The organism is Companilactobacillus muriivasis, assembly GCF_036246245.1.
Classification (GTDB): domain Bacteria; phylum Bacillota; class Bacilli; order Lactobacillales; family Lactobacillaceae; genus Companilactobacillus; species Companilactobacillus muriivasis.
The window spans coordinates 1-45,636 of sequence record NZ_BTTQ01000013.1; the positions used below are offsets into that span (position 1 = coordinate 1).

34 protein-coding genes are annotated in these 45,636 nt (G+C 37.4%); 18 read left to right on the forward strand and 16 right to left on the reverse strand.

The features are described 5' to 3' along the window. Positions 1 to 770: 770 nt before the first annotated feature. The 3 genes from AAA923_RS11535 to AAA923_RS11545 all read right to left on the reverse strand — a co-directional run bounded on the left by AAA923_RS11535 (position 771) and on the right by AAA923_RS11545 (position 4,170). Positions 771 to 1,571: an SLAP domain-containing protein gene (locus tag AAA923_RS11535; protein WP_338217284.1), complete on the reverse strand. Its 801-nt coding sequence runs from the start codon at positions 1,569 to 1,571 to the stop codon at positions 771 to 773. 175 nt (positions 1,572 to 1,746) lie between these two features. Further along, positions 1,747 to 2,226 (reverse strand): nucleoside 2-deoxyribosyltransferase, encoded by a 480-nt coding sequence (locus AAA923_RS11540; RefSeq protein WP_338217286.1) that lies wholly within the window; start codon positions 2,224 to 2,226, stop codon positions 1,747 to 1,749. Positions 2,227 to 3,138: 912 nt separating this feature from the next. Further along, positions 3,139 to 4,170 carry a branched-chain amino acid aminotransferase gene (locus tag AAA923_RS11545; RefSeq protein WP_338217288.1) on the reverse strand — a complete coding sequence of 344 codons (1,032 nt, stop codon included), beginning with the start codon at positions 4,168 to 4,170 and terminating at the stop codon, positions 3,139 to 3,141. Positions 4,171 to 4,685: 515 nt separating this feature from the next. Between AAA923_RS11545 and AAA923_RS11550 the strand changes: the two genes are divergently transcribed. Beyond that, positions 4,686 to 5,537 carry an alpha/beta hydrolase gene (locus AAA923_RS11550; RefSeq protein WP_338217290.1) on the forward strand — a complete coding sequence of 284 codons (852 nt, stop codon included), beginning with the start codon at positions 4,686 to 4,688 and terminating at the stop codon, positions 5,535 to 5,537. A gap of 288 nt (positions 5,538 to 5,825) precedes the next feature. On the opposite strand, the gene AAA923_RS11555 is transcribed toward AAA923_RS11550, so the two are convergent. From AAA923_RS11555 to AAA923_RS11575, 5 genes are all read right to left on the reverse strand, one after another. After that, positions 5,826 to 6,182, reverse strand: a complete 357-nt coding sequence (locus AAA923_RS11555) for a DUF1516 family protein (RefSeq protein ID WP_338217291.1) — start codon at positions 6,180 to 6,182, stop codon at positions 5,826 to 5,828. 280 nt (positions 6,183 to 6,462) lie between these two features. Continuing rightward, the gene (locus AAA923_RS11560) at positions 6,463 to 6,699 is read right to left on the reverse strand and encodes an SHOCT domain-containing protein (protein ID WP_041500412.1); all 237 of its coding nucleotides are present in this window, start codon (positions 6,697 to 6,699) and stop codon (positions 6,463 to 6,465) included. Between the two features lie 60 nt (positions 6,700 to 6,759). Next, on the reverse strand, positions 6,760 to 7,752 hold the full coding sequence (locus tag AAA923_RS11565; RefSeq protein WP_338217337.1) for a LacI family DNA-binding transcriptional regulator: 993 nt from the start codon (positions 7,750 to 7,752) through the stop codon (positions 6,760 to 6,762). Continuing rightward, complete coding sequence (locus AAA923_RS11570; RefSeq protein WP_338217295.1) at positions 7,749 to 9,194, reverse strand: UDP-glucose--hexose-1-phosphate uridylyltransferase; 1,446 nt, start codon at positions 9,192 to 9,194, stop codon at positions 7,749 to 7,751. Before AAA923_RS11570 ends, AAA923_RS11565 begins: the two co-directional genes overlap by 4 nt. Continuing rightward, the gene (locus tag AAA923_RS11575) at positions 9,194 to 10,378 is read right to left on the reverse strand and encodes a galactokinase (RefSeq protein WP_338217297.1); all 1,185 of its coding nucleotides are present in this window, start codon (positions 10,376 to 10,378) and stop codon (positions 9,194 to 9,196) included. The genes AAA923_RS11570 and AAA923_RS11575 overlap by 1 nt, the downstream gene beginning before the upstream one ends. A gap of 147 nt (positions 10,379 to 10,525) precedes the next feature. Between AAA923_RS11575 and AAA923_RS11580 the strand changes: the two genes are divergently transcribed. From AAA923_RS11580 to AAA923_RS11590, 3 genes are all read left to right on the forward strand, one after another. Next, positions 10,526 to 11,392, forward strand: coding sequence for a DegV family protein (locus AAA923_RS11580; protein WP_338217299.1), 867 nt, complete (start codon positions 10,526 to 10,528; stop codon positions 11,390 to 11,392). Next, entirely contained in the window at positions 11,382 to 11,735 is a 354-nt protein-coding gene (locus AAA923_RS11585) for a VOC family protein (protein WP_338217300.1), read from the forward strand. The genes AAA923_RS11580 and AAA923_RS11585 overlap by 11 nt, the downstream gene beginning before the upstream one ends. 709 nt (positions 11,736 to 12,444) lie before the next feature. Further along, positions 12,445 to 13,155, forward strand: coding sequence for a GntR family transcriptional regulator (locus AAA923_RS11590; RefSeq protein WP_338217303.1), 711 nt, complete (start codon positions 12,445 to 12,447; stop codon positions 13,153 to 13,155). A 145-nt stretch (positions 13,156 to 13,300) separates the two neighbouring features. Here AAA923_RS11590 and AAA923_RS11595 read toward each other — a convergent pair whose 3' ends face one another. Next, on the reverse strand, positions 13,301 to 15,256 hold the full coding sequence (locus AAA923_RS11595) for a sucrose-specific PTS transporter subunit IIBC (protein WP_338217305.1): 1,956 nt from the start codon (positions 15,254 to 15,256) through the stop codon (positions 13,301 to 13,303). 214 nt (positions 15,257 to 15,470) lie between these two features. Between AAA923_RS11595 and AAA923_RS11600 the strand changes: the two genes are divergently transcribed. The 3 genes from AAA923_RS11600 to AAA923_RS11610 all read left to right on the forward strand — a co-directional run bounded on the left by AAA923_RS11600 (position 15,471) and on the right by AAA923_RS11610 (position 18,740). Beyond that, positions 15,471 to 16,904 carry a sucrose-6-phosphate hydrolase gene (locus AAA923_RS11600; protein ID WP_338217307.1) on the forward strand — a complete coding sequence of 478 codons (1,434 nt, stop codon included), beginning with the start codon at positions 15,471 to 15,473 and terminating at the stop codon, positions 16,902 to 16,904. A gap of 11 nt (positions 16,905 to 16,915) precedes the next feature. Then, a complete protein-coding gene (locus AAA923_RS11605; protein ID WP_338217309.1) occupies positions 16,916 to 17,896 on the forward strand; it encodes a LacI family DNA-binding transcriptional regulator in 981 nt (326 codons plus the stop codon). Between the two features lie 127 nt (positions 17,897 to 18,023). Continuing rightward, positions 18,024 to 18,740, forward strand: a complete 717-nt coding sequence (locus tag AAA923_RS11610) for an SDR family NAD(P)-dependent oxidoreductase (RefSeq protein WP_338217310.1) — start codon at positions 18,024 to 18,026, stop codon at positions 18,738 to 18,740. Positions 18,741 to 18,826: 86 nt separating this feature from the next. On the opposite strand, the gene rlmD is transcribed toward AAA923_RS11610, so the two are convergent. Then, entirely contained in the window at positions 18,827 to 20,209 is a 1,383-nt protein-coding gene (gene rlmD, locus AAA923_RS11615; RefSeq protein WP_338217311.1) for a 23S rRNA (uracil(1939)-C(5))-methyltransferase RlmD, read from the reverse strand. Between the two features lie 68 nt (positions 20,210 to 20,277). On the opposite strand from rlmD, the gene recX reads away from it, so the two are divergent. The 7 genes from recX to AAA923_RS11650 all read left to right on the forward strand — a co-directional run bounded on the left by recX (position 20,278) and on the right by AAA923_RS11650 (position 32,252). Further along, the gene (gene recX / locus AAA923_RS11620) at positions 20,278 to 21,048 is read left to right on the forward strand and encodes a recombination regulator RecX (protein ID WP_338217312.1); all 771 of its coding nucleotides are present in this window, start codon (positions 20,278 to 20,280) and stop codon (positions 21,046 to 21,048) included. A 491-nt stretch (positions 21,049 to 21,539) separates the two neighbouring features. Next, positions 21,540 to 22,073 (forward strand): nucleoside tri-diphosphate phosphatase, encoded by a 534-nt coding sequence (gene ntdP, locus AAA923_RS11625; RefSeq protein ID WP_041500436.1) that lies wholly within the window; start codon positions 21,540 to 21,542, stop codon positions 22,071 to 22,073. A gap of 202 nt (positions 22,074 to 22,275) precedes the next feature. Next, the gene (locus AAA923_RS11630) at positions 22,276 to 25,227 is read left to right on the forward strand and encodes an L-type lectin family protein (RefSeq protein ID WP_338217314.1); all 2,952 of its coding nucleotides are present in this window, start codon (positions 22,276 to 22,278) and stop codon (positions 25,225 to 25,227) included. 148 nt (positions 25,228 to 25,375) lie between these two features. Then, positions 25,376 to 27,802, forward strand: a complete 2,427-nt coding sequence (locus AAA923_RS11635) for a hypothetical protein (protein WP_338217316.1) — start codon at positions 25,376 to 25,378, stop codon at positions 27,800 to 27,802. A 271-nt stretch (positions 27,803 to 28,073) separates the two neighbouring features. Continuing rightward, positions 28,074 to 28,658, forward strand: coding sequence for a histidine phosphatase family protein (locus tag AAA923_RS11640; RefSeq protein WP_338217318.1), 585 nt, complete (start codon positions 28,074 to 28,076; stop codon positions 28,656 to 28,658). A 77-nt stretch (positions 28,659 to 28,735) separates the two neighbouring features. Continuing rightward, positions 28,736 to 29,131, forward strand: a complete 396-nt coding sequence (locus AAA923_RS11645) for a hypothetical protein (protein ID WP_041500442.1) — start codon at positions 28,736 to 28,738, stop codon at positions 29,129 to 29,131. Positions 29,132 to 29,468: 337 nt separating this feature from the next. Next, positions 29,469 to 32,252 carry an SLAP domain-containing protein gene (locus AAA923_RS11650; RefSeq protein WP_338217320.1) on the forward strand — a complete coding sequence of 928 codons (2,784 nt, stop codon included), beginning with the start codon at positions 29,469 to 29,471 and terminating at the stop codon, positions 32,250 to 32,252. Positions 32,253 to 32,308: 56 nt separating this feature from the next. On the opposite strand, the gene AAA923_RS11655 is transcribed toward AAA923_RS11650, so the two are convergent. The 6 genes from AAA923_RS11655 to AAA923_RS11680 form a co-directional block, all read right to left on the reverse strand. After that, positions 32,309 to 33,064: an amino acid ABC transporter ATP-binding protein gene (locus AAA923_RS11655; protein WP_338217322.1), complete on the reverse strand. Its 756-nt coding sequence runs from the start codon at positions 33,062 to 33,064 to the stop codon at positions 32,309 to 32,311. Next, a complete protein-coding gene (locus AAA923_RS11660) occupies positions 33,064 to 33,759 on the reverse strand; it encodes an amino acid ABC transporter permease (protein ID WP_338217323.1) in 696 nt (231 codons plus the stop codon). Before AAA923_RS11660 ends, AAA923_RS11655 begins: the two co-directional genes overlap by 1 nt. Before the next feature lie 31 nt (positions 33,760 to 33,790). After that, positions 33,791 to 34,573 (reverse strand): transporter substrate-binding domain-containing protein, encoded by a 783-nt coding sequence (locus AAA923_RS11665; protein ID WP_338217325.1) that lies wholly within the window; start codon positions 34,571 to 34,573, stop codon positions 33,791 to 33,793. Positions 34,574 to 34,652: 79 nt separating this feature from the next. Further along, positions 34,653 to 35,576, reverse strand: a complete 924-nt coding sequence (gene cysK / locus AAA923_RS11670; protein WP_338217327.1) for a cysteine synthase A — start codon at positions 35,574 to 35,576, stop codon at positions 34,653 to 34,655. 13 nt (positions 35,577 to 35,589) lie between these two features. Beyond that, on the reverse strand, positions 35,590 to 36,384 hold the full coding sequence (locus tag AAA923_RS11675) for a homoserine O-acetyltransferase/O-succinyltransferase family protein (RefSeq protein ID WP_338217329.1): 795 nt from the start codon (positions 36,382 to 36,384) through the stop codon (positions 35,590 to 35,592). Positions 36,385 to 37,045: 661 nt separating this feature from the next. Beyond that, entirely contained in the window at positions 37,046 to 37,507 is a 462-nt protein-coding gene (locus AAA923_RS11680; RefSeq protein WP_338217330.1) for a hypothetical protein, read from the reverse strand. A gap of 934 nt (positions 37,508 to 38,441) precedes the next feature. Between AAA923_RS11680 and AAA923_RS11685 the strand changes: the two genes are divergently transcribed. From AAA923_RS11685 to brnQ, 4 genes are all read left to right on the forward strand, one after another. After that, positions 38,442 to 39,794, forward strand: a complete 1,353-nt coding sequence (locus AAA923_RS11685) for a hemolysin family protein (RefSeq protein WP_338217332.1) — start codon at positions 38,442 to 38,444, stop codon at positions 39,792 to 39,794. 677 nt (positions 39,795 to 40,471) lie between these two features. Then, complete coding sequence (locus AAA923_RS11690) at positions 40,472 to 42,049, forward strand: peptide chain release factor 3 (protein WP_041500457.1); 1,578 nt, start codon at positions 40,472 to 40,474, stop codon at positions 42,047 to 42,049. Between the two features lie 406 nt (positions 42,050 to 42,455). Next, the gene (locus AAA923_RS11695) at positions 42,456 to 43,451 is read left to right on the forward strand and encodes a glycoside hydrolase family 73 protein (protein ID WP_338217335.1); all 996 of its coding nucleotides are present in this window, start codon (positions 42,456 to 42,458) and stop codon (positions 43,449 to 43,451) included. Positions 43,452 to 44,158: 707 nt separating this feature from the next. Continuing rightward, positions 44,159 to 45,487, forward strand: coding sequence for a branched-chain amino acid transport system II carrier protein (gene brnQ, locus AAA923_RS11700; RefSeq protein ID WP_338217336.1), 1,329 nt, complete (start codon positions 44,159 to 44,161; stop codon positions 45,485 to 45,487). The last annotated feature ends 149 nt before the right edge of the window (positions 45,488 to 45,636 follow it).

Consider the following 45,636-nt stretch of genomic DNA (forward strand, 5'->3'; position numbering starts at 1 on the left):
CTCTCCTTGGATTGGGTTTGGTCGCTTAAATCCTAACATGAGAACAGTAATGTTCTTTTGTTTTGCTTAGAAAAAGACATAAAAAAACTGGTATTGATTATTCATCAATACCAGAAAGTATAGAACCTTTTTTAGTGCATTACTTTTGATGCCGCCTTCGGGTTCCAGTGATGGAGACCGCTATGCGACCGGTGCGAGCCAAGGTCTCGCGCCTCGATTTTGAACTTCGAGAAGTTCACTCGAATTTCAAAATACGTCGGTGTTGTAATGGCTAAAGCCATAACGACACTTGCACAGCAGGTCTCCATCACTGGAACCCGAAGGCTAAAGTATTTCAATAATAAAGAGATTTGTTTTTTTTGTAATAGGACAGTGGATTAAATATAGTCTGTGGTTTCAAATTTCAAATATTTTATAGTAAGAATCAAATTTACAGTTTATTTTGGAATCGTGTAGTAATGATTAATTTTATATATATTTAGAGTGATAATGGAATCAATTGCACTTATATAATCAAATTAGTCGGAAGAACTGAGAGTATTCATATGCAGCGAAAGTGGCGTTATGGCTTTAGCCATTACACCACCGGACGTGTTGGAGACTTTCCGGTTTATGGAAAGGCTTCAACCGAGGTTCGAGACCGCTCTTTGGCTCGAACCGTGCCGCGCAGCAGATGAATACCCTCAGTTCTGGAGACGGCATAAAAGGACAGTAAAAAAGGATTGAATCCCTCACAGATTCAATCCTTTTTGATATTCGATTATATTTTATTAGCCAATTACTTGAACGGTAACATTTTGACGGCCAAATTGTAATGCTTGTGAATTAGGCATAGCGATGTCTAATTGGTTAGGGTTGCTGTATGCAAAGTAACCTGTGTCATTAACAACACGGTCGAATGTTTGACCATTGCTGGCTGTAATTCTTAGATGTGTACCCTTAGGGAATTTTGATAGGTTAGCGGCAACACCACTGTAACCCATGCTTGAACCTAAAACGGCTGGGTCATAGGCTGTAGCATTCATTGTTAGTGTTTGTTTAACGTTGTCATTTGAGAGATAGTCTCCCTTGATCCAACGACTCATACCGACATCATACCAAGTAGTACCATTGGCATCAGTTTCACTTTGGTAAACGTGAACCATGTTTCCACCCTTAACTGAATAGCCGTTAAAGCTACCGTTAGGAGCATCATAAAGGTTTACGCCACCGTTAGCTTTAACATACATATCTTTGTCTAAGGCAACGGCAGGAGCAGTGCTTGAAGAGTCTGTAGCTGCTACCCATGCGTTGTTGGCAACTTGATAGTATGTAACGCCATTAACGTTAGCAATCTTGTTTGTACGCCATGCAGTCTTGTTTTGAAGTCTGGCACCGGCGAAACTCATATTTCCTTGGCTATCTGGAGTTGTGTAAAGTGTAGCTCCGTTAGCATTTGCGATATAAATAACACTACTAGTATCTGACATTGAAACTGTTGCGGCATCTACAGTTTGTGATTGTACGCTCACACCGACAAGTGCAAGTGATGTAACTGTTAATAGTGATGCTACGAAATTTTTGATCTTCATTAAAGAGATTCCCCCGAATATGAAACGCGATTTTAAATCTAATTTTCTCAACGGAAGTAATCATATAACGTCTAGACCATGAAATGTTGATTATAACTCAACTGTAAATTAGTTATAACTTAACTGTAAAGGCTACGTAATTGAACTGAAATACAAATGAGTCAAAAAATGCAAATTATTTTTCAGTATATTTCTTAATGGCATCTAACATGTCATCAATATTGTTGACCATAATACCATTCATTTTGATCAAACCAATTGTGTAATTGTTGATATAGGCGAAAGGATTTTCTCCGATTCCCTTTACAGCCTCAAGCTTTTGAGGGTTCTCGAAACCATGTTGACGTAGGTCAGTGTAAACACCAATTACAGGGATTTCTTTACCGAAAGCCACACCAATTTCTGAGGCCACACCATCGTCCATTGTGTCACCATCAAGAATTGCTACGACTAAATCTGAAGAAAGGAGTTCTTTATTGTCTTCTTGGGCAATTTTAATTGAGTCAGCGTAGTTCATTTTATCGTTAATATCACCATTTTCTTGGGGAAGATAGACTTCAATGTTACCGTCCATCTTTCTGATTTTATCAACAACTACTTCATTAAACATTCTGTCGGCTAGGGCAAATAAACCGTTGGCAAAATAAATTTTCATGTAAAAATCCCTCTTTCTATTATTCGTTCTGTAATATTTTATCATGGTTGGAATCATAATAATATGAAGGATTTTTTGTGTTGTTTGGCTGCCGCCGGAGAGTGCGAGATGATGGAGTCCGCTATGGGACCGGTCCGAGCCAAGGTCTCGTACCTCGATTTTGAGCCGAAAACCGCGTCTCAAAATTCGTCCATGGAGTAAGAACGAGAGGTGCACTCGTCCTAACTCCATTTTCACAGCGGACTCCATCACTCGCACTCTCCGGCTAGGGTGTTTTTGGATGTTGAGTTTTTAATGATTGTTTAGTTTCTTCTATATAATAGAAATTTAATTAATTATCTTAATTTAAAATAGGTGCAACTAGGATTTGAAGTATAAGTAATGATACCTGAGTCCAAATAACCTTGAGTGTCTATTAATATTGATTTATAGAAATAGATTAGTCCGCATAGCAGGTGAATACTCTCTACTCTGGAGAAAACTCAATTCACTTGGACAAAATTATATAAAACCAGAAAAAAAGCGAATAAAAAATATACCATTAATTATTTTAAAAAATATTCCATTTTTTGATAAATATTTTTGCGAATTCGGATTCCAAAAGGGTATCTAATCAATATACAATGTCTTTGTAAGATACAACTGGTGATGAGCTTTGGTTCTTCATAGCCAAGGTATTGAGGACATTGTCAGCGGGATCTTGCTACCTCATTAATTAAGTCGTGGAAACAATATTTCCCCAACTAATTTTCCCAACAATATAACGAAACAAAAAATAGGTCTGACTTCCCCGGTCAGGCTTATTTTTTTGCTCTGGTTTTAATAAAATTACGAAAAAAAGATGAAATCGAAGTCAATTAAGACTAGGATTCCATCTTTTTGTTTTAAAATTTGAAATATCCAATTAATAAATTATTCTACAACCTGAATCCAGCCTTCAGGAGCTTCAACTGTACCGAATTGGATACCTGTCAATGTATCGTAAAGTTTCTTTGTAACGGGTCCAACTTCAGTTTCACTGTAGAAGACGTGTAAATTGCCGTTATGTTCCAAGCCACCGATAGGTGAGATAACAGCGGCAGTACCACAGGCGCCAGCTTCTTTGAAACGGTCTAGTTGGTCGATGTAGACGTCGCCTTCTTCAGCGTCAAGTCCCAAACGATTCTTAGCTAACCAAAGTAGTGAGTACTTGGTAATACTTGGTAGAATTGAAGGTGATTTTGGTGTTACGAAAGTATTGTCTTTTGTGATACCAAAGAAGTTAGCTGAACCGACTTCTTCAATCTTCTTGTGTTCGATTGGGTCTAGGTAAACACAGTCCGCAAAGCCATTATCGTGTGCTTGGGCACCGGGGTAAAGACTGGCAGCGTAGTTACCACCGACTTTACTTTGACCAGTACCTTTGTGAGCAGCACGGTCGTATTGTGAAGTAGTGAAGTTAACTGGTGTTAGGCCACCCTTGAAGTAATTACCAACTGGCATAGCGAAAACGGTGAAAATGTATTCTGGAGCGGCATGAACACCAATTTGTTCACCTGTACCAATGATCAATGGACGAAGATAAAGTGTAGCTCCGTTACCATATGGAGGTACAAAATCGGCGTTAGCTTTAACAACTGATTTTACAGCTTCAACGAATTTGTCTTCTGGGAAAACGGGCATCAATAGTCTTTCGCATGAGTCCTTCATACGTTTAGCGTTACGATCTGGACGGAACAATTGAATTTTGTTATCCGGTGTACGATAAGCTTTCATACCTTCAAAAGCTGCTTGTCCATAATGCAATACTGTTGAAGCCTCACTGATATGAAGTGTGCTATCCTCTGTTAATCCAGCATCTTGCCATTCGCCGTCTTTCCAATGGGCGATGAAACGGTAAGGTAAGTCCATATAATTGAAACCTAAATTGTCCCAATCAAGTTTTGTTGCATCTGCTTTTGCCATATTTTATATCTCCTTTGTTAAATTCAATCTAATATATTAGAGAAAAATTAAATTTATTAGATTTATCATAATTAATGTACTGGTAAGTGTCAATAATAAATTGGAATTAATCTAATTTTTTCTAATGTAAGGGTTTTTCTTAGGATTGATTGTTTTCTATCTATACAATGGGGGTGTATTGAAATGGGCCGCCTGTGGATTCTAGTGATAGAGAACGCTATGCGACCGGTGCGAGCCAAGGTCTCGCGCCTCGATTTTGAACTTCGAGAAAACCGTTCGAATTTCAAAATACGTCGGTGTTGTAATGGCTAAAGCCATAACGACACTTGCACAGCAGTCTCCATCACTGTAGTCCTGAGACTAAGTTAATTGTTTGTTTGGATATAATTATTATTCTAATAAATCGTCTTAATATTTTAGGGTTTAAGAATAAATGACTGTTATATGCATTTATTTATAGAATGATTAATGAAAAACTCTATGTAGGATATATAAAAACTTTAGAGGTTAATATCATGGAAAAAAAGCGATTAATTCTTTCGACTGTTCTTGCTATTTTAATTTTGATTGGTGGATTCTTTGGTTTCAGTCGGCATACTCAAGCTGTTCATGCTGGAAAGTATGTTGAAAGCTCGACTCCGACTTTGTTTTTTCACGGTTATGGCAGTAGTTTTAACGCTGAAACGCAGATGACCGAGGCGATTAAGGATACTGGTGTGACTAAGAAAGTTGTGCGTGTCAATGTTAGTCCGAATGGCTATGCGAAGTTGATCGGATCGATTCCTAAGAATGCTAAAAATCCGCTTGTCGAAGTTAATTTTGATAATAATAAAATGACTAATTATTATACTGCCGCCAAATGGGCGAAGAATGTGATTGAAATTTTGCAGGAAGAATATAAGTTCAAGAGTGTTAATTTGGTCGGTCATTCGATGGGGAACATGGCTATTAATTATTACATTATGGACAATGCTGGCAAAAAAGGGATGCCTAAAGTTAATAAAGTTGTGGATATCGCCGGTCATTTTAACGGTATTTTAGGGATAGACGACAAGGCCAACCAGATGAAATTGGCTAAAAATGGCAAGCCTAACAAGATGAATAAGTCTTATAAGCAACTGATGAAATTACGGAAAGTTTATCCAACTAATGCACAGGTTTTGAACATTTATGGGGATATTGAAGATGGCACCAATTCTGATGGACGAGTTAGCAATGCTTCGTCTAAATCCTTGAAGTATCTAGTTTCTGGACGTGCTAAGTCGTATAGAGAGAAGAAAATTAAAGGTAAGATGGGACAACATAGTAAATTACACGAAAATAAACAAGTTGATAAACTTCTAATTAATTTCTTGTGGAAAAAATAAGTTGAGTATTGCCGCCATCGGATTACAGTGATGAAGCCCGCTATGCGACCGGTGCGAGCCAAGGTCTCGCACCTCGATTTTGAACTTCGATAAGACCGCTCGAATTTCAAAATACGTCGGTGGAGTAAGGACTAAAGTCCTAACTCCACTTGCACAGCAGGTCTTCATCACTGTAATCCGGTGGCTAGGGGTTTTAAATTTATAATGTCATTTAATAATCAAATATAATTTAGAAATAAAAAAGGTATCTTCAAAGTAATTCTCAAAATTACTTCAGAAGATACTTTTTTAATGTTTAACGAATGGATACCAGCCAGCTAAGGCAAAACCAATCAAGGCAGTAACGATGCAGAAAATAATCACAGCCCAAACTAAAGTTTTGTTGAGCGTTTTTTGTTCCTTACGAGCAAAAGCAATTTCAACTAAACCAATGAAGATCAAAGCAATGATAACTTTGACAATCAACAACGTAGGTTCAACTGACCAAGCGTGTAACCCCAACTTAATACCAGTAGCGATGATAACGATATAGCCTACACGAGTAATCATTTCATAAATCTTCGTATTAGAATTTGTAAATAATACCAATAAAATCATAACGGCTATAACAAGCCAAGTAATTAAATGTGTCCATAACCAAACCATAAATAAATTCCTCCAATGGAAACTATCATAACATTATTTTTCTTTAGGACTGAAAGTTTTTAATCTTACATTGGTATACAAATATTTCCCAGCTCTTCCGACTAATCAATTGTTATTAACTGAATCCAAAAAGAATCAAGTGTATTTGTATTTCAACAATTTTAGATATATGAAATATTTGTAATATGTTATCTTTACAAAAAATGAGCTATATCACAATTGAACCAATCAAAAGTGATATAACTCATTTAATATTTATATTCTAATTATTATTATCAAGTTAACTATTTAGGTTTTCTTTACGTTTCTTATAATCATCATCAGAAACATTGCCTTTAGCGTATTCCTGATTCAAAACTTCTAAGGCACTAACTTTATTACGATTATTGTGATTATTATTGATTAAATAAACGACTAGGATAATGGCAAGCAAAATAATAATGCCATATAACCAGAATCCGCCGCCCATAAATCCCATGCCACCAAATCCAGCATGACAATTTCCAAATCCCATCATAATCTTCATCTCCTTAAATGCTTTTAAGCACATTATATAGGGGGTGTCAGGCAGTCGCAATTAAAGTGTACTTTGGCGAAAGACTAGCTTGGTTGCCAGTTCCATTCTTTTGGCGACGTGTCTAGGATTAGTCAAAATATCTTGCATCAGATCGACTGCAGCGCCACCCATTTGAACTGTTGCTACATCAACTGAAGTTAGTTCTGGATTGACGTAGCTGGCGAGCGTTGTGTTGTTGAAACTGAAGATACTGACACGGTCAGGAATGGCAATGTTAGCTTCTTGCAAAGCTTTTAATGCACCAGCTGCCATTGGGTCATTTGTGACGAAGAACGCATGTGGCAAGTCCTCTAAGGTTTGAATGGCCTTTTTCATTTGTTTATAGCCAGCACCTTTAGTGAAGTCGCCTTTAAAACATAATTCGGGTCGAAAAATATTGTGACTAGTCATAGCATCTTTGAAATTGTTATAACGCAAGTCGGGGATTGTCCGCAGATTGTCAGTTGATTTTTCTTCACCGTAGATTAGACCTATATCTTGAATGTCTTGGTCGACAAAGTAATCCACAACTTGTTTGGTGCTGTACTTGAAGTCAGTGATAACCGTGTCGAATCCTTGTGGAAATTGGTCGTCATCAATAAATACTAAATTATGGCTAATTTCAGTCATCTGGTCCACTTGTTCTTGGCTATATTTTCCAATGGCAATGATACCGTCAATATCGGCAGGAATCTCGGATAAATCGTTGTGGAAAATACGACTGACTTCAAAGCCATAAGTGGGAGCCTGTTGCTCGATACCTTCACGGACAGCCATGTAGTAGAGATCATCTTGTTCTTTGGATTCTGAATACCATTGAACTAAGGCAATATGTTTTTGAAAACGAGTGTTACGGCGATTGGCTTTGCGATAGTTCATTTCGGTCGCAATTTTTAAGATGTTAGTTCTCGTTTGATCTGTGACAGAGAGAGTTAAATCGTTGTTTAAAACTCGGGAAACGGTTGCTGGTGAAACGTTAGCTCTTTTGGCAATATCACGTAAGGTTGCCATTATTCGAGAATTTCAATGAATTTATCAAATGCGGCTTGACCTTGGCTGTTCCACTTGAAGACACCAGCATCTTCGAGAACTCTGCCAAAGACTAAACCAGTCTCTTTGTCGACAATTTCGGAAACATTATCGTCAGTAAATTCATATTTAGTTTGTAACTTATCTGCCCAAGTTTTGTGATATGCGGCCATCTTATTTGGTTGTTTCAAAAGATATCTTTCGACTTCTTTTAATTCGTCCTTCAAACGAGCTGGCAAAATTGCCCGACCCATAACTTCGATTAGACCGATATTTTCTTTTTTAATGTGTTGGACATCTTGATGGGGATGGAAAATTCCGTCGGGATATTTGGCTGAAGTTTGATTGTCACGCAAAACGATATCAAGCACATAGTCAGCGCCTTTGCGATAGGCGATAGGTGTAACTGTGTGGTGACGAGTTTCGTTTGTATAAGCTCTGACGTCAACGGTTTCGTCGGTATAATTCATCCAATTTTCGTGAATCAAGGTTGCGGCTTTGACCAACTCTTCAGGATTACTACTTGTTAAACGAATGGTTGATAGAGGCCACTTTACGATACCAGCTTTGACATTATCCACTGGAATCTCGATTGCTCGTTCGATTGGAGCTTTCATCATTGGAAAGTCGTGACGGCCGCCTTGATAGTGATCGTGACTGAGCATTGAACCGCCAACAATTGGCAAATCAGCGTTACTGCCGACAAAATATTGAGGGAAGATACGGATGATTTCGAGTAAATTGTTGAAAGTATGTTGATTGATAATCATTGGTTGGTGAATACGATTTAGAAAAATAGCGTGTTCACTGAAATAGGCGTAAGGGGAGTATTGGAAGCCCCAGGTTTGACCACCAAGGGTAAAACGAATGACACGATGGTTGCTTCTAGCAGGATAGCCTAAACGACCAAGATAGCCTTCATTTTCCATACATAGCTGACATTTAGGATAGCCATTTTGGACTTGTTTACCGGCTGCAGCGATTGCTTTAGGGTCTTTTTCAGGTTTAGAAAGGTTGATTGTAATTTCCAAATCTCCGTAATTTGTTTTGACGGAATAAGAAATATTTTTAGCAATAGCCTTAGTTTTGATGTAGTCATTGGTCTGACTTAATTGATAGAAGTAATTCGTAGCTTTTTCAGGACTCTTTTGATAGAGATTCCAGAATTTATCGTTGACCTTTGAAGGCAATGGCGTAACAAAATCCATCAATTGATCATTGAGAATTTCTTTAGATGTTTGGCTACCGTCAATTTTTTGATTTTTAATAGCAGTTTCAATTAGAGCAGTTTTGACATCATCGTCTGATTGATGATTGTCATCGCCAACTAGAGCACAGATTCGATTAAACAAATAGATGCGGTCGAGTTCTTGGTAATCGTTATCGGACGCAATAATTTGATCGACAAATTTATCGACACAAGACATTATTTTTCCACCTCGGAGATTTTAATTTCACTAGGTCCATCAGAAATTTCAGCAATGTAAAAGTCAGCTGCGTAGCCGATTTTATCCTGATAAATCTGACCGACATTTTGTTTGAAGTTGTCAATTTGGTTCTTTTCAACAAAAGCAATCGCACAACCACCAAAGCCAGCACCGACCATACGAGCGCCAAGTACACCAGGTTGTTGCCAAGCAGCTTCGACTAGTGTATCAAGTTCGATACCAGTAACTTCGTAATCATAGTGAAGTGAAACGTGAGAGGCGTTAACGAGTTTTCCAAATTCAACTAGATTGTTTTCCTTGAGGTACTTGATAGCCTTGAGCGTCCTTTGATTTTCAAAGACAGCGTGACGGGCACGACGGATTAAAATATCGTCGTTGATTAGGTAAGAATTACGGTCGAAATCGTCGATTGACAGTTCACCTAATGATTTAATGTTTAGTTTCTTTTGTAAGAGAGCTAGAGCTTGTTCACATTGGCTCCGACGTTCGTTATATTTAGAATCGGCTAAAGCACGGTGTTTGTTAGTGTTCATGATAACAATAGCGTGGTCGCCTAATTCAACTGGGGCATAATGATATTCCATAGTGTTGGTATCGAGTAGGATAGCTTGGTCCTTTTTACCCATACCAACGGCAAATTCATCCATAATTCCTGAGTTAACACCGATATATTCATTTTCATTTTTTTGGCCCATTTTAACGAGATCCAATTGGTCGATACCTAGATTGAAGACGTCATTCAAAATATTTCCCATCAATAATTCAATGGAAGCGGATGATGAAAGACCAGCTCCATCAGGTAAATTCCCCTTAAAGTAGATGTTAAAACCATGGTCAATCTTGTATCCGGCCTTCATTAATAAATAAATCATACCTTTAGGATAGTTAGCCCAATCGTGTTCCTTGTCATATTCAAGTCGATCGAGGAAGAAAGTTATAACGCCAGTTTCAGGGATGTTATCGGAATAAAATTTAACCGTTTGGTCATATCGTTCTTCATAAGCTGCGTATGTTCCCAAACTGATAGCACAAGGGAAGACATTGCCGCCGTTGTAGTCAGTATGTTCACCGATTAAATTAATTCTTCCAGGTGAGAAAAATAATCTTTCTGCTGGTTCGCCATAAATTTTCTTGAAGCCTTGCAAAATCTCATTAGTGTCCATAATCATTCTCCATATTTAGTAAATGTTTAGTTAACAAAATGGTAGCGCTTTCTGACAATAAAAACAAGGTCTATAGATTTAATAATTTCAATAAAATGTTATCATTATAAGCATGAATGCCCGCAACGGGAAATAGAGGAGAATGCCATGAAAACCGCAGTGGTTACTGATACAGCATCTTACTTAACACCTGAACAAATTAAGAAATATAACATTACGGTTTTACCAATTACCGTAATTTTAGGAGATAAGCAGTATAAAGAAACTGAAGAATTAACAGATGATAAATTTTACGACTATTTAGCCAATGAACCAGAGTTGCCAACGACAGCTCAAGTATCAATGGGACAAATCCAAGAAGCCTATGACCGCCTTGTTTCCGAGGGATATGATACGATTATTTCCATCCATTTATCATTGGGAATCACTTCATTTATGGATAACTTGCGTATGTTTGTTAAAGAATATGATAAAGCCAAAGTTTATCCTTTCGACTCAATGGCTGCCAGTGCCGCTGAAGCTGACCTCGTAATGTTGGCCGGTGACTTAGCTCAAAAGAATGTTGACCCAGAAGAAATTGTTAAACAGTTGTCTGATTTACGTGATTCAACTGATATTTATTTTGCCGTCAATGACTTAAAACACCTCAGCCGCACAGGTCGCCTAAGTAATCATTCTGCTATTATCGGAAGTTTGCTAGATGTGAAGCCACTCTTAACTTTTAAAGATGGTAAAATTTATGCGATTGGCAAAGAAAGAACTATGCGTCGTGCTTATCGTATGATTCAAACAGAAATTCAAAAATACGCAGACACTCATCCAGATTGGAAGTTGCATATCACCGTCGTAGATTCAAATAACCGTGAATTGTTAGACAAGTGGGTAACAGACTTCCAAGAGAATTTCCCTGAAGCTCGAGTTTCACAGAGCCATTTAGGACCAGCAATCAGTGTCCACACAGGTGAAAAGACGATGGGAGTTGTCTGGGATAAGGACTTTTTAGATGAAAACTAGAATTATGATTTACGTCGATGACGTTGATATGAGCGTTGCCTTTTGGACTGATGAGTTTGAGGCTCAAGTAGTAGCCAGACAAACTTTGAATGGTGGCTATCAAAATGTGATAGTTGGTATTTCAAGTGAAGTTGAACTATCAATTTTTCCACGCGACTACATTAGAATTTATTCACCAGAAGTTGCTGAAAATGTACCTTCATTGATGTTTTTCTCAAAAGACTTCGATAGATTGCATGATGAATTGATCAGTGCTGGCGAAATTACTGAAGTAAACGGTGTTTTGACGTTTAACTTCCAAGATCCTGAAGGCAACTATTTTGTTGTTGCTAAGGCTGAGTAGTTTGAAGAATGCCGCCAATGCCGCCGGAGAGGACGAGTGATGAAGCCCGCTATGCGACCGGTTCGAGCCAAGGTACGGTCTCGAACCTCGAATTTGAGCTTTGCATAAACCGCAAATCTCAAATTCGTCGGTGTTGTAATGGCTAAAGCCATAACGACACTTGCACAGCAGGCCTTCATCACTCGTCCCCTCCAGCTCTGTTTTTTTAAATATGCAATGTATAATTGTTGGTTCAGTTTGTAAGTTGGAATGTATTTTTTGATTTGAATAATTTAGATATTTATATAGAAGATTAGGTAATCCTGAATGTTGGGTTATCTAGTCTTTTTTGTTTGCCATTGAAGATGAATATTTGATTGGATTTAATCGTAATTTACCAGTAGTTAGGGATGTAAATATTGGGAGAGCTATAAAACTAGAGTAAAAAATACATTAGCCTTCGATTGTGAGGGATGGGCCAGCAGTGGTAGTGGTGTTAAGGCTTTAGCCTTTACAGCACAGGACGATTTTGAAACTTGCGAACTGTGCAAGGTTCAAAATCGAGGGTCGAGACCGCTCTTTGGCTCGAGCCGTTCCACACAGCAGGCCCATCCCTCACAATCGGAGGCGGCCCCAACCAACAAAAGACAATTTGTAAATTCTAAATGGTTGCAAGCTTTTTTGGTACTTAATAGAATTAATCCATAAGTACGAGAAAGGAAAATTTCTTATGAAAATTAGCCTTCAAGAACAGTTGATCAACCAATTGACTAGCTATGTGCAGGGTCTTAAACCTAATGCTAAATTGTTGTCGGAGCGCCAATTGGCTGATAAATATGAAGTGTCCCGAAATACGGTTCGGGGAGCTTTGTTTGATTTGGAAACGATTGGTTTGGTTCGCCGGATTCATGGCAAAGGAACTTTTGTCAATCGAACGAATCTTGATAGTGACCTCAGCAGTTGTTATAAATTTGGTCAGCAGATGCGACGACTGGGACGGGTGCCAACGACTCGAATAATTAGTTTTGAGAAAAAAGAAGTTAACGCTTATTTTGCCGAAAACATGAATTTAACGGACGGTGAAATTATTATTAAAGTTGAACGTCTACGACTAGCTGATAATGAACCGATGATGTTTGAACGGAGTTATTTACCACTGAAATATTTTCCAACTCTGAGTGTGGGAATGCTGCAAGATCAGTCTATGTACGATGTCTTCAAGGATGATTTTCAAGAGGAAGTAGATTACGCTGATGAATATTTTTCTTCGGGAGTAATCAGTGAGTTCGACAGTAAGATGATGGGGTTGCCGGAAGGGGCACCTTGTTTATTGTTGAAACGTAAGACATACGATTTACAGAATCATTTGATTGAATTTACTTTGAGTACAGCCAGAAGTGATGAGTTTGGATACCACGTCAGGCATGATATTGAGAGCTAAAAAGGGATTGATCTGAGTATATTTCAGGTCAATTTTTTTTTACATTATTCAATCGAATTTCTTGAATAATATTAATTCAAATAAAAAAGACTGCCCAGTTTAATTACTAGACAGTCATAAGCGTGATTATGAAGGGTGAAAACTATTAAATTCCAGCTGCGGCAGCAGAGTAGTCAGGAGTTAATTCTGTTAAAGCCACAATATCGTCACCGGATTTAACTGAAGTCTTGTTTAATTTATCAACATCGCCGTATGACATTGTGTTGGTTACAACAACCATAACAGTCGTGTCATAACCAGCTTCTTTGAGTTTGGCAATATCGAATGTTCCGAGAAGGTCACCTTTTTTAACTTCGTCGCCTTGTTTAACGTTTGAAGTGAAGTATTGACCTTTCAAGTTAACTGTATCAAGACCTAAGTGAATTAGTATTTCGGCCCCGTCAGTTGTTTTGATTCCGTAAGCATGTTTTGTTTCATAAGCAACAGTTAAAGTACCATCAGCAACTGCATAAACTTTGTTGTCATTGGGTTTGATAGCGGCACCTTTACCCATAATTTCAGCAGAGAAGACTTGGTCGTTAACGTCTGACAAGTTGATTAACTCACCAGAAACAGGAGCTGCAATCATTTCGTCAGCAACATCGATAATTTTGTCGTCATTTTTAACGGCTTTTTTTGTAGTTGTAACTTTATCAAATTTCAAACCGTAAGCATATGTCAAAATAAATCCTAGAGCAATACTTACACCAATACTAATGAAGAAAGGTAGATAGAACTTAGGTGGTAATGAGATGAAACCAATGATACCAGCAGCACCCAAAGCACTTGATAGAACGTGGAAGATACCGATAAAGATACATGCAACACCTGAAGCAATCATTGCACAGATGAATGGGTAGCGAAGTTTCAAATTAACACCGAAGATTGCAGGTTCAGTAATACCTAGTAGAGCTGATAGACCAGCTGATGATGCTAAACCTTTTTGTTTTTCGTCTTTAGAAAGGAAGAAGACTGCCAAACAAGCAGCACCTTGAGCTGCATTAGCCATAGAAGCGATTGGGAAGAAGAAATCTCCACCGGTCTTGGCAATGTTTGTTAATAGTTGAGTTTCGATAGCTGGGAAACTTTGGTGCAAACCTGTGATAACAATAGGTGAGTAGAAAGTACCAAATAATGCAGTTCCGATAAAACCAGTTGTGTTGTATAGCCAAACGATCCCGTTAGTTAAACTGTCAGAAACGATTCTCATAATAGGTCCAACACCGATGAAAGTTAATAGACCAGTAATGATAACGGCAATTAAAGGTGTAAAAATAAAATCAAGTGTAGCAGGCATGTGACCGTGAAGCCATTTTTCGATTTTAGCTAGGATCCAAGATACTACTAAAACGGGAAGAACTTGGCCTTGATAACCGGCTTGAGCAACTTTCATACCAAAGATGTTCCAGTAAGTCATCTTGCCAGCAGCCATAACATTAGCAACATCGTAGCCATTAACTAAAGCAGGCATAACCATTGCCATACCAATAGCAGCACCTAGATAAGGATTACCACCAAAACGTTTTGTGGCTGAGAAACCAATTAGAACAGGCATGAAGGTAAATGGAGCTGAGGCCAAAAGGTTAATTAATTCGGCAACACCTTTCATACCAGGGTACATTTGAACGACTGATAATGGTCCAAATAAATTTTGTGAAGTTAAGACATTGTTCAAGGCCATCAATAGACCACCGGCAACTAGGGCAGGAATTAAAGGAACAAAAATATCAGAAAGAACTTTTACAAAAGCCATAATTGGGTTGTCTTTTTTACCATTTGAAGCCAAATTCTTGAGGTCATCGGGTGTAACACCTTTGAGACCAGTTTTTTGAATTAAGAAATCGTAAACTTTATCAACATCTCCGGGTCCGATAATGATTTGATATTGACCATTGATACTAAAAGTACCTTTGACGTCGTCATCATTATCGAGACCCTTTTGATCAATTTTCTTTTCGTCTTTTACTACCAATCTTAATCGAGTCGCACAGTGAGCAGCGGCAATTAAATTGTCCTTACCCACATATTTGATAACTCGATCCGCAACTTGTTCGTGATTCATATATATCCCCTCCAAAATCAATGTAAGCGTTTCGATAACTTAATAATACATGCATTTTTAAAATTGTCAAACGTTTAACAAAATAAAATCTAGAATTTTAATGTAATCGCTTAATGAACTATGCCAACTTGATTTTTAATAATGTCATACGATTGACATTTATCTATTAAAGAAGTTACAATACAGTTATTCAAGGAAAGTATGAGTTAAGAAAATGATTACACAATGGACAACCAAATTAAGGTATTTACCATATAAAGATTGGTCTGATCAACAGATTAAAGATATTAAGCAAAAAATTGCCTCATCTCATTGGAGACTTGGTTATCATATTCAACCATCAACTGGTTTGTTGAATGACCCAAATGGTTTTTCTTACTTTAATGGTCAGTGGCATTTGTTTTATCAATCATTTCCTTTTGGACCAGTTCATGGTTTAAAGAATTGGACTCATCTAACTTCAGATGATTTGGTGCATTGGCAAGATCATGGTCCACTACTATTACCAGGCGATAAACAAGATAGCCACGGTGCTTATTCAGGTTCAGCGATTCCTGTCGATGATAAACTCTTTCTAATGTATACCGGCAATGTGCGTGACCAAAATTGGGTACGTCATCCTAAACAAGATGGCGCATGGATGGACTCTGAGAATAAATTAACCAAAATTTCTACGCCATTGATTGAGGAACCTAGAGTTGGATTTACAGATCATTTCCGTGACCCTCAGATTTTGAAGCACGATGACAAATACTATTGCTTGATAGGGGCTCGAAAGACAGACGATACCGGCCATGTGTTAGTGTATCAAGCTGATGCAGTGTCTGGTCCTTGGCGATATAAGACGGAACTGAAATTTACTGACCAAAAGATGGGTTACATGGTTGAATGTCCTAATTTAGTATTTGTTGACGGACAACCCGTATTGATTTTCTGTCCACAAGGGATTTCGAAAGATGTTTTGAAGTATCAAAATATTTATCCAAACGCTTATATTGTTGGTAAAGACTTTGATTGGAAAAATTTTGAATTTATTGAGCCGTCTGAAATCAAAAATTTGGATGAGGGTTTTGATGTTTATGCGACTGAGGGATTCAATGCTCCTGATGGTCGAGCTTTGGCAGTTAGTTGGATTGGATTGCCAGATACGACATATCCATCTGATATTGAGGGATGGGCTAATTGCTATAGTCTCGTTAAAGAATTACATCTTGAGGATAATGAGCTTTATCAATTACCAGTAGTCGAAAATGACCAATTAGTTAAGAATGAAATTACCACTTCAGAAATTACACCACAGGCAAAAGTTTCAATGAATGTTTCTGCCAATAAACGTGGACAAGTTTCTTTAAAAACTGATAATGGGGAAGAATTACAAATTCAGCTTGATGCAACAAATGGTAAGATATTAGTAAATCGAACTAATGCAGGTATGGAAGTGGCTGTTGATTATGGAACTGTCCGTGAAACAAATGTTGGTCAAGGTGCAATCACAGCTGAATTGTATTTTGATAATACTGTTTTTGAATTATATATCAATGGTGGAAAAAAAGTCGTTACTGGTCGTGTATTCCCTAAAGGAAAACATTTCTCAGTTACTTCAAACAATATTCAGCTGCAAAAGGTTCAATTAGAGAAGATTTATTAATGAGGTAAGGTATGGCGACGTTAGATGATATTGCAAAGATAGCCGGAGTTTCGTCCACAACTGTTTCGCGAGTAATCAATAATTATGGCTCTTTGTCAGAAAAAACTAAGACAAAGGTTTTTGCGGCAATGAAAGAGCTAAATTATCAGCCTAATAGTTTGGCACGCTCTTTAAAGGGGAAGAAGACTCAATTAATTGGGGTTATTCTACCTGGTGTGGGAAATCCTTTTTTCGGTCAAATGGTTCAAGAGATTGAAGATCAACTGTTCAAGAAGGGCTTTCGAATTATTCTTTGTAATGCTGGTAACGATGCCGAAAAAGAACGAGCCTATTTAAGAATGCTGATGGCTAATCGTGTTGATGGAATCATTGCTGGATCGCACAATTTGAATATTGAGGAATATCAAAAAGTCGGTTTGCCAATCATTTCATTTGACCGTTATTTGTCGGAAACAATTCCAATTGTCAGTTCAGATAATTATCATGGTGGTCAGTTAGCAGCTCAATCCTTGTTAGCTGCTGGCAGTAAGAAGCTACAAATTATTACCGGAGCAAATCGTCCCAACAGTCCAACGAATAATCGGTTGAGTGGATTTAAGGAAGTACTTGATAAACAAGATTTGGACTTCAAACTTTTAGAAATACCGTTCAGTTCTTCACCCAATATTAAAGGTTTGAAAATTAAAGAATTGTTGGCAAAAAAAGAATCCGATGGAATATTCTGTACCGACGATTTAACTGCTCTGTTAGTTATGCAACAAGCTAGAGAATTGGGAATCAGGATTCCGGAAGAATTAAAATTAATTGGTTATGATGGGACTGATTTTATTCAAAATTATCATCCTGAATTGACCACAATCATGCAGCCAATTGTTGATATTGTCACAATGATGATTGATTTGTTATTGAGACGAATTGATAATCCAGAGTGTGTGTTGGAAAGTAATTATACTTTGCCAGTTAAGCTTATCAGTGGTGCAACAACTATTTAGAAAACAAAATCAAAACAGACCACCAAAGATTTTCTAATATCTTTGGTGGTCTGTTTTATATCACTTTTTAGTTTAATTAGTATAAGATAATCTCTATAAATTAACTAACCAATCGGGAGGTCATTCGATGAAAATATTCATTACTGGTTCATCTACAGGACTAGGAGCATTAACAGCTAAGAGTTTGTTGGCAAAAGAAAATGACGTTGTACTGCATGCTCGTAATAAGAAACGTGCCGAGGATGCTTTGAAGTTTAACCCGCAAGCATCTGATGTAGTTATTGGCGACTTATCCAAGATTGAGGACGTAAAATCCATTGCTCAGCAAGTCAATAAGCTAGGTCCATTCGATGTTATTATCCATAATGCTGGTGTTTATACTAATGACAGTAGTCAAACTTTGGCAGTTAACGTTGTTGCCCCTTATATGCTAACGAATTTGATTGATCTGCCTAAACGACTGATTTATATTTCTTCAGGGATGCACGTTGGTTCTAGGTTGGATGTAAATAAATTAGATGACCTTGATTATTCGGGGTCTAAATTAGCAGTTTTGTTGATTGCTAAAGCCGTGGAACGAAAGCATCCAGAGGTTATTGTTAACTCGATTGATCCTGGATGGGTGCCTACAAGAATGGGTGGTTCTGGAGCCAATGATAGCTTGGAAGGTGGGTATCAAGGTCAAGTTTGGTTGGCAAGTGGTGATGATAAACAGGCTTTAACTTCAGGAAATTATTACTATCATAGTAAACTTTCTAAATATGATGAACGAGTTGATAATACCGAGCTTCAAAATAAGCTTGTTGATAAGTTGGCTCAAATTACTGGTATAAAAATGCGGTAAGTCTGTAATAAGAAATGGACCATCAAAGATATAAAAATCTTTGATGGTCCATTTTTTTACGTAATGTAATATTAGAAGGATAAAATTTATCTTCTAACTAATTTAACAATCGTTTCAACATGTGGAGTTTGTGGGAACATATCAACTGGTTGTAAGTAGATAACACGGTATTCTTTAGTCAATGTTACCAAGTCTTTTGCCAAAGTTGATGGGTTACATGAAACATAAACCAATTTGTTAACTGGGTTACGATTCAAGGCAGCAATCAATTTGTTATCTAGGCCAGTACGTGGAGGATCAACAACGACAGCGTTGACTGCCTTGCCATCTTCCAACAATTTAGGATAAATTTCATCGGCTGAACCGACGTAATATTCGGCATTTTCGACCTCATTTAATTTGGCATTGGCTTTAGCATCCTCGATAGCTTCAGGGATGATTTCGATACCATAAATTTGCTTAACCTTGTTAGCCATCGTGATACCAATCGTACCGACACCACAGTAAGCATCCAATAGGACGTCACGTTGGTTTGGTTCGAGCGCCTGGGAAACTAGATCGTACAACTTATCAGTTTGAAGTGAATTTAGTTGTAGGAAAGCACGTGGTGAAAAGTTGAATAGGTAGCCGTTGATATCTTCTTGGAGATATTCGTCACCCCAAAGCAATTTAGTTTCATCGCCCCAGACAGCACCTTTATCTTCTTTATTGATATTTTGAGAAATTGAACTAACTTCGGGAATTTCCTTTTGGATTCTTTCGATTAGTTGGTGTTCCTTAATGAACTTAGGTGAACGTGTGATGAAAGTAACTTGTAGTTGGTTAAATTCAACTGATTCACGGATGACAATCATACTCAAAATACCGGATTTTTTCTCAGGATTGAAGACTGGAATTTCCAAATCTTTAACCATTTGAACAATTTTGCGCATAGCGTTCATAGTTAAGTCCATTTGTGTAGGCATTTCAGTCAAATCAACTAAATCTTGAGTTCCAGTTCTGTAAAGTCCGCAACGAATTTCGCCATCAAATTCTTGAATAGGAAATTGAGCTTTGTTACGATATTTTTCTTGTTGAACTGAGCCAACTGTTGGTTTAATCATATATTTGTCGTGAGCGTATGGCTTATATTTATCCAATGATTCACGAAGAATATTTGATTTGAAATGTAATTGATCTTTGTAATTGATATGGGCAAATTCTAGTCCACCGACTTCGTCAGCTAATTCTGGTGTGTCGGGATTTCTGAAACGACTAGGTTTTCTGATCTTGTGGATGCGACCATTTAAGAATCGTTCGTGAATATCAGTTAATTCACAGACGATGATATCTTCAGGGACAGCTTTTGGAACAAAGACAATCACATGTTTGAAGAAACCAATTCCTTCACCGTTGATTCCAATTCGCTTAATAGTTAGCGGAAACCGATCGCCGATATTTAATTCTTGCGTAATATTATTTGTAGGCATAAATTTTTCCTTTGAATGTTTTTGCGATAAACTCATATTAGAGTATAACATGGTGAGGTAATAATATATTGGCAAAAGTCACGAAAATACAGGCACAGAAACGTAAAGGACGCTATAATGTTTTCCTTGATGGCAAGTATGCGTTCCCAGTAGCAGAACAAACTTTAATTGATTTTAGGTTGATGAATGGCGTCGAAGTAACTGACGACCAAATCAAAGAAATCCAAGATTCCGAAAATATTAACAAAGCATATGGGGATGCTTTGAATTATTTGAGTTATCAATTACGGACGAAAAAAGAAATTAAAGACTATTTATATAAGAAAGAATATCATCGTGATGCAGTCGATGAGGTTATCGGCCGTTTAGAAAAGCTTCATTATTTAGATGATGCGGCATATGCAAAAAGCTTTATCAGTAACCAACTGCGAACAACATCCAATGGACCCAAAATTATTGAACAGAAGATGGCCCAAAAAGGAGTTCCAAATAATATCATTCAAGATTCGGTAGTTGAAATTGATTACGATACATTACTGGAGAATGCGACTGAGTTTGCCAAGAAACAAGTGAGAAAGCAGCATCGAGCATCATTTAAACAAATGGTGACAAAACTTCGTTCAGGTTTGTACCAAAAAGGTTTTGATAATGAAGTGATCGAAGAAACTATCAAAAACTTGGAGTTAGAACCAGATGAAGATGAGGAACTGGACAAGTTACGTAAGTTAGTCAGTAAGGTACAACATCGTTATGATAAACCAGCCAAGTTGATTAATTATTTGATGACAAAAGGTTATAAATTTGATGAAATCAAAAAGGTTCTAGGGTCTGAAGAATAATAAAGAAACAGGAGATCTCAAAATGGAGGTTTCCTGTTTTTGAATTGTAGATAGATATATAACGCATGCTTTTTTTTTTTTTGATGTATTACAAATAATAGAGTCAATTATTTTTTAGTGTAAAAATAGTTTAAGTATATATTTGAATATTATTGGATTCAATTAATACCGATTTATTAGTCGGAAGAGCTGGGAAATATTTGTGTGCCGTGGTAGTGGTATAAGGACGGGAGATTTCTCCCGTCCTTATACCACCGGGCGTGTTTGGAGACTTGACGAACTGTGTCAAGGCTTCAAACCGAGGTTCGAGACCGCACTTTGGCTCGGACCGTTCCGCACAGCTTGTGAATATTTCCCAGCTCTGTAGACGGGATATTTAATTAGCACTACACGTTATATAGCAACTTTTAATAACGATAGCTTTTATTAGTTTCACAGCTCTGGTATACTTTTTTTGGATAAGAATTAGGTTTAGAGAAAGCTGGTAAGTTATGCAGATTCCTAGAGAAGGGGATTACGTAGCAATCCAGAGTTATAAGCATGATGGTCATTTACATCGTACTTGGCGTGAAACAATGGTGCTAAAGACAAGTGAAAACGAAATTATTGGTTGTAATGAGAATACTCTTGTCACAGAAGCAGATGGACGTCGCTGGGTAACTCGAGAGCCCGCACTGGTCTATTTTCATAAGAAATATTGGTTCAATATTATTACTATGATAAGAGAAAGTGGAGTATCTTATTACTGCAATTTGGCGACACCATATGCTTTGGACAAAGAGGCCATCAAATATATTGATTACGATTTAGATGTTAAAGTTTTCCCTGATGGGGAGAAAAGATTGCTGGATGTGGATGAGTACGCTGCACACAGTAAAATGTGGAATTATCCACCAGAAATAGATAAGATCTTACATTATAATGTCGACGTTTTAATTGATTGGATCGATAAGGGCAAAGGACCATTTTCACAAGCTTATGTGGATCTTTGGATGCAAAGATATAAGGAACTGTCACACCATTAGGATTGCTATATCCTGATTAGACTGCCATTTGGCGGTCTTTTTTTTATCGGAAATTTTTAAAATATTCTCACAAATTATTTTTAATTATTAAAAATCTGATTTTTTGTTAAAAATAATTTCCAAATTTGAACATGTTTAAACTGATTAACGTGTCATAATAAAACTAGTGAATGTTTAAACACGTTTATTGGGGGTGTTTTTGTTGAGAAAATTGAGTTTATGGATAATTTATTCAATGGTTTTCTTGCTTACCTTAATGGCAACAAATATAACAACAATCAATGCCGGATTTAATGATACTGATATTATGAATGTGTCTCCTTCAGGTATTAATATTGGTAGTTTGGGTCCAACATCTTTGTTCGTACAAGGTCCAGATACACTGCCTTCGACTGTTGAAAAAAACAATGTTATTCAGGTTATCAATAGTGGTAATTCAAATCAGGTTTCTTCAGTATGGAGTAACCGTGACAACGGTGTTGATAATTATTTTGATACTGGAAATAAACAAACGATATCTGCTTGGCTATTTTTAAGTGGGACACAAGCCTATGGTTCTGAAGGTATGGCGTTTGTTTTGCAAAATACTGGTACTTCAGCAATTGCTAAGAATGGTACTAAAATTGCTGGTGGCGAATCCTTTGGTGTTTGGGGTAGTGACTTATCGAGAAAGTCCAGTACCACTGCCATGGCCGCCTCAGCCATTCAGAATAGTTGGGCATTGGAATTTGACGGTGTTCCCAATAAAATAACTTCTGCTCAGGTCAATAGCGGAACAGGTGGTACATTAGGCCAAACACTGGATAGCTATCAACAAGGTACAGATATGTACGGAAATGTTCCAAATAGAGGATTCAGAGATTTTATGTCACATTTAGCATGGGCATATCCTGGTTTGCCAAAGGCTTATTTCAAAATGGGTACAAGTGGTATAAATCCATATTATGAATTGGTACATAATAATGCTTACGAAACCGACTTTGTAACACCTCAAACAGCACAATTGGCTTGGCATCATTTTACAATCACGTATACACCACCAGAAGCTGGTTCGACGGTAGCTAAATTAACTTATAATTTTAATGATAAGACATTGGCCGGATTAAAGCCTTCTGAACATGATATTGATCAGACGCCAATTTCACAGACGATAGATTTGGATTTAAAGTATCTAAATGCTACAACCGGAACACCACTATACTATGGTTTTACGGCTGCTAATAGTACTAATAACAGTGCCACTAATGCGGTAGTTTTTGAGGAATTACCATCAATTGTTGAGGCCGATAGTAACGCTTATGTTGTTGATGAAACCAATAAAACAAAGGTCAGCTCCAGTACTGATGTTATGAAAGATGCTGATAAAACTTTAGCTGAAACGACAACTGTTCATCCTAAAGATAAATTACGTTTTAATTACATGTTAAAGTATCAATCTGGTAAACAAGATATGAAGCCAGTAACTGCAACGGCTAACATACCAGACAATGTTACGGTCGATACCGATAGTAAAGGCAATATCGGGAAAGTTATTTATGCGAACGGGGATTCAGAAGTAATTCCTTCTAATGCTTTAAAGAATGGAGAATTATCATTTCCGACTACAGAAGCATTGAGTTTGACCAATCCATGGGCAGACGTTCAATTAAATACAACTGCTGATGATGTGCCTGATACCCAAAGTGCTTTACAAGTTCCACTTTCTCACGCGACTTTGGAAGGTGAAAATTACAAGACTGACGTGCAGACACCACCATTTATGATTCAAGCTTCCAGAGCAACTTTTACACTTACAAAAACTTCAGCCGATAAAGTTACAACTTCACCAAATTTGCCAGTAGATTTAACTGGTGATATGAAGATTGTTGAAAATGATACCAATAAAAATCAAACGATTGATAATAACGATATTGATTTTTACGTCTCAGTTGATGATGGGGATGCTCAGCTAGTCAAAGATACTAGTGTTAACGGAAAGTTTACCATCCCATTCAGCAGTAAGGATGTTGGAGATCATACGGTTACCATAAGAGCGGTTGATCCTAAATATGTCGGTTCAGATGGCATCGCTGATACGTTGTCTTCTAACACGCTAACTTATAATGTCACAGTTGCTGACAAACAATTAAAAATCAATTCAGATAGTCCCAGCGATTTGACTGCAGTTGGAAATACTGATTTGTCGATTGATGCAACTGACAATTATAACGATAACAGCAGTTTCAAAAATTCTGATATGACTCTTCACACAGTTGTAAATGGAACCGAAACCACATCGAAACTTACTGGTGATGATGCGATTATTAGTGGAAAATTTACAGCTAATGTTCCCGCTAATTTGATTGAAGCGGGTAAGACTAATACAGTTGATATTTATTTAACTGATAGTGCAACACCAGCTTTGAAATCTAACACGTTATCATATAATGTAACTGTACCAGATACAGCGTTGAATTTGACGGCAGATAAGACTGACCTGACAACGTTTGTTAATAAAGATGCTACGTTAAGTGGCAAGATTAGTTATGCCGATAATACTGAATTTAAGAGTTCTGATATGATTTTGCACATCAATGTCGATGGGATCAATCAAGCGAGTGAACAACTTACCGGCGATACCAATGCTGCAACTAACAGTTTTGATAAGATATTTTCTGACTTGTCAGTTAAGACACATACGATTACTTTGTATGTAACTGACACTCATGGAAGAAAATCTAATTCACAAGTGTATACCGTTAAGGTGCTTGATAAAGAGCTGTTTTTGGAAAGTAAAGGCGAGTATGACTTTCAATTTATTCGTGCCAATGATCGAGCTCAAACAATTGATCGACAAGATGATTGGGGCGTTCAAGTTGAAAGTACTAATACCGTTTGGACGTTAACAGCTGAAAGTAGTGCTTTGGTTAACAAGAGTGGTGATACATTCAACGGTGGATTGATTTTTACCGATAAAAATGGTGATACTTCATCATTGCAAAATAATCCTGTTTTGATTGATAAGGATACATCCGTCAGCACAACTCCGGAAACAACCAATGTTTCTGGACTTTGGGCTAAAAATCAGGGAGTCTTATTGCGTGTTAATTCAGGAGTAGTTCCAAGTGGAAAGTACAGTGGAACAATTACTTGGAATTTATCAGATAGTATCTAAAAGAAGGAAGTTCTCAATTTGAGGACTTCCTTTTTTTAACCAATCACTTTACAAATGAAAGCCTTTCCTAAAATGACACAAATATTTGTTTAAACGTGAGATAATATAATAAATATGATTAAACAAATATATGCTGGGGGTGTAACTCTTGAAAAAATTGAGTACGTGGATTATTTCTTCAATTATTCTTTTATTAGCCCTATTTGCAACAAATGTAACGATAATTAAAGCGTCAGGTGGTATTTCAGACGGTGATGGGATGAATGCTGCACCCACCGGCGTTAATATTGGATTCTTGAGTCAGGCTTCTTTATTTACTCAAGGTTCAAGTACAACGATCCCATCAACTGTTAAGAGTGGACATGTCGTCGAAATAATTAATGGTGGAAATCAAAATCAAGTTTCCTCAATTTGGAGTAACCCAACTGATGGAATTGATAATTATTTTGATGCTGGGAAAAAGCAAACACTATCCGCTTGGATTTTTATGGGTGGGTCCAGTTACCATGGATCTGAAGGGTTAGTATTTGTTTTGCAGAATTCTGGTCCTAAAGCTATTGCCATGAATGGAAACAATATTGCCGGCGGAGAATCATTAGGAGTTTGGGGCAGTGACTTAAAGAAGAGAAAAAATAGTTCAGCAATGGCTCTGACAGCCATTCAGAATAGTTGGGCACTGGAGTTTGATGGCGTTCCTACGGGGAGTCAAGACGGTAAGGCCGTCTATGGTAAAACAGTGGTCGCAAATCCCGGAGAAACACTGGATAGTTATCAAAAAGGTGTAAATAATACTCTTTTGGATTTCCAGGGTAATTCGCTCAATAGAGGTTTTAAAGAGATGTGGGGACATTTAGCATGGTCATATCCAGGGGATAAGGATGCTTACTTAAATATTGGTACTTATGATTATGGAAGTTTATTTTCTGACTATGGGCCTATTTATGAATTGGTTCACAATGATATTGATGAAACTGATTTTGTAACGCCTTCGTCAGCCGCCTTGGCATGGCATCATTTGACAGTTACTTATACGCCTCCAGAAGCTGGTTCAACAAATGCAACTCTGAAATATGTTTTTAATGATAAAACTATTGAAGGGCTGGAACCGCCTAGTTCAGACAGAGATCAGGAATTGATTACGCGTGAATTGAAGTTGGATTTATCAAAACTAGGCGCAACTACCGATACAAAACTATACTATGGTTTTGTAGGTGCAAATAGCACTGTACTGAACTCGGCCACAAATGCGGTGGTTTTTGAAGAATTGCCATCACTTGTAGAGGCTGATAAGAATGCTTATGTTGTTGATGAAACTAATAAAACCAAAGTCAGCTCAAGTACCGATGTTATGAAGGATAATGATAAAACTTTAACTGAAACAAAAACAGTTCATCCTAACGATAAATTACGTTTTAACTATATGTTGCAGTATCAATCTGGTAAAAGAGATATGTTACCGGTCACTGCGACAGTTAATGTACCAGATAATGTAACGGTAACGCCTGATAGTTCGGGGAACATTGGACAGGTAACTTATGCCAATGCAAATTCAGAGCCTATTCCAGCTAGTGCTTTAAAAGATACAGAAGTAATAGATAAAAAGACAGGAAAAACTTCAACTGTCAAGATGTTAACATTTACAATTGCAAATTCTTTGAGCCTAACCAATCCGTGGGCAAATATCGAGCTCAATGCGACCGCAGACCCTGTGCCTAACGTCAATACAGCCTTACAAGTACCACTTTCCCATGCAACTTTGGAAGGTGATAATTACAAGACCGATGTGCAGACACCGCCGTTTACGATTCAAGCTGCTCGAGCAACTTTGACACTTACAAAAACTTCAGATGATGTCATTACAACGTCACCTGACCATTCGGTTGATTTAACGGGTACAATGAAAATTGTTGAGAATGATACACCAAATGTTGAACAACCAATTAATAATAGTGATATTAATTTTTATGTATCGGTCGATGGTGGGGATACTCAGTTAGTTAAAGACACCGCCAGTCCAAACGGCCACTTTGCGATTCCATTCAATAGTACCGATGAGAATGAACATATAATTACCGTGTATGCTGTGGATCCAAATTATGTTGGTTCAGATGGAATCCCTGATACACTTGCTTCGGACAAGGTAACGTATATTGTAAAAGTTAAAAAGAACGATTTATCATTGGTAAGTAAAGATGAATATGACTTCCAATTTGTCCGCGCTGATGAAAAAGAAAGAATCATTCCCCGTAAAGATGATTGGGGAGTTGAAGTCAATAGTACCAACACTACTTGGGTATTGACTGCTAATAGTACAGAATTAGTCGATGAAAGTAATAATGTTTTTAATGGTGGCTTAGTATTTACTGATGAATCCGGAAATACTTCTTCAATGCAAGATGGAAAAGTTTTAATTGATGAAGATATGACAGCCAGTCCAACACAAGAAATTACAAAGGTTTCGGATGAGTGGGACAGTGACAAAGGTGTGCTGTTGCACGTTAATTCCGGAGTCGTGCCAAGTGGTAAATATACCGGAACCATTTACTGGAATTTATCAGATAGTATTACGCAGTGAGAGAGTGTGACAAAACATGGTCAGCTTTCAAGCATTAAGGCAAATGTCCCCAGTAATCCGATTTTGGATTGCTGGGGGCATTTGTTTTAAGAAGAAAAAGCTATGTTTGTTGCACGTTTAAGGTGAAAATAGTTACGTCACAGCCCCTTTATTTTCTAAATATTTTTACTTATGCACGTTAAACATAACAAGTGATTAGAAATAAGTATTATACAAGCAATCAATTTTGCCTTATAGTAATGGTGCTAGATAAAAGTAACGAGGTGAAAAAATGGTAAAAACACTTTATTTAATGCGTCATGGAGAGACATTATTTAACCAATTACACTTAATCCAAGGAGCCTGTGATTCTCCATTAACGCAAAAAGGGATTGATTCAGCTAAAACGGCTAGTAAACATTTTAAAGATTTAGGAATTAAATTTGACCATGCATATTCTTCAACTCAAGAACGTGCTTCCGATACTTTGGAATTGGTTACTGATCAACCATATCAACGAATAAAGGGTATAAAGGAATGGAACTTTGGAGTCTTTGAGGCGAAACCGGAGTATCTAAATCCGCCTAATAAACCAGGACAGAACACTTATGGAGATTTCTTTGTCCAATTTCAGGGAGAAGCAGATTATGCTGTTCAAAATCGTATGAATGAGACTCTAACAAATATTATGGAGAATGCAAAAGATAATGAAAACGTGTTGGCAGTCAGCCATAGCGGTGCAATCTATATGTTTTTGTTAAAGTGGATGAAGGTTCAGGATATCTTGGATAAAGTCAGTTTCCATAACTGTGCAGTCGTGAAGATGAGTTACGATGATGGCAAATTTAGTTTTGAGGAAGTTATACAAAATAATTAAATTTTTCCTATAAGTCATAATATTTCTTAAAAATCTTGCTATACTAGAAAGCATGATTTTAATTAAGGGGAATTGTTGTGAATATTTATAATTTAATATCAAATATTCTTCTCTTAGTTGCCTTAATGTTAACTAGCGACGTACGTTTGAGAGAAAGAGATACCAAAGGCATCGTAGCCTATGCGCTGATTGCCTTCGCATTCCTGATCAAGTTAACTCAAGCTTGGTCAACAATGGGATACAATGTGTGGTTGATCTTATTCTTAGTAATCCTCATTCGTACCAACAATTTAGTTCAACAAATGGTAACTGATTTTCGAGAAGAATTAGGTTTTTGGCCTTTTCTTGCAGCAATGCTAGTCGGTTTGGTCGGCTTCAACATGTTGTATGATATGGTCCGTTTATTATTGCCAATGGCAGTCGTTATATTATTGATTTTATTAGTGAGTAATAGAAAATCCAGTCAACGTTAATTCGTGGCTGGATTTTTTTGTATTATAAAAACCGTCTCTAGAGCTGAGAATATTTACCTGCTATGCGGACCGGTCCGAGCCGAAGTGCGGTCTCGAACCTCGATTTTGAGCTTCGCAAAGTACGCGAATCTCAAAATTCGCCCGGTGGTGTAAATGGCTAAAGCCATTTACACCACACCCACAGCGGGTAAATATTTTCAGCTCTTCCGACTAACTGAATTTCTATTGGTAATTTGAAAATAAACGGATATGTTAACCTTACCTATTTATTTATATTTGACGTAAAAAAGGAATCAAAAGAACTATTATGGTGATATAAAGGGGACGGGTGATTGGTATGAGATTTCAACAATTGAAAAAACAATCCAATGTAATTTTAAGAAAGAAATTGTATAAATCAGGAAAAAACTGGATAGTAGCAACTACTCTGGCTTTAGCGGGTGGAATCATTTTAGGAATGCCATCAATGGTTGTTAAGGCTGATGACGTTGATACTAATACTGTTAATACTCAACAAACAGAGAGCGTACAAGGAACAGTTCCAGATGGCTCTGGTACACAAAAAGAGGATGACGGTACTGTTGATCAAAGTGGGAAACCAACTGTTGGTGCTCAAATTCCTAATCTAGGTGGTACTGGAAAAGTTGAAACGACTGATGAAGAAAAGGTGACTCCCACTGCAGTTAAGGTTGGTACTTCTAATACTGATGAAAGCCAAATTCCGAAAGATTCAGAAGAAGTACCTCAAGCAACAAGTGATAATACTGATCAAAGTGATAATCAAATTTCCAATACTCCAAATGAAGTGACAGATTCTAAAGGTAATATTGCCTCAAGTGAGATGTATGGAAAAGCATTCGTAGGTACAGATTCAAGTAGTGGTGAAACAGGAAGTGATTGGTATCTTAATCAAGCTGGAGAATTACATATAGGAGCCGGTACTTGGGCATCGGTTGATTACGAGAGCGTCAATCCGTTTAGAGATAAAAAATATATTGATAAAATTCAAAAGGTCGTTTTTGATGGAAAGGTCGTTGCTGGAACAGAGATTGACCAAGTCTTCTCTGGGATGGAAAATTTAAAAGAGGTTGATAATTTAGTTGATCTAGATACGTCTAAAACACAAAGCTTTGAAGGTATGTTCTGGTATGACACAAGTTTACATAATGTTAATTGGCGAGACTTGAATATGAGCAGTGCTACAGATATTTCATCACTATTTTCTGATAGTGGAATGACTGTGGCAGATTTTAAAGGCTTTACAAGTTCAACAATCAGGAACTATACAAGTATGTTTGCACGTAATAAAAATCTAAAAACTGCTGATATGACGGATATGACCGTTATAAATAATGCTGATCCGAATGACTATAGTGAAATACAAATGTATGGAATTTTTGCCGATAGTAGTTTAGAGAGCGTAAATTTAACCAACGTTAGTTTTTCTAATTCCAATTTGGAAGCAATGTTCAAGGGATGTAGAAATCTGCAATCACTTGATTTATCTTCTTTTGGAAATATTAGTCCCTTATACTTACTCGACTTATTAAATTTTAACGATAATGATTATTACGAAGATAAAGATGTACCGGCTAGTAAGATTAGAAAAATAGTTTTAAATAGTAAAACCGATTATCAAACAGCAGACTTTACATATGATTCAGATAAATATGCTGGTTGGAAAAATGATACAAATCGTGACGATCCAACTGTTTGGCCACTAGTTAAGGACTCCAAACATCCTATAGAGGAGTATTCAGCATTAATCAATCTTTATAATCCTTCGACAGCTGGTACTCATGCTCCAGAAGGTAATACCACATGGGTGGCAGTTGAGAGACCAAAATTGACTTCATATGTTCAATACTTTACCCCTGACCAAAACCAAGATGCGGATAAGCCAATATATACGACTGAACCATTTGAGTCTCATGAAGGCGGATATGTTTATATTAAGTCTATTCCGGGGTATTTTGCTCCTGAACAATCTAAGGTTTTAGTTGATAAAAGTGGACCTATAAATGTAGTTGTTCAAAAAATTTATCCATATAATTTAAAAATAAATATTAGTTACGAAGATAATTCAAGTAAGAACAATGTAACTAATGCCACATTCCCTGCTGGAATTACTAATGTAACAAGTGTAGCTGACTTTCAAAATGAACTAAATAAATTGCCAGATAGTAAAAATGATAGTCTTGATTTGGATAATACAAAGATAGATTTAGGACTTTTTGGTCCAGATAATCAGGTGATAAGTATTTCTGACATTATAAATGATCAAGGCGATGAGGACCTTATAATTCTTCCTGGAGATGAAAAGAATCTAAAAGCTATCATTAATGATGTTATACAATATATGCTTGATCACGGATCCACGCTGGAAGGATTAAAGGATACTAATCCAATAGATTTTGTTGATGCATACTATGACAATTATGTAGCGTCAGCAGTACCACAACCAACTCCAAGTCATAGTAGTGGCAGTAGTTCCAGTTCCACAAATACAACTCCAGAGACAACAACCAACACAATCAAAGATATCAAGCAAACTTCAGCAACCTTTGGCAATCGTCCAAAAGTTCAAGTATATGGAACTGATGGTCAAGTTATTCCTGATATATTCCTAAGTCCTGATTCAGCTTGGTATAATGATGAATCGATGGAATTAAATGGAGTAACATATTATCGAGTAGCGACAGATAAATGGGTCAATGCCAATGATGTTTATGTATACGTTGCTAACAACAGTTATGTACGTGTTTATAAAGATAATTTTGGTCATTTAGTCAATGCTCGTAATGAAAAATCGAATCGTGAATTATCACCAGCAACTGAATGGTATAGTGACAGATATACAGAAATAAATGGTAAGAAATATTATCGTGTTGCAACGAATGAATTTGTTGCAACAAGTGAAGTGTATGAATATGCCTATTCCAATCCCGTAGTTACAACTAAACAGGTAACAAACTTATATGACGAAAAAGGTAATTTACTTTCAAATAAATTACCTGCTGGAAAGTCATATAAAACTGACAGGTTTCAAATGATTGATGGACTAACTTATTATCGGGTTGGTAGCAATCAGTTTGTTAAAGCAGAAGATGTAGACTTTTAATTTAAGTATAAAAAAGTCCCGATTGAATTTGAATTTCAATCAGGACTTTTTGAGGTTTACTTCATTATTTTACTATCATCAAATGTAATGCCGGACAAGAAGTCCTTAATTCTAGTTGTAGGATGATTGAAGAAATCATCTGGTGTGCCATCGAAGAGGATGTCGCCATTCTCAACGAAGACGATTTTATCAGCCACGGAACGAGCAAATTGCATGTTATGTGTCACGATAATCATTGATTGCTTCAACTTGCTGAGTTCTTCCAAAATCAACAAGACTTGAGTTTCTAGCTCAGGATCAAGCGCACTGGTTGGTTCGTCCAACAAGACGTATTCAGGGTTCATTGCTAAAGCCCGACAGATTGAAATGCGTTGTTGTTGACCACCGGATAATTGACTAGGGTAACGGTCGGCATATTCTGTTAAACCAACTTGTGAAAGTAACTTCCGAGCATGGTCTTCAGTTTCTTTCTTGGAAGCTTTCAAAACAGTTTCTGGTGCAGTGGTGATGTTTTGAAGAACGGTCAAGTTAGGGAAGAGGTTCCAATTTTGGAAAACCATACTAGTTTTTTTGCGAACGTCGAAACTTTTCTTTTTTGTGATAGGTTCTGCGTAATCTAAAGTAAGGTCAGAAAAGCTAATCGTGCCGCTTTCGGGTCTAACTAGAAGATCAAGTGAACGTAACAATGTTGATTTACCAGAACCGGAAGGTCCTAGGATAACAGTTGTTTTGCCATCAGGGAAATCAACAGACAAGTTTTTCAAAACTTCCTTGCCATCATATTTTTTAACAATATTCTTTAATGAAATCATTAGGCTTCACTCCCTTTAACATATTTTGAAGTTCTGCGTTCGAGATAATGTTGTAAAAGTGTCAACAATGAGCAGATGACAGCATATAGGAAAGCAGCTAATGAGTACATCAAGAGTGGTTGGAAGTTCTTAGCAGTAATCTGTTGACTGACTTGGAACATTTCCAAAATAGTGATGGAACTGGCCAATGATGTATCTTTAACTAAACCAATAAATGAATTGGATAGTGGTGGTAAAGCGATTCGAACAGCTTGTGGCAGCACAATCTTCATTAAAGTTTGCTTAGTCGTAAAATTCAATGTGAAAGCAGCATCCCATTGATCTTGTGGAACTGACATCAAGGCTGAACGAATTGTTTCTGAAGCATAGGCTCCAGTATTCAAGGAGAAGCCAATTACGGCTGCGATGAATGGTGAAAGTTGAATGCCAGCACTTGGAAGACCAAAGAAGATGATGAACAATTGAACCAGCAGTGGAGTGGAACGGAATAACCAAACATAAAAGTCAGCAATCGCGCGGAGAACTAACCATGGATATTTGATTACTTTGTTTTCACTCGGTTTGATAAATTTAATTAACGCTGTTAATACGGCTAGAATCAAGCCAAAAATGAATGAAATGATTGCCAGTGGAATGGTAAACTGCAACATTGCAGAAATCATTTCTGGTAATGACGTAATGATAATGTGCCACATGAAGTTTAAACCCCCTCAATTAGTTTAAAAATTATTTTTTAGTAATATCTTCACCGAAGTACTTAACTGAAAGCTTCTTCATTGTACCGTCTTTGTAAAGTTCTTTGATAGCTTTGTTTACACGGCCACGTAGGTGAGTTGATTTCTTGTTGTAAATTGGAGCAATTTTTGAAGCAGCTAATTTGTTATCAGGAATAGTGATGTATTTCAAATCAGTACTCTTGTGACTTTCTTTCCAGTATAAGAAAGCTTCCTTAGAGTTGATAGCACCAGCAACACGTCCTTGGTCGATCATTGACATGTCAGTTTGGAAATCAGCAGCTGGAACTACTTTAGCACCGAACTTTTCAGCATGGTTGTAGTTGTCAGTACCAGTACCGGCAGAAATTTTCTTACCTTTAATATCGTCAACTGAGTTGATACCTGTACCATCTTTAGTGATGATAACTGATTTTGAGTAAATGTAAGGTGTTGAGAAGATGTAGTGTTTCTCACGAGCTGGGTTGATTGCAACGTTGTTCAAAACAACATCAAATGTGTTTGAGTTCAAACCGGCAATTAGTGAATCCCATTTTGTTGGAACAAACTTAGCCTTTAAATCAAGTTTCTTAGCAACAGCCTTGCCAAGATCAACTTCGAATCCTTTGAGTTGACCATTGTCACGGTATGAATAAGGAGCGTAAGTTCCTTCTAGTCCAATGGTTAATGTGCCAGCTGTTTTTGTATCACTAGCAGCCTTGTTACTTGAGCAGCCTGTTAGTACCAATACTAAGGCCACAATTGTAGTTAAAATTAAAGCGAGTCGCTTTTTCATTATAATAAATCCCCCTGTATAAAAAATCATCACTGTCTATTTTCGCATAAAATAAGTTTGGTTAAAAAGAATATGTCTCCTAAAACTTAAATAAATCGGTTGAAAGATATCTTTCACCATTATCTGGTGCAACGGTTACGACAGACTTACCTTTGCCAAGTTTCTTAGCAATCTCAATCGCACCAAAGATGTTAGCGCCTGCAGAAATACCTGGTAAAAAGCCTTCCTTGTGACTAACTGCTTGTGCCATGTTGATTGCTTGATCACTCGTAACTTCTATAATATCTGAATAAGCTTGTTTGTCTAGCGTATCTGGAATGAAACCGGCACTAATTCCTTGAATTTTGTGAGCTCCAGTCTTTCCTTCCTTTAATAGAGGAGATTCTGCAGCTTCCAAAGCATAAACTTTCACATCTGGATAAGCCTTAGTTAATGCGTGGCTGACACCAGAAAGAGTACCACCAGTACCAACACCAGCTACGAAAGCATCAACGTTAGTATCGCCAAAGGCATCAACAATTTCTTTACCAGTAGTAGCTTCATGGATAGCAGGGTTAGCTGGATTTTGGAATTGCATTGGCATGAAGTAACCATTTTCCTTGGCTAAATCAGTTGCTTTTTGAATGGCAGCCTTCATACCGCCTTTAGCAGGTGTCAAAATTAATTCTGTACCATAACCTTGCATTAATTTACGACGCTCGATACTCATTGTTTCAGGCATGGTGATAATCAAATGATAACCTTTAGCAGCGGCAACGAGTGAAAGTCCGATACCAGTGTTACCAGATGTTGGTTCAACTAATGTGTCGCCAGGCTTAATCTTGCCAGCTTTTTCAGCAGCTTCAATCATTGAAAGAGCAATACGATCCTTGATAGAACTGCCGGGATTGAAGAACTCAAGCTTAACGTAAACGTCAGCGGCATCTTCTGGAACGACGTTGTTCAATTTAACGATAGGTGTGTTGCCAATCAATTCTGTAATATTTTGTGCAATTTTTGTCATAATAAATCTCTCCTTAGCATGTAGTTAATTTATGTGCGTTAACGGTTTTTAACCAGTTATTGTAAAATTGTAATTGTGTTTCTTGCCAAGCAAAAGTTGGCTGATGGTCGAGTGGGGAATAATAGTTGATAGCGGGCAATGGATTCAATACTTTAGGACTTTTGAGTTCACGGTGATATTCATTGTCCAAACTGTCACGTTGATATTCTAAATGTGAAAAAAGAAATATTTGATGTTTCTCAGTTGATTCAACTAATGTCAACAGACCATTTTCACTGACAACTGAAATTTGTAAACTTGGTTCATTATTCAACTGTTCATGACTCATCTCAGCGTAACGAGCGTGAGGTGATGGAAAATTGTCAGAAATATTTTCTAACAAAGGTGAATCAGTTAAGATTTGATTTTGAAAGATACCGAATGCCTTGTGTGGCAGAATTTTTTTGTCAATGTCATATAAACGATTAAGGGCAGCCATGGCGCCCCAACAGACATAGAGCTGGGGGATGTTTAATTGGTCGAGTAAGTCGATCAACTCATTGATTTCATCAAAGTATGAAACTTGAGGAAAATCTAATTTTTCAACGGGACTTCCCGTAATAATAAAGCCATCCAGATCAGGTATCTCATTTAAATCTAATGGTGACATGTTTGAAACAATGGATTTATCAAGTTTTCTATCGACATAACGAGTAGCGGAGTAGTAAAATTTCAATTCCACTTGGTCGCCTAAGACAGTTTGAAAATTGTTCATCGTTTCGATTTTGTTCTGCATTAAATTAAGAATTCCAATTTTGATATGTTCCACAAGTAACTCCCTTCTAAGTAGTGTTGTTATGCCGTTTCCAGAGCTGAGCGTATTCATTCTGCTGCGCGGTACGGTTCGAGCCGAAGTGCGGTCTCGAACCTCGGTTGAAGCCTTTCCACAGACCGGAAAGTCTCCAACTCGCCCGTTGGTGTAAGAGCTAAAGCTCTAACGCCACTTTCGTAGCAGATGAATACGCTCAGCTCTTCCAACTAGTTTATTTTTGTTTAAATTACTAACTTATTATCATGCATTATCTAATCAATACTTCTTTGCTCATGTGAAGAAGTATAGTTTTTTAACCTTGAAAGAAAAATTACTACTTGAGTAAGGTAGTATACGTTGCAAGCATGGTGAAATTTACTTTGCTTGGAGAAGAACGCTTGATAATAAATGGTTGGATTGAAAACTGGCATATTTAAGTAGCTAAGAACACAAAAAAGCGGGGCTGACTAATGTCAACTCCGCTTGATAGTTTTTAGTTTTCACTACTTGATTATCAATTGAGTGGTATTAGGCATGTTGAAAAAGTATAGTAATGTTCATTCATTACTACACAACAACATGATTCAACTGATGATGTTTGGTTAAATTTCAACATGTCCGATTCCTCCTGCAATTAAGTTGTTTCAAACTTACAATGATTAATTAAATAAGTCAAGTTTTATTTTTTCTTCTCTGTGTAAATCGAGAGTGATTCAAATTCGAGGTATGATGCCAAAGTCAGTGATATTACTAGGATTAGTACTAACCAACCCAAAGTTCTACCAAGAATAATTGTTAGTGGCATAAATTTAGCTACTAAGTAAATGCTGGCAATGGAAAAGAAGAAATCAACGATCAAATTAGCACCGATGACAAATTTACTTCTTTCCAAAATAAAGAAATTAAGCAATTCTTTTAGCAATTTACGTGTTGAACTGCGATACATAATCAACACGGGACGTTGGGCAATAACCTTTACCGCAAACATACCAAAGGCTCCAACAATACCACCAACCACGATTCTCCATGTCAAAGCGTGCAGAACCAAAGAGTTGTATGAAACTCCGATGATTGAGAGACAGAGAACGTAAGGGATGATGAAGAAAAACAGGTAGATCACAGCAATTTTTTTGTTAGACATTTTAAGATACTCCCTATATACTGATAGGTCTATTCTATCATTAATGTGGGTTAGATTCGAAACATTATATATTGTTGTGCCGCCTCCGGGTGACAGAGATATGAGCCTGCTGTGAGACCGGTGCGAGCCAAGGTCTCGCACCTCGATTTTGAACTTCGAGAAAACCACTCGAATTTCAAAATACGTCTGTGGAGTAAGAGCTAAAGCTCTAACTCCACTTTCACTGCGGTCTCAATCTCTGTCACCCGGAGGCTAGTGGGTTGGTGGGGAATTTATTTTTTGTTTACTATGTAGAGTTTGATATTTTATCGTAGTTTAGAATTAGGTAGGATGAATCAGTATGAAAAATTGTAAATAATATGAAAGTAAATAAGTACAATGATGTTTTCATGAAGCTTAATGAAAATACTTCTTGCTATTTTTTGAATCAAATAGAGCTAATATTGAGATTAATATTTTATATATTGCAGGTTACCTTCTATATAAAATATTAAAGGAATACATTGAAGCATAAGAAAGAGTCGGAAGAGATGAGATTAGTCACCCGCTGTGGGTGTGGCGTTAGAGCTTTAGCTCTTACACCACCGGGCGAGTTTGGAGACTTACCGAACTTTGGTAAGGCTTCAAACCGAGGTCCGAGACCGCTCTTCGGCTCGGGCCGTTCCGCATAGCAGGTGACTAATCTCATCTCTGGAGCGGTAAATAAAAATCCAACCTTTATTGTTGAATGTTTGAACACCTGTTATAATTGTTTTGTTTATACTTAACTTAAGAATTGCCAGTTTTGAAGTTATTGTGGTAAAGATAACTGAATTTGAGGTAACGAGTATTTCCACGTGCAATGAATTAATTTCAGTGTAGGTGGAAATACTTGTTTCTGGAGGCAACAAAGGTGAAGTATTTAAGTTTACATATGAAAGAGAGTGCGAGTTAAATGAGTGGTGACTCTTCTGGAGCGTCGCTTTCCGGGCAGCTGATTTTAATAATTGTTTTGACAATATTAAATGCTTTTTTTGCAGCAGGCGAGATGGCGATTGTTTCTGTTAATAAGACGTCCGTTGAGGAAAAGGCTAAGAATAGCCGCGGAGCTAAGAAAATTCTCCAAATGATCAATGAACCCAACAAATTTCTGTCGACGATTCAAGTGGCAATTACTTTAGCAGGATTTTTATCATCTGCCAGTGCCGCTACGACATTGAGTGTTTGGATGGAAGGTTTGATTGGAGATTTTCCTGGTAGCCGGGAAGTTTCAATAGTAATCATAACGGTGATTTTATCGTTCATTACTTTAGTTTTAGGGGAATTGTATCCGAAGAGGATAGCGTTACAACGCCCGTATGAAGTGGCAAGTTTCACACAACCAATAATTAGTTTATTCGGTTGGATCTTGAAACCATTTGTTTGGTTGCTAGATTCGACTATTAATCTTTTAATGAAAATCACACCGATTGATTTCAGTAAAAAAGATGAACCGATTACTAGAAATGAAATGATTGCAACGCTGAAAAAGTCTCGTAATACTGGGACAATCAATTCTGATGAGTATCAAATGTTACAAGGAATTATCCGTTTTGGTGACAAGACTGCTCGAGAAATAATGGTTCCAAGAACTGATACATTCATGTTGGATATCAATGATTCAGTCGATGAAAATATTGATGCCATTTTGAATCAGCCATATTCAAGAATTCCAGTTTATGGTGGCGACAAAGATAACGTTATTGGTATTATCCATATAAAGGATTTATTAAAACGTTCCCGTGAAGTCGGTTTTGACAACATTAATTTGAAGTCAATTATGAAAGATCCATTGTTTGTACCTGAAGCCACGAACATTGATAGTTTGCTCTTGAAAATGCGTAGCACCCAGACACAAATTGCCATGGTCGTTGATGAGTATGGTGGTATCGTTGGACTAGCAACAATTGAAGATATCCTAGAAGAAATTGTTGGTGAAATCGATGATGAATATGATCCAGTAACGAAGAATTTCCAAAGATTAGGAGCTAACAAATTCTCAGTTGTCGGATTAATGACAATTGAAGATTTCGATGAACTCTTTGAAGAAGATATTCACGTTGAAGATGTGGATACGATTGCTGGATATTTAATTATGAATCTTGGAGAAATCCCAGATGCTAAACATCCTCAATCATTCGAATTAAGCGATGGAACAGTAATTACATCAGGCGAGTTGAATGGTTCGAGAATTGAAAATGTTATCGTGACAGTTCCTGATGCTAAACTTAAGAACGTTACTACTAACATGTATAAGGAGAAATACTAACAGTATTTCTTTTTTTTATGAGGCGGGGCCGCCGGAGGTGGCGAGTGATGGAGCCCGCTATGCGACCGGCGTGAGCCAAGGTCTCACGCCTCGATTTTGAACTTCGAGAAAATCTCTCGAATTTCAAAATACGTCGGTGTTGTAATGGCTAAAGCCATAACAACACTTGCACAGCAGGTCTCCATCACTCACCACCTCCGACTAATTTATTTATCTGCTGCAGTGGATTATAAATATTAGTAACCTCTAAAAATGATTTCTATAATATAATAGGTAAATGTGATACTCATTAAGATTAATTCTTAATTATCTATTCAATTCAATAAATACATTTAAAACAAGGATATGTCCAAAACATGAGTTAAATTAGTCACATCGGTCGCACGCAAGGAGTTTTTGACTGATGTGTATAATTAGTAAGAAACAGAAAAACTAGCCGGAAGGAGCCAGAAATTAAGCCAGCAGTGCAGGTGGCGTTATGGCTTTAGCCATTACACCACAGGACGATTTTTGAGATTCGCGTACCTTGCGAAGCTCAAAATCGAGGTTCGAGACCGTACTATGGCTCGAACCGGTCCGCACAGCAGGCTTAATTTTCTGGCTCCTGGAGGCGGCATATCCCAATAATCCTTGAAATTTTAACAACCAACAAAAGGAAGGAACTCCAATAAATTAATATGGATCAAAAACAATTAGAACAAGAAGTTAACAAACGAAGAACCTTTGCCATCATCTCTCACCCGGATGCCGGTAAAACAACAATCACAGAACAAATGCTCTACTTCGGTGGGGTAATTCGTTCTGCTGGTACTGTTAAAGCTAAGAAGTCTGGTCAATTTGCTACTAGTGACTGGATGGAAATTGAAAAGAAACGTGGTATTTCTGTTACCAGTTCTGTAATGCAATTCCACTATCGTGACAAGGATATCAACATTTTGGATACCCCAGGACACGAAGATTTCTCTGAAGATACTTACCGTACTTTGATGGCTGTTGATGCGGCTGTCATGGTTATTGATTCTGCTAAAGGTATCGAACCACAAACTAAGAAATTATTTAAAGTTGTTAAAAAACGTGGTATTCCTATTTTCACATTCATGAACAAGTTGGACCGTGATGGTCGTGATCCTTTGGACTTGATTGCTGAACTTGAGGACTTACTTAATATCGAAGGTTGTGCCATGAACTGGCCTATCGGTATGGGTAAGGAATTAAAGGGTCTCTATGACATCAGCAATAACCGTTTGGAACTTTATCGTAAAGATGGCGATGACCGTTTCTTGCCATTAAACGATGAAGGCCAATTGGCTGAACACAATCCAATCGAAGAAGAGGGTGTTTACGAACAAGCTCTTGGTGAAGTTGATTTGATCAAAGAAGCTGGTAACAAGTTTGACTTGGCAAAAGTTCAAGCTGGTAACCAAACTCCAGTTTTCTTCGGTTCAGCTTTGACAAACTTTGGTGTGGAAACATTCTTGAACACATTCTTGGATATGGCTCCGGCACCTGCTGAACATACTGAAAAAGACAGTGATGAAGTTGTTAAACCAGATGATCCTGAATTTTCAGCATTCGTCTTTAAGATTCAAGCTAATATGAACCCTAATCACCGTGATAGAATTGCTTTCGTCAGAATTTGTTCTGGTGAATTCGTTCGAGGCATGGACGTTACCTTGCAAAGAACTGGTAAAGTCATGCGTTTGAACAATGCGACTGAATTCATGTCTGACCAAAGAGAAACAGTTAAAACTGCCGTTGCTGGTGATATCGTTGGTTTGTATGATACAGGTAATTTCCAAATTGGCGATACGATTTATGAAGGTAAAAAGTCAGTTCAATTTGAAGATTTGCCACAATTTACACCTGAAATGTTTATGGAAGTTCAAGCTAAGAACGTTATGAAGCAAAAATCATTCCATAAAGGTATGCAACAACTTGTTCAAGAAGGTGCTGTACAACTATACAAGAAGTACACAACTAACGACTATATCTTAGGTGCCGTTGGTCAACTTCAATTTGAAGTTTTCCAATTTAGAATGAAGAACGAATATAACTGTGATGTTGTTATGAAGCCAATCGGTTCCAGAATTGCCCGTTGGGTCGACCCTGAACAATTGGATCAATCAATGTCTTCAACTAGAAATATGTTAGTGAAAGATTTGGATGACAAACCATTATTCTTATTTGAAAATAGATTTGCGGAAAACTGGTTTGCTAACAAATATCCAGATGTTAAGTTAACTTCAAAATTATAGGAAATCGCTGAATGGCGGTTTTTTTTATTGTAAAATTTTAGTGGTAGTGTAAAAACTCACAAAATAAAAGGAGGCGACAAATACGTTCAATAAGGCCTAGATGGCGTGCTATAAGGGGATTCTTCTCAAATAATATAACAATATAATTCTAACTACCGATTATTTTATTTGCTTACATTGAAATATTTTTGTAATTATTGCTGGAAAATTGGCTAATTCTCGCTAAATTTTCGTAACTCACTATAAGAAATCTTTAGATTCTTAAGGAATTCTTAATGTCAAGTGGCAAAAAATTACAATTTATTTTCGAATGTTTAATTCTTGTTACAAAATCCAGGTTTTGTTGAAACTACTTTTTTTAAATAGTAGTCTATAACTAGATTATTTATTAAGGGGAAACCATTCTATGTCTAAAAAAAATCTACTAACTAGTGCATTAGTACTTGGCACATTAGCTGCAACTGCGACACCTTCAATCGTGTCAGCTGCAACAACAGATACTGCAGACTCTTCAGCAGCACAAACAAGTACCGAACAAGTAAATAATAAATCACAAGATAATAGTTCAAATGTCATTGCCGGTTCAGCTAAAAAAGCAGATACAACAGTCGCTACTTCAGCTACTGTTCAAGCTGCCAGTGAATCACTTAATAACGCACTAAATACTACAGCAGTTATCCAAGCTGCTACAGGTGCAACAACTGCACAACAACAAGCATTCTTGAGTTCAGCTGTACCAATGGCTCAAAAGGCTGCATCACAATACGGCCTTTATACTTCAGTTATGTTGGCACAAGCTATCCTTGAAAGTGGCTGGGGTACTTCAACTTTGGCTACACAAGGTCATAACTTATTTGGTATTAAGGGTGACTATAATGGCGCCTATGTAACAATGCCAACTTCTGAATGGAGTGCAGCACAAGGTTGGTATACAATTAACGCCAACTTCAGAAAGTACCCAAGTTACTATGAATCATTCGCTGACAACGGAAACAAGTTGCGCAACGGTGTTGCATGGAACTCAAGTTATTACAGTGGTACATGGAAAGAAAATACTAAGTCATATAAGGATGCTACTGCCTGGTTACAAGGTAGATATGCTACAGCACCTAACTATGCTTCATCATTGAACAACTTGATCCAAACATACAACTTGACTCAATATGATGGTAACGCTGAAACAAATGGTAGTGCTCAAAGCAGTGTTATTACTGTTAACAACGCCAACGGAAACTTCGTAAAGCTTTTCGCATTTGGTAGCGATGGCACACCAACAGTTGTCACAAACCGTGGTTTAGCAAACAAGACACCTTGGTATACTGATCAAACAAAGACATACAACGGTCACACATATTACCGTGTTGCTACAAACGAATGGGTTGAAGATACATACAAAGCCTAAATATATTTCTGGCAATACTGAGACATTCTCTTCTGGAGTATGTCTTTTTTTATATGTAATGCCGCCGGAGGGGACGAGTGATGAAGACCGCTATGCGACCAGTGCGAGCCAAGGTCTCGCGCCTCGATTCTGAACTTCGAGAAAACCACTCGAATTTCAGAATACGTCGGTGTTGTAATGGCTAAAGCCATAACGACACTTGCACAGCAGGTCTTCATCACTCGTCCCCTCCGGCTAGGGTCTTAATCGATTGGTTGGTATTGGATATATTTAATGATATTACGATTGATTTTAGGGTTTGGCTGATATTGTGGACATTTCGGTTAGTATTTAAACGTATCTGTGGATAAGTTCTGAATATTTAGCAGTCAGAAAATCCAAATGAAGAATCAGATATATCAATAATAAGTGAATAACTGTGTATTAAAATAACCTAGCCTCAGGTCGTCAGTAATGCAGACCGCTGTGAAGGTGGAGTTAGCGCTTCAGCGCTTACTCCACAGGACGACTTTTGAGACTTGCCGGTCTTGCAAGGCTCAAAAGCGAGGCTCGAGACCGCACTTCGGCTCGAACCGGTCCTCATAGCGGGACTGCATTACTGACTACCTGAGGCGGCACTTAAGGTTATATTTTAATAAAACAGTTGTCCTAACGGCCAGACTCGCTTATTATATTTAGATGGACTTTTATGTAAGAGAGTGAAATTAATGAATGAAAAATTAACTTGGAGAAATCTATTTTTTATCGGATCTATGCTATTCGGTTTGTTCTTTGGCGCAGGGAACTTAATTTTCCCTGTTTTCCTAGGGCAACAGGCTGGTAGTAATGTTATTTACGCTATTATTGGATTGTTGATAACTGGTGTCGGACTGCCTTTGCTTGGAGTTGCAAGTATGGGTATGACTGGCAGTAACAGTGTTTTTGATCTGGCAGGCAAGGTGAATCGGCCGTTTGCTTACATTTTTACAATTCTGTTGTATTTGACCATGGGACCATTATTTGCGATTCCACGGTTGGCAACGATATCTTTTCAACTGGGATTAGCACCGTTTGTGGACAAGTCAAAACAGGGTGTCAGTTTGCTGATATTCTCAGCTGTCTTTTTCATTGTTACATTGTGGTTAGCTAGAAAGCCAAGTAAACTGATGGTCTATGTTGGTAAATGGTTGACACCGATATTTCTAGTTTTATTGGGGATATTGGTTGTAACCGCGGTTATTAAACCTATGGGTGGCTTGAATGCCATTCCTCAAGGACAATACGCCAAGAGTCCGGTTTTAGCTGGATTTACTGAAGGTTATAATACGATGGATGCGTTGGCGTCATTGGCATTTGGAGTGGTCGTCATTGATACGATTAAGTCATTGGGTGTAACGCATCCAGGTCAAATTGCCAAAGATACCATTCGTTCAGGGTTTATTTGCGTAATTTTAATGGGAATCATTTATGCTTTCTTAGCATTGATTGGAACGATGAGCGTAAATAAATTGCCTTTAGCGACTAATGGTGGAGTTACTTTAGCACAAGTTTTCAACTACTATTTCGGATCATTCGGGAGCATTTTGTTGGCATTGATTGCGATTATCGCTTGCTTGAAAACTTCCATTGGTTTGACTTCATCTGTTGGTGAAACTGCTAAAGAAATGTTTCCCAAATTTAACTATCAAGTCGTCTTGATTGTAGCCGGGATAGTGTCATTCTTAGTGGCCAATATCGGATTGACACGTCTGATAAATTATTCGACACCAGTTTTGATGTTCCTTTATCCGTTGGCAATGGTTTTGATTATCGTTGCTGTTTTGACACCAGTATTAGGTGATTCAAAGTGGATTTTCGGAATTACAACGTTATTCACAATTATTCCAGCATTGTTTGCCGGAATCGAAGCATTGCCGAAAGCTTTACAAGCCAATGGATTTGTCCATCAGATTTTAGTTTGGAATGGTTACTTGCCATTGGCTGAAATGAGTCTTGGTTGGGTGGTTCCTGCTTTAATTGGCTTAATTGTTGGTTATATAGTTAGTCGAGTTTATTGAAATAGAAATTTAGAGACTGAATAAAAGGTTCTTTGTCAAATCGTATTGATGAATGATTTTGAGCCTAAAGCACCTCTTAATTGAGGTGCTTTTTCTATGCACAAATCAGTCTTATTCTTTTAAGCAAGTGGTCAAGATTTCTGAACCCA

Excerpts from the sequence above, each read along its gene's own strand:
- AAA923_RS11535 (WP_338217284.1), bottom strand. The coding sequence starts at position 1,571 with ATGAAGATCAAAAATTTCGTAGCATCACTATTAACAGTTACATCACTT.
- AAA923_RS11540 (WP_338217286.1), bottom strand. The coding sequence starts at position 2,226 with ATGAAAATTTATTTTGCCAACGGTTTATTTGCCCTAGCCGACAGAATG.
- AAA923_RS11545 (WP_338217288.1), bottom strand. The coding sequence starts at position 4,170 with ATGGCAAAAGCAGATGCAACAAAACTTGATTGGGACAATTTAGGTTTC.
- AAA923_RS11550 (WP_338217290.1), top strand. The coding sequence starts at position 4,686 with ATGGAAAAAAAGCGATTAATTCTTTCGACTGTTCTTGCTATTTTAATT.
- AAA923_RS11555 (WP_338217291.1), bottom strand. The coding sequence starts at position 6,182 with ATGGTTTGGTTATGGACACATTTAATTACTTGGCTTGTTATAGCCGTT.
- AAA923_RS11560 (WP_041500412.1), bottom strand. The coding sequence starts at position 6,699 with ATGATGGGATTTGGAAATTGTCATGCTGGATTTGGTGGCATGGGATTT.
- AAA923_RS11570 (WP_338217295.1), bottom strand. The coding sequence starts at position 9,194 with ATGTCTTGTGTCGATAAATTTGTCGATCAAATTATTGCGTCCGATAAC.
- AAA923_RS11575 (WP_338217297.1), bottom strand. The coding sequence starts at position 10,378 with ATGGACACTAATGAGATTTTGCAAGGCTTCAAGAAAATTTATGGCGAA.
- AAA923_RS11580 (WP_338217299.1), top strand. The coding sequence starts at position 10,526 with ATGAAAACCGCAGTGGTTACTGATACAGCATCTTACTTAACACCTGAA.
- AAA923_RS11585 (WP_338217300.1), top strand. The coding sequence starts at position 11,382 with ATGAAAACTAGAATTATGATTTACGTCGATGACGTTGATATGAGCGTT.
- AAA923_RS11590 (WP_338217303.1), top strand. The coding sequence starts at position 12,445 with ATGAAAATTAGCCTTCAAGAACAGTTGATCAACCAATTGACTAGCTAT.
- AAA923_RS11595 (WP_338217305.1), bottom strand. The coding sequence starts at position 15,256 with ATGAATCACGAACAAGTTGCGGATCGAGTTATCAAATATGTGGGTAAG.
- AAA923_RS11600 (WP_338217307.1), top strand. The coding sequence starts at position 15,471 with ATGATTACACAATGGACAACCAAATTAAGGTATTTACCATATAAAGAT.
- AAA923_RS11605 (WP_338217309.1), top strand. The coding sequence starts at position 16,916 with ATGGCGACGTTAGATGATATTGCAAAGATAGCCGGAGTTTCGTCCACA.
- AAA923_RS11610 (WP_338217310.1), top strand. The coding sequence starts at position 18,024 with ATGAAAATATTCATTACTGGTTCATCTACAGGACTAGGAGCATTAACA.
- rlmD (WP_338217311.1), bottom strand. The coding sequence starts at position 20,209 with ATGCCTACAAATAATATTACGCAAGAATTAAATATCGGCGATCGGTTT.
- ntdP (WP_041500436.1), top strand. The coding sequence starts at position 21,540 with ATGCAGATTCCTAGAGAAGGGGATTACGTAGCAATCCAGAGTTATAAG.
- AAA923_RS11640 (WP_338217318.1), top strand. The coding sequence starts at position 28,074 with ATGGTAAAAACACTTTATTTAATGCGTCATGGAGAGACATTATTTAAC.
- AAA923_RS11650 (WP_338217320.1), top strand. The coding sequence starts at position 29,469 with ATGAGATTTCAACAATTGAAAAAACAATCCAATGTAATTTTAAGAAAG.
- AAA923_RS11655 (WP_338217322.1), bottom strand. The coding sequence starts at position 33,064 with ATGATTTCATTAAAGAATATTGTTAAAAAATATGATGGCAAGGAAGTT.
- AAA923_RS11660 (WP_338217323.1), bottom strand. The coding sequence starts at position 33,759 with ATGTGGCACATTATCATTACGTCATTACCAGAAATGATTTCTGCAATG.
- AAA923_RS11665 (WP_338217325.1), bottom strand. The coding sequence starts at position 34,573 with ATGAAAAAGCGACTCGCTTTAATTTTAACTACAATTGTGGCCTTAGTA.
- cysK (WP_338217327.1), bottom strand. The coding sequence starts at position 35,576 with ATGACAAAAATTGCACAAAATATTACAGAATTGATTGGCAACACACCT.
- AAA923_RS11680 (WP_338217330.1), bottom strand. The coding sequence starts at position 37,507 with ATGTCTAACAAAAAAATTGCTGTGATCTACCTGTTTTTCTTCATCATC.
- AAA923_RS11685 (WP_338217332.1), top strand. The coding sequence starts at position 38,442 with ATGAGTGGTGACTCTTCTGGAGCGTCGCTTTCCGGGCAGCTGATTTTA.
- AAA923_RS11690 (WP_041500457.1), top strand. The coding sequence starts at position 40,472 with ATGGATCAAAAACAATTAGAACAAGAAGTTAACAAACGAAGAACCTTT.
- AAA923_RS11695 (WP_338217335.1), top strand. The coding sequence starts at position 42,456 with ATGTCTAAAAAAAATCTACTAACTAGTGCATTAGTACTTGGCACATTA.
- brnQ (WP_338217336.1), top strand. The coding sequence starts at position 44,159 with ATGAATGAAAAATTAACTTGGAGAAATCTATTTTTTATCGGATCTATG.